This window comes from Microcoleus sp. FACHB-68, from assembly GCF_014695715.1.
Taxonomy (GTDB): Bacteria; Cyanobacteriota; Cyanobacteriia; order Cyanobacteriales; family Oscillatoriaceae; genus FACHB-68.
This window is the reverse complement of the sequence record NZ_JACJOT010000006.1, coordinates 230,686-288,356: the sequence shown is the minus strand read 5'-3', so window position 1 is coordinate 288,356 and position 57,671 is coordinate 230,686. Positions and strand designations below refer to the sequence as shown.

Annotated in this window: 42 protein-coding genes (2 of these 42 only partly in view); 29 read left to right on the top strand and 13 right to left on the bottom strand. The window is 46.1% G+C overall.

Annotation, left to right across the window (positions count from 1 at the left end; all coding sequences use genetic code 11):
• Positions 1–623 carry the final stretch of an S-layer family protein gene (locus H6F73_RS05835; protein ID WP_190757855.1) on the top strand. 676 nt of this gene lie to the left of the window's left edge, so 623 of the gene's 1,299 nt are visible here — the last part of the coding sequence; its start codon lies off the left edge, out of view; the stop codon is at positions 621–623.
• Between the two features lie 41 nt (positions 624–664).
• Here H6F73_RS05835 and H6F73_RS05830 read toward each other — a convergent pair whose 3' ends face one another.
• Positions 665–3,226 carry a CHAT domain-containing protein gene (locus tag H6F73_RS05830; protein WP_190757854.1) on the bottom strand — a complete coding sequence of 854 codons (2,562 nt, stop codon included), beginning with the start codon at positions 3,224–3,226 and terminating at the stop codon, positions 665–667.
• 495 nt (positions 3,227–3,721) lie between these two features.
• Between H6F73_RS05830 and H6F73_RS05825 the strand changes: the two genes are divergently transcribed.
• Positions 3,722–3,991, top strand: a complete 270-nt coding sequence (locus tag H6F73_RS05825; protein WP_190757853.1) for a Photosystem I reaction center subunit PsaK — start codon at positions 3,722–3,724, stop codon at positions 3,989–3,991.
• Positions 3,992–4,150: 159 nt separating this feature from the next.
• Here the strand turns inward: H6F73_RS05825 and H6F73_RS05820 are convergent, their stop codons facing one another.
• Entirely contained in the window at positions 4,151–4,354 is a 204-nt protein-coding gene (locus tag H6F73_RS05820; RefSeq protein ID WP_190757852.1) for a hypothetical protein, read from the bottom strand.
• 138 nt (positions 4,355–4,492) lie between these two features.
• The gene (locus tag H6F73_RS05815) at positions 4,493–4,906 is read right to left on the bottom strand and encodes a DUF6335 family protein (RefSeq protein ID WP_190757851.1); all 414 of its coding nucleotides are present in this window, start codon (positions 4,904–4,906) and stop codon (positions 4,493–4,495) included.
• A gap of 335 nt (positions 4,907–5,241) precedes the next feature.
• On the opposite strand from H6F73_RS05815, the gene H6F73_RS05810 reads away from it, so the two are divergent.
• Together H6F73_RS05810 and H6F73_RS05805 are read left to right on the top strand one after the other, a co-directional pair.
• Positions 5,242–6,336: a DJ-1/PfpI/YhbO family deglycase/protease gene (locus H6F73_RS05810; protein ID WP_190757850.1), complete on the top strand. Its 1,095-nt coding sequence runs from the start codon at positions 5,242–5,244 to the stop codon at positions 6,334–6,336.
• Positions 6,337–6,585: 249 nt separating this feature from the next.
• Entirely contained in the window at positions 6,586–7,740 is a 1,155-nt protein-coding gene (locus H6F73_RS05805; protein WP_190757849.1) for a hybrid sensor histidine kinase/response regulator, read from the top strand.
• Between the two features lie 37 nt (positions 7,741–7,777).
• On the opposite strand, the gene H6F73_RS05800 is transcribed toward H6F73_RS05805, so the two are convergent.
• Complete coding sequence (locus H6F73_RS05800) at positions 7,778–8,278, bottom strand: hypothetical protein (protein ID WP_190757848.1); 501 nt, start codon at positions 8,276–8,278, stop codon at positions 7,778–7,780.
• A gap of 353 nt (positions 8,279–8,631) precedes the next feature.
• Complete coding sequence (locus H6F73_RS05795; protein ID WP_190757847.1) at positions 8,632–10,014, bottom strand: P-loop NTPase fold protein; 1,383 nt, start codon at positions 10,012–10,014, stop codon at positions 8,632–8,634.
• A 720-nt stretch (positions 10,015–10,734) separates the two neighbouring features.
• Between H6F73_RS05795 and H6F73_RS05790 the strand changes: the two genes are divergently transcribed.
• Both H6F73_RS05790 and ftsZ read left to right on the top strand, forming a co-directional pair.
• Positions 10,735–11,652, top strand: coding sequence for an FtsQ-type POTRA domain-containing protein (locus tag H6F73_RS05790; RefSeq protein ID WP_190757846.1), 918 nt, complete (start codon positions 10,735–10,737; stop codon positions 11,650–11,652).
• A gap of 167 nt (positions 11,653–11,819) precedes the next feature.
• The gene (gene ftsZ / locus H6F73_RS05785) at positions 11,820–13,097 is read left to right on the top strand and encodes a cell division protein FtsZ (protein WP_190757845.1); all 1,278 of its coding nucleotides are present in this window, start codon (positions 11,820–11,822) and stop codon (positions 13,095–13,097) included.
• A gap of 201 nt (positions 13,098–13,298) precedes the next feature.
• On the opposite strand, the gene H6F73_RS05780 is transcribed toward ftsZ, so the two are convergent.
• On the bottom strand, positions 13,299–13,733 hold the full coding sequence (locus H6F73_RS05780) for a hypothetical protein (RefSeq protein WP_190757844.1): 435 nt from the start codon (positions 13,731–13,733) through the stop codon (positions 13,299–13,301).
• Between the two features lie 383 nt (positions 13,734–14,116).
• Here H6F73_RS05780 and H6F73_RS05775 point away from each other — a divergent pair, with 383 nt between their 5' ends.
• The 3 genes from H6F73_RS05775 to H6F73_RS05765 all read left to right on the top strand — a co-directional run bounded on the left by H6F73_RS05775 (position 14,117) and on the right by H6F73_RS05765 (position 19,905).
• The gene (locus H6F73_RS05775; protein WP_190757843.1) at positions 14,117–15,967 is read left to right on the top strand and encodes a S8 family peptidase; all 1,851 of its coding nucleotides are present in this window, start codon (positions 14,117–14,119) and stop codon (positions 15,965–15,967) included.
• Positions 15,964–16,191, top strand: coding sequence for a hypothetical protein (locus H6F73_RS05770; protein WP_190757842.1), 228 nt, complete (start codon positions 15,964–15,966; stop codon positions 16,189–16,191). The genes H6F73_RS05775 and H6F73_RS05770 overlap by 4 nt, the downstream gene beginning before the upstream one ends.
• 1,086 nt (positions 16,192–17,277) lie before the next feature.
• Positions 17,278–19,905 carry a CHAT domain-containing protein gene (locus H6F73_RS05765; RefSeq protein ID WP_190757841.1) on the top strand — a complete coding sequence of 876 codons (2,628 nt, stop codon included), beginning with the start codon at positions 17,278–17,280 and terminating at the stop codon, positions 19,903–19,905.
• A gap of 168 nt (positions 19,906–20,073) precedes the next feature.
• Here H6F73_RS05765 and H6F73_RS05760 read toward each other — a convergent pair whose 3' ends face one another.
• Complete coding sequence (locus tag H6F73_RS05760) at positions 20,074–21,183, bottom strand: D-alanine--D-alanine ligase family protein (RefSeq protein WP_190757840.1); 1,110 nt, start codon at positions 21,181–21,183, stop codon at positions 20,074–20,076.
• Positions 21,184–21,569: 386 nt separating this feature from the next.
• Entirely contained in the window at positions 21,570–22,919 is a 1,350-nt protein-coding gene (gene miaB, locus H6F73_RS05755; protein WP_190757839.1) for a tRNA (N6-isopentenyl adenosine(37)-C2)-methylthiotransferase MiaB, read from the bottom strand.
• Positions 22,920–23,229: 310 nt separating this feature from the next.
• Between miaB and H6F73_RS05750 the strand changes: the two genes are divergently transcribed.
• From H6F73_RS05750 to H6F73_RS05730, 5 genes are all read left to right on the top strand, one after another.
• The gene (locus H6F73_RS05750) at positions 23,230–24,006 is read left to right on the top strand and encodes a hypothetical protein (RefSeq protein WP_190757838.1); all 777 of its coding nucleotides are present in this window, start codon (positions 23,230–23,232) and stop codon (positions 24,004–24,006) included.
• Between the two features lie 337 nt (positions 24,007–24,343).
• A complete protein-coding gene (locus H6F73_RS05745) occupies positions 24,344–25,255 on the top strand; it encodes a phytanoyl-CoA dioxygenase family protein (RefSeq protein WP_190757837.1) in 912 nt (303 codons plus the stop codon).
• Between the two features lie 136 nt (positions 25,256–25,391).
• The gene (locus H6F73_RS05740) at positions 25,392–26,300 is read left to right on the top strand and encodes a mechanosensitive ion channel family protein (RefSeq protein ID WP_190757836.1); all 909 of its coding nucleotides are present in this window, start codon (positions 25,392–25,394) and stop codon (positions 26,298–26,300) included.
• Between the two features lie 518 nt (positions 26,301–26,818).
• On the top strand, positions 26,819–27,652 hold the full coding sequence (locus H6F73_RS05735) for a photosystem II manganese-stabilizing polypeptide (RefSeq protein ID WP_190757835.1): 834 nt from the start codon (positions 26,819–26,821) through the stop codon (positions 27,650–27,652).
• A gap of 382 nt (positions 27,653–28,034) precedes the next feature.
• The gene (locus tag H6F73_RS05730; RefSeq protein WP_190757834.1) at positions 28,035–28,820 is read left to right on the top strand and encodes an RNA polymerase sigma factor SigF; all 786 of its coding nucleotides are present in this window, start codon (positions 28,035–28,037) and stop codon (positions 28,818–28,820) included.
• A 111-nt stretch (positions 28,821–28,931) separates the two neighbouring features.
• On the opposite strand, the gene H6F73_RS05725 is transcribed toward H6F73_RS05730, so the two are convergent.
• Positions 28,932–29,423 carry an IS5 family transposase gene (locus H6F73_RS05725; protein WP_347239476.1) on the bottom strand — a complete coding sequence of 164 codons (492 nt, stop codon included), beginning with the start codon at positions 29,421–29,423 and terminating at the stop codon, positions 28,932–28,934.
• 548 nt (positions 29,424–29,971) lie between these two features.
• Positions 29,972–33,013, bottom strand: a complete 3,042-nt coding sequence (locus H6F73_RS26890) for a DUF4347 domain-containing protein (RefSeq protein ID WP_190757833.1) — start codon at positions 33,011–33,013, stop codon at positions 29,972–29,974.
• A gap of 298 nt (positions 33,014–33,311) precedes the next feature.
• Between H6F73_RS26890 and H6F73_RS25925 the strand changes: the two genes are divergently transcribed.
• From H6F73_RS25925 to H6F73_RS05685, 8 genes are all read left to right on the top strand, one after another.
• Entirely contained in the window at positions 33,312–33,548 is a 237-nt protein-coding gene (locus H6F73_RS25925) for a transposase family protein (protein WP_199330437.1), read from the top strand.
• 26 nt (positions 33,549–33,574) lie between these two features.
• Complete coding sequence (locus H6F73_RS25920) at positions 33,575–33,844, top strand: transposase family protein (protein WP_199330436.1); 270 nt, start codon at positions 33,575–33,577, stop codon at positions 33,842–33,844.
• 258 nt (positions 33,845–34,102) lie between these two features.
• Positions 34,103–35,023, top strand: coding sequence for a hypothetical protein (locus H6F73_RS05710; protein WP_190757832.1), 921 nt, complete (start codon positions 34,103–34,105; stop codon positions 35,021–35,023).
• 208 nt (positions 35,024–35,231) lie between these two features.
• Positions 35,232–36,155: a DUF1822 family protein gene (locus H6F73_RS05705; RefSeq protein WP_190757831.1), complete on the top strand. Its 924-nt coding sequence runs from the start codon at positions 35,232–35,234 to the stop codon at positions 36,153–36,155.
• 17 nt (positions 36,156–36,172) lie between these two features.
• Positions 36,173–39,100 (top strand): CHASE2 domain-containing protein, encoded by a 2,928-nt coding sequence (locus H6F73_RS05700; RefSeq protein ID WP_190757830.1) that lies wholly within the window; start codon positions 36,173–36,175, stop codon positions 39,098–39,100.
• Positions 39,101–39,109: 9 nt separating this feature from the next.
• Positions 39,110–39,832, top strand: coding sequence for a DUF928 domain-containing protein (locus H6F73_RS05695; RefSeq protein WP_190757829.1), 723 nt, complete (start codon positions 39,110–39,112; stop codon positions 39,830–39,832).
• 211 nt (positions 39,833–40,043) lie between these two features.
• On the top strand, positions 40,044–46,895 hold the full coding sequence (locus H6F73_RS26370) for a CHAT domain-containing protein (RefSeq protein WP_190757828.1): 6,852 nt from the start codon (positions 40,044–40,046) through the stop codon (positions 46,893–46,895).
• A gap of 436 nt (positions 46,896–47,331) precedes the next feature.
• Positions 47,332–49,056, top strand: coding sequence for a SpoIID/LytB domain-containing protein (locus tag H6F73_RS05685; protein ID WP_190757827.1), 1,725 nt, complete (start codon positions 47,332–47,334; stop codon positions 49,054–49,056).
• Between the two features lie 328 nt (positions 49,057–49,384).
• Here H6F73_RS05685 and H6F73_RS05680 read toward each other — a convergent pair whose 3' ends face one another.
• Positions 49,385–49,684, bottom strand: coding sequence for a ferredoxin (locus H6F73_RS05680; protein ID WP_190757826.1), 300 nt, complete (start codon positions 49,682–49,684; stop codon positions 49,385–49,387).
• Between the two features lie 337 nt (positions 49,685–50,021).
• Here H6F73_RS05680 and H6F73_RS05675 point away from each other — a divergent pair, with 337 nt between their 5' ends.
• Both H6F73_RS05675 and H6F73_RS05670 read left to right on the top strand, forming a co-directional pair.
• Entirely contained in the window at positions 50,022–51,035 is a 1,014-nt protein-coding gene (locus tag H6F73_RS05675; protein ID WP_190757825.1) for a Gfo/Idh/MocA family oxidoreductase, read from the top strand.
• 247 nt (positions 51,036–51,282) lie between these two features.
• Positions 51,283–51,843: a hypothetical protein gene (locus H6F73_RS05670; protein WP_190757824.1), complete on the top strand. Its 561-nt coding sequence runs from the start codon at positions 51,283–51,285 to the stop codon at positions 51,841–51,843.
• A 111-nt stretch (positions 51,844–51,954) separates the two neighbouring features.
• On the opposite strand, the gene H6F73_RS05665 is transcribed toward H6F73_RS05670, so the two are convergent.
• Complete coding sequence (locus tag H6F73_RS05665; RefSeq protein ID WP_190758324.1) at positions 51,955–53,262, bottom strand: pentapeptide repeat-containing protein; 1,308 nt, start codon at positions 53,260–53,262, stop codon at positions 51,955–51,957.
• A gap of 262 nt (positions 53,263–53,524) precedes the next feature.
• Here H6F73_RS05665 and H6F73_RS05660 point away from each other — a divergent pair, with 262 nt between their 5' ends.
• The 4 genes from H6F73_RS05660 to H6F73_RS05645 all read left to right on the top strand — a co-directional run bounded on the left by H6F73_RS05660 (position 53,525) and on the right by H6F73_RS05645 (position 56,402).
• A complete protein-coding gene (locus H6F73_RS05660; protein WP_190757823.1) occupies positions 53,525–53,677 on the top strand; it encodes a hypothetical protein in 153 nt (50 codons plus the stop codon).
• Positions 53,678–53,839: 162 nt separating this feature from the next.
• Positions 53,840–54,070 (top strand): hypothetical protein, encoded by a 231-nt coding sequence (locus H6F73_RS26230; RefSeq protein WP_206754739.1) that lies wholly within the window; start codon positions 53,840–53,842, stop codon positions 54,068–54,070.
• A gap of 290 nt (positions 54,071–54,360) precedes the next feature.
• Positions 54,361–55,551, top strand: a complete 1,191-nt coding sequence (locus H6F73_RS05650) for a patatin-like phospholipase family protein (RefSeq protein ID WP_190757821.1) — start codon at positions 54,361–54,363, stop codon at positions 55,549–55,551.
• A 32-nt stretch (positions 55,552–55,583) separates the two neighbouring features.
• Positions 55,584–56,402: an SAM-dependent chlorinase/fluorinase gene (locus tag H6F73_RS05645; RefSeq protein ID WP_190757820.1), complete on the top strand. Its 819-nt coding sequence runs from the start codon at positions 55,584–55,586 to the stop codon at positions 56,400–56,402.
• A 179-nt stretch (positions 56,403–56,581) separates the two neighbouring features.
• On the opposite strand, the gene H6F73_RS05640 is transcribed toward H6F73_RS05645, so the two are convergent.
• On the bottom strand, positions 56,582–57,253 hold the full coding sequence (locus H6F73_RS05640; protein WP_190757819.1) for a hypothetical protein: 672 nt from the start codon (positions 57,251–57,253) through the stop codon (positions 56,582–56,584).
• An 80-nt stretch (positions 57,254–57,333) separates the two neighbouring features.
• Here H6F73_RS05640 and H6F73_RS05635 point away from each other — a divergent pair, with 80 nt between their 5' ends.
• Positions 57,334–57,671, top strand: the 5' portion of a protein-coding gene (locus H6F73_RS05635) for a DUF2301 domain-containing membrane protein (RefSeq protein ID WP_190757818.1). Its footprint extends 322 nt past the window's final position; only the first 338 of its 660 coding nucleotides appear in the window; the start codon lies at positions 57,334–57,336; the stop codon falls past the right edge of the window.

The following is a 57,671-nucleotide window of genomic DNA, read 5'->3' as shown; positions in this document are numbered from 1 at the left end:
GCAATATTCAACTGCGCCGCAGAAGCGAAATCTCAGCCAGCGGCAGCCAAACCGGCAATCTCACCACAGAAGGCAATATTACTATTGAGCCGGTGACGCTGGTGCTGCTGGAAGGAAGCCGCATCACCACCAATGCCGGCGATCCTGGGGGCGGTAGCAATATTACGATTAATCCTTTCACCGGCTCAGATTTAGCGGTTTTTACATCGCCAAATAGCACTATTAACGCAGTTGGAGATTTAAATATTCAGGGCAATGTCAGTGTGCAGCCGGCAGACGTTCCTGAAGTCGAAGTTACCAATATTGAAGGGCTAATTTCTGCCGGTTGTGAAGACGTTGCCGGTAGCGAATTTATCGTAACCGGGCGCGGTGGTTTGCCGCCCAACCCCAGCGCCCCTCTTAGCAGCAATACTGCCCTTGTGGAGTGGGCAACGCGAGATGCCGGCGAGGATGAGTTGAGCAAACAACCCTCCCCAACCCCATCCGCCTCAACAACCCAAACTCCCCTAGTCGAAGCGCAAGGCTGGATCATCGCAGCCGACGGAACAATTACTTTAACTGCCGCAGCCCCAAACGCCACCCCTCACCCTCCCAGTTTTACTCACCCGTCCTGCAAGAATTAGTCGTAATTCTTGTTAGAGATTCGAGCTATCCCTATTCACAACTACAACCAATTTCCCACCATGACAAAAGCCGCCCAAAAATACGGGTGAGACAATTCCTCGTTTAACAAAACTGCTTCTTGAGCGCGGCGCAAAGCTTCAGCTTTCGTTACTTTGCTATTCGCTAACTCCTGGTAAAATTCAGTCATCAAAACAGCAGTTGCCTCATCACTGACATACCACAAAGACGCTACTGTACTCCGTGCGCCGGCTCTCACCGCCACACCCGCCAACCCTAAAGCCGCCCGATTATCTCCCGCCGCAGTTTTACAAGCACTTAAAACCAGCAATTCAATCGGCTTATTTTGCCCGGTTTCGCTACGAAGAAGACTATCTAATTCTTTCGCATTAATTTGCCCATCCCAGGTGAGAATAAATGTATCTTTCGCTTGCGAACTGAATTCGCCATGAGTGGCTAAGTGAATCACAGAAAACGGAATTGATTGAACATTTTTTTCAAAATTAAACTTACTAAAAGATTCATTTAAAAGAATTTGAGTAGATGCTTCTACTTTAATCTGATCTAATTCCGATTCAACATGAGGAAGTGAAGAAAAGCCTTGACGCGCTTCCGTCAAACCGGCAGCCAGAATATTCAAGTTTTCCCGCGCCAAAGGTTTTGCCTCTAGCAATTGCAAGCCGGGAGTTAACGCCACACTATACTTTTGAACCAAATATTGCTCACCATCATAAAGAGCGGCGATGGGAATATTTCTAAATCCTCCATCTAAAACAAATACCAGGGTATTTACTCCACTATTTGCTAAGTCAGCTTCAATGGGACGAATTAACCAGTCATACACTTTCTGCGAAGGCGTTAAAAAGTGTTTTATGGAAAGTTGCCGCCGAGGATTTGTGATAGCTTCACGCAATTCCTTAAGGGTTGATTCTACGGTTTCTTGGGTTAATTCTGTGGTATAATGTTTCAGTGGTTGACCGGGTAAAGCCAGAATAACTTCTAATCGATCCTTCAGAATAATCGTATAAAAAACTGCTGCATTAGAATCTACTTGGTCAATTTGAATCGGCTTTACATCTAAACAAGCATCTCGAAAGAAATTATCTAACTCAGCTAGCTGTAGCGATTCAATTACTTGTCTGGCTTGAATTAAAGCAGATTGCTCTACATTGGCTGCCGGTTGCAATAGCAGTCCCACTAACTCGCGGTAAACAGGTTCAACACCTTCTCTAAAAGAAAACTGAACATCTGAATTAACCGCGACTAAATCATTGCGTAAAGACTGAAGCGTACTGACAGACTGGCTATAAGCTGTGATTGCGTCTTCTCGATTTCCTTGCTCTTTTAAAATTCTTCCCAACTGCCAATGCCACTGATAAGTAATATCAGAAGCATTAATTGATTGCGCTAAAAGTAACGCTTTTTCTGTTAGCTTTTTCCCTTCTTCCCATTGCCGGTTTTCTTCGTACACCCTCCCCAAATTTCCCAAGGCGTATGCCTCTGCTCTTTTGTCTTCCAGGTTTTGAGCTTGCTGCACAGCATTGGCTAATATTTCAGCCGCGTTTCGTGTTTCTTCGGCTGTAGCGTTTCCCATTTTTATCAAACTTCTCGCCAGATTAATTTGAGCGTAAATTGTTGGGCGGCTGGGGGGCAATTTAACAATTTTTGATTGAATTTCTGTGATTAAACCTTGAGCGTCTGCGCTTCGATTTTCTTCTATTAATAAGCTCAGTTGATTCAGTTGCGCCTCAACTTGAATCTCCACTAAAGGAGATGCTGTAACAGCTTGTTGATAAAACTCTAAAGACTCTTCGGATTTTCCTTGGACTCTCGCTGTATTTCCTAAGCTAAGAAGTGTGCCGGCAGTCGCTTCCCTTACTTGCAATCTTTCAGCAATTGCTAAACTTTGCTGCAAAACTTCTTCAGATTGATTCAAATCTCCCACAACCCGTAGCGCATCACCCAAGCTTTGCAATCCTTTTGCTTTAACCGGCAAATCTGCTTGCACTAGAAGAATTTCTCTAACTTCAGTCAAAGTTTTAATCGCCTGCCGGTATAATCCCAGTGTTTGCAGCGTTTGAGCTTGGTTAATTCGAGTTTTAGTAACTCCGCTTATATCGCCAACTTCTTTATAAGTATTGGCAGCTTTTTTCCAAGTGTCTAGCGCTTCTTCCAATTTGCCGGCAGACAGTTGCAACTGCCCTTTAACCTCTAAAATTTGAGCTAAAAGTTTTGTCTTTCCTCGTGTTTCTTCCAATTCTTGGAGGTGTTGAAAACTTTGCGTGATCGCTTCATTTGCTTTTGAACGTTCGCCAGTTGCATGATAAACTAAAGCTAGATTTCTTAACGCCCTCGCCTCACCTAATTTATCCCCAACTGTTGCGTAATTAGCTTGCAATCGCTGTAACAATGCGCTTGCTTCTGCAAACCGGCTTGTTTCATAAAGTTGTTGGGTTTGCTGTTCTAATCTATCTAATTCATTTACCGGCTGCGCGACATCAACTTTAGCTTGAAGCAAGATTTCTTGAGCATTTACCGGCACTTTTACTATTTCAGAACAGGCGAATGACAGCACAAAAGTTGCCAAAAATGGTAAAAACTTCATAAAATTTATTGTGTACGGGGAAGTTTAAATAATTCTCGCGTCTCGGTTGGGGAAAAGTTTACATTAGCATTTCTTGAGCCATTGAGCTGCTTGAGGCGTGACGAAACTTGAAAGCAACTACACAAGGATGACCCTTGCAGCAATCCCCAGACAAGGTGATTTTATTTAAAAGCATAAACAAGCCGATGCAATCAAGGGCGAACTTTGTGTTAATTTATATAAAGTTGAGATAGGGTTGCAATAGATGGATGATATCAGCTCCTATTATTCATAGAATTTTTAACTTTAATATCCATGCATCCAAAATATAAAAGAAACCCGCACAATTTTTGACCGTGGGGATCTTCCTTTAGGCTTGTGAGCGGTTTGAGTCTGTGGGTAGATAGACAGATTGGTATAAGTCGCTATTATTTTACTTAGAAGGGCATTTTGACTGCCCTTTTTATGTATATGCTAAATGTTCAATAGTCATTCAATGGAGGACAAGAAATTTTGATGGACTTACTCGCAGTCGTACAATCAACCATTACCGACACAGCAGCACCGGGAACTTCTAAGCTCATAGTAATGGGGATTTGCAATATTTTGGCATTGGTGGTTCTTCCCCGCGTAATTAAGTATCCAAAAGTTGGCCCTAAAATGGTTTTGCCATTTCCCTCTGCTTTCAACAACCCCAGTGTCGGAGCGTTTTTAGCTTCAACGAGCGCGGGTCATTTGCTGGGAACGGCGGCGATTTTGGCGCTAACGACCTCCGGTGCTCTTTAGACACGCTGACGTCATTATTTTAGCAAAACAAATAGTTGATAAAGGGGTAAGTGCCGAGCGCTTACCCCTTGAATGTTTGAGCTGACTGTGATGAGCAACTCTTAAAAACTTGCCAGCAAATTTTAATAGCCGGCAGTTTATAGCAAGCCGGTTTAACCGTTACTCATCCTCGATTAAATCTCCCCTCAAATCCCCAGAATTATTAAGCATTTGAGGTGCAACAGCCGGATTGTTGATAGTTTCTCTGGGATCTGTCGTGTAGCCACCGGCATAGATCAGATCCTCTGCTGGATTTACCATATCTTCCGCAGAAACTTTTTTTTCTTCAGGCTCACTTTTCCGATCAGACGGTTCGTTTGACATTTCACCACTCCTGGCAACGATTTCAAAAAAATTAAACAAAACCCCTCACACAAACCCACCCATTAAATGGGAGTAGAAAAGGGGTTTTTAACAAAATTTAATCTGCACCGGCTGGTTGCTTTTTATCTGCTCAAACGCTTACTCGCGGCGTTCTGAATAATCTTCAGACGACGTTGGATCTAACTCCCACCGGCTGTCATCACGCTCCTCAAGAATTTCTGTGGTTCTCAGAAATGCGCGATCGTCCATTTCCAGCCCAACAGCCGCACCCAACTCATCGACAATATTTTGATCCGGCGTAGCAACTGTTCCCCCTACGCCTTCCTCACCCACCGCATCAGCCTGTTCCCACGCAGCATCAACATCTCCCCCAGAAAGTTTTGGGGAAGCGGATGTGTAATTGTTCAATTCCTCGCGCATCATGCGCCGGCCTTGTTCGAGTCCAGGCACTTTAGGAATGCCGGTTTCAGCCGACGTATTTTGATGGGGCACGGCCTCGAAATCAGAATCGCTGGCGGTATCTCTTGCTTCTTGATCAGCTTTGTTTGCCATACTTCTCACTCCTTATCCTCTTTCAGCTTAAGTTCAAATAACCAAAGCCGATCTATCCCTTTAGAATGAAACCGATCTATTTCTTTTGAATGAAGAGAATCAAGGGAAAACAGACCTACGCTAAAAGAAAGAAAGATTTGATAAAAAATCCGAAATTCAATCGGGTAGAAAAAACAGATTTTTAAGGAAGTTAGCTTGGAGATGATCAGGTCAAAGAGAAGGGGAGAGTTTCCCATCTGTCACCTAACAGCTACAGGAATTTCTCCAGTGCTAACTGCTGAGATGGCTAATATCAGCTCAGTGTAAAAGCGAAAACAACAGTAAGCGGAAAACTCATGACACCCAACAATAAAGCGAACACAAAACGCGTTGCTATCCTCATTGAAAACGCGGTTGAGGATGCAGAATTTCAAATTCCTTATAAAGCGATGCAGATGGCGGGATTCGAGACGGTTGTGCTCGGTTCTCGTATGAATGAAGCCTACAAAGGCAAGCAGGGAAAAGTTGCGATAAAACCCGATGGCACCACAACAGAAGCTCGCCCCGAAGATTTCGATGCGGTGATTATTCCCGGCGGGATGGCACCCGATTTTATGCGGAAAAATCCCAATACCGTGCGGTTTGTGCAGCAAGCAATGGCGCAGGGGAAAGTGGTGGCTGCGGTTTGTCATGGTCCCCAAGTTTTAATTGAAGGCGACTTGCTCAAGGGCAGAACCGCCACCGGCTTTATCTCCATTCGTAAGGATATAGAAAATGCCGGCGCGAAATACATCGATGAGCCGTTAGTCGTAGATGGTAACTTGATCACCTCCCGACTGCCTGGAGATTTAGCCATTTTCACCACCGCAATTCTCAGCCGGCTGGGTTATGGTGGCAAGGAAGCCGCGCTGCCGGCAGAAACTGACGCCGGTGCCGAATGGTGGAAACTGGCGGATGCTTGGGGCGGCTCAACCAAGGGCGAAATTGTCAGCGCTATCAACACCGCGCTAGCAGGTGAACGTTACTCCCACGAAGCATTTGAGCAATACCTTAGCAAAACTTCCGACACCGGCTTTTCTGCACTGCTGCAGGAGATGATTCACAATAAACGCCATCACATCCAACTGCTAGAAGCGCGACTCGATGCCTTTGGAGAAAAACCCTCCTTGCAGGCAAAAGCCGCTGAACCTTTGGCGAAGCTAAATGCCGCCTTAAAAGGCAGCGACGAACTGGATCTGCTGCGTCGCACCCTCGGCGATATCCAAACCGGCGTGGTTGATTTGTATAAGCTTTACATGATGCTGACTGATCCCATAACCGTCGCACTGTTCCGAACAATTGAAGTGGATCTCGCTCAGTATGAACAACGGGTTGCAGCATTTTACCACCAGCGCTATGGCTCAGAAACCCTCAAGCCGGCCAAACCAACAACCGGCGCAGTCCTTGGCTAAGAAATTGCAGCCGGCGGCAAGCGTGTAAAAAGCAGCACATTACCGTCCTCAAACTTGTGGCTCCAGATTGGGGGAAGGCTTCTTCTTCCAATCTTTTCTTGCAAAGCCATCTTCAGTCAAGCCGGCTGCTGCTTTTTTCAACCGTTGTCGGTACAAATCATTCTCAAGAATGAGGGCAACCGAACCACTAAATGGCAATATATTACAACGACGCCGATATGATAACTTCTATTGCCAACCCTGCATTTCATGAATTATTTGTCTAGTTCCTCTCAAAATAAAACCGACTGTATTCTCGTTGTAGATGACTCTCCCGATAATGTCTTGCTAGTTCAAACAATTCTGGAAGAAGAGGGATACGACATTGTTACCGCCGAGAATGGCAGTTCTGCCTTAGCCATTATTGAACAGTCTCCCCCAGATTTAGTGCTGCTAGATGTGATGATGCCGGGAATGGATGGCTACGAAGTCACTAGGCGCGTCCGTCAGAATCAGAAGTTACCATTTATACCGATCTTGCTGATCACCGCCTACGACCAATCCAGTCTCGTGCAAGGCTTAGACATGGGGGCGGATGATTTTATTCGCAAGCCGGTGGAACTCGATGAACTACTAGCGCGAGTGCGATCATTACTGCGGCTTAAGCATAGCGTTGATGAGCGCGATCAGATCGCCCGCCAGCGAGAAGATTTTGTTTCCCGACTCACCCACGACTTGCGAACCCCCTTGGTGGCAGCCAATCAAATGCTGAATTTACTCCAGCAAGGAGCTTTGGGAGAAATCACGCCCCAATGTGCGGAAGTGTTTTCTACGATGGCTCGCAGCAACCACAATTTGCTGAGTATGGTGAATATGTTGCTGGAAGTTTATCGCTATGAAGCCGGTCGTAAAAATCTGAACTTTTTTCCAGTTAATCTGAAGGAACTGATCGGGGAAGTCGCTCAAGAACTAACTCATTTAGCCGGTTCTAAAGGTCTGAGTTTGAATTTACACCTAGAGGGAAATGGAGAAAAGACCCCTGGCGGAGACGGTGCTGTCATGGGCGATCGCCTGGAACTACACCGGCTTTTTACGAACTTAATCGCAAATGCGATTCAATACACCGATACTGGGTCAATTGATGTCCGCCTGGTTGCTAAACCTATAGCCAAATCTGAACCTCGGTTGGTGACGGTTGAGGTACAAGACACCGGCGTTGGGATCGCGATGGACGACCAAGTGAAATTATTTGAACGCTTCCGCCAAGCCACCCACAAACGTGGAGGTAGCGGCTTGGGGCTGCACCTGTCTCGCCAGATTGTGGAAGCTCATCAAGGCACCATTGAGGTGATCTCTGAGGTGGGCAAAGGTAGCGTGTTTATTGTCCGCTTGCCCGCAGCGCCGGCCAATGGAGTGAAAGAGTGAAAGATCGTCTCGATTAATCAACCAATTTAGGCCAAGTTCATGAATCGGGAGGGCTACTAAACTTAATCGATGGGGCTGACCAATTCGTGAGATCGGGCACCAACCGCATTAACTTTGGCCAAATTTCATCGTTAACCCACAACACCAGGGGAAACGGAAAGCTTTTACGAAACTCTGGGCGCACCAGATTGGCAGAAGTCAGAACTTCATCCAAAGCGCTCACCGACTCCAACCCAAATATCATTAATGCTTGTGGCTGTTCATCCCCCAATTCTGTTTTGATACTTGTGAAAAGGGTTTTTACAGATGCCGGCAGCACTAACTCCCGAATGGGCAAGTGAGACAATTCTCGCAGCCGATGTCTCATTCGCTCTCGCAAACTCGCCTCATTGCAGCGCACCAAAATCAGCGAAAATTCTCCTTTTGGAGAAAGATGGAGCGCCCGCACCAGTGTTCTCAACGATTGCTCGTTGTAACCGGCTATATCTGTGACACTTTCGGGCCACGCTTCGCTATCGGGCGGGTGCGGGTCAGCCATATTGTTGTGCGTCTTGGGTTCAGTCGGAAAGACAGAACGATGAGTGTGTAAAGGTGAACACAAAATATCACTAAGTCCTGAGTCTTGATTTAGATAATACCCAGGACTAAGTAATTTTGCGTAATGGTAAAAGGATACACTCCGTGCGATCCTGCGAACATACCCATCACGAATGCTTGGCTTATATTCTTAAAGGATCGCACGAGCGCGTGTATTCGCCCACCTGCTAACTCTGGCCGGCACTGAATGAGCAAACCTCTGGCAATCGAACCTCAGCAGTTGACTGCTCTGTTTATCGCTGCCGGCAGGCTACCGCCCACATCTGTGGTTAAAACAAGACTTTTACCAGAACTCTACTGCATCTGTCTTTGCCAAGACTTAAACTTCTCTGCCTCTGCCAGAGCCGGATTAATCCAGTACCAGCGCCCGATATCATCACGGTACTCAAACAAAAACATACTGCGTAACATCATTTGGTAGTGTTCCTCTCCGATGACACTTTGCTGTTGCACCGCTTGAAAAAGCAACTCCCACTCCTCATCCGTAATCGCTGCAATTAAATCATCACGGTATTCTTTAATCACATTTTCGACACAGGTACGCGAGAAAGGGGGATCTTCTTGCTGCAGGCAACTAAACAGCAGAGCCAGCAAGTTACGCACATGACCTCCGCTAACCCGGCATACCCGATCTAACGTTTCGGGACTGTCAAACACCTGTGAGATTAACTCAATCCGTTGCTCTGCCGGCACATCGGGAAACGCTCGGCTCAGAACCATCTGTCGCAGCAGAGACATTCCTGTGTCAAAATCACTGCTATCGCGGCACCGCATCGGCACGAGAGGCAGTACCTTTGGTTTTACCCCAAATCGACTGGTTAGCCTTCCCAAGTCATTAGAGAAAATTAAAGCCAGAGGAATGGTGTAAACCAAATGGCAATTGAGTTTTCGCAGCGGTTCACCCCGATCAACAAAAAGATGTTCTGGCTGGGTGCGACCTGTGGGTTTGAGAAAACTGTCCACGCGGTCGAGGTTATCGACAATCACCACCAGTCCTTGTTTGCCTTGGCGTTTGAGTTGCTCGGTGGCCGGCCCAAGCAGCTCGTTATTAATGGCGTTGAGGATACTATTGGTGCGCGGTTCTAAATATTGCCTCAACTCCGAGCGCAGTTTGGGGCTATCTTTGGCTTTGGCGGTAATTTTGCCAATGCCTCCTGGGAGAGAAAATCCCAATTCCCCTTCGCCGGCACTGATGCTGCCAACTCCCGGAATTGCCGCCTCACCGCTCAGCTCGATGGGCGTTTGCAAAAAGTCTGCCGCTCCTTTGAGTAGAGCTTTGAAGCCTTGAGGCTGCACATCGACCTTAATCTTTTCCAAGCTTTCACTAACTTGACGGGCAATCGCCAGCAAGATATCGCTGATATCCACGTCCGCCATGTCTAAGTCTTGAGAAGACTCGAAATAAACGACATGGAAGTTTTTCTGCTCTAGCTCGTCTTTGAGCCGTAACAGTTCGGTAGACTTGCCACAACCGATGTGTCCGGTAAACAACTGGCAAGTTGGGTCATCACCGGCTAGCAGGGTGATGGTTCTGCTGAGTTCTCGAATGATGTTGCCCCCTCGCACCGAGGAAAAATCAATGTAGTATTTACGATCTTCCTGATTTTTCAGATCGAGGGTTTTAGAGGGGTTACAGGCTGCATAAAATCTTCGCAAATCCAGAAAATCCTGGCTCATCAAAACTTACTCTCATCCGTGCGCTGTTTTGGTAAATCAAAGTATAGGCTGCATCTTCACCCTCGCCCAGGATGTCTCTACCCCCTCTTGCCTCTAATTCAGAGCGCCACAATGATGAGTGTGATGGTACTGAAGCGGGTTTGCGGGTTTTGAGGTTGGTAAAAATTTTACACCCCAAAGCCGGATGAGCCGGCTGGGTTCTTCACCGCTGCATTGATTGATTGCGGTTGATCCCCGCTGTCAAAGGTGGATTAGAGGCTGCACTGCTTTGAACTTATTCACCTTTTAGGGCTGTCGTTGCCTCCGTACTTGCGGAAATTAGTGTAACCACTCTTGACATTGTCGTGCTACTATGCCAATTGTTATAGCAAATTGCTAGACATCATGATTTAACCGAGTTTCAACTTTCTTTAGAACCCGATCAGACAGCGGATATCTGGTGAGCTAGTGAACTCCAGGGGTGTGCCGGCATCGACAGCGCAAATATATTTACAGGTAGAGGCTTGACGGAGATTTTATCTGCCAGTAGTCTCTCTAGTTAGCAGATCAAACTCTTTAAAAAACAGGTGATGATTTTAGAAATTCTTGAAAAGATATGAAAAAAGACAAGAAAATTACAGGCGCAGCACATAAAAAGATAGTCAATAAAAAACTAAATCGCGATGAATAGTAAATTAGGCGCAAGCAAGCGCTGCGATCTAAGCAACTGAGAGGTAGAAGATGGCTAGCTTTGCATCAGTCTCTCAGTCACAATTAGGCCGGCGTCGTAGAGAGTTGCGGCGATCAAGACGTGTAAAATTTTTTCAAAGGTGCTGGCAAACTGTGGCGGTGAGCTGTTTAGCCGGCGGCTTAATTTGGGTATCAACCCGACCGGGTTGGGTCATTTATAAACCGGAACAGGTGGAGATCGAAGGCAATCAATTCCTCTCTGCTCAAACAGTCCGGTCGCTGCTGCCCCTCGATTATCCGCAATCGCTGATGCGTCTGCAACCCCAAGCCATCGCGGAAAAACTAGAGTCCGCCCCCCCTATCGCCCAAGCCACAGTGACCCGGCATCTACTGCCTGCCGGCTTGACGGTGCGAGTCAAGGAACGCTACCCGGTAGCGCTTTCTCAACTTGCAGCTGTCGGTGATGCCGTCGCCAATGCCAAAGCCGTGCAGGAAACAACAGACGCCCCCGCAGTTGCCCCAAAGCCAGCGCCGGCAGCCCCAACAAAGGCAGAAGAAGTCTCGAATTTAGGCGTACTGGATAAAAGTGGCTGGTGGACGCCTTTAAAAAGCTACACATCTCTTGATCGCACGCTGCCGCTGCCAACTTTGAAAGTGATTGGCAACCCTGACGTGTACCGAAATGAGTGGCCCTCATTGTATCAAGAACTCTCGCGCTCTCCCGTCAAGGTGTCTGAAATTGATTGGCAAGATCCCGCGAATTTAATCTTGAAAACCGAGCTGGGTACGGTTCATTTGGGTCCCTACAGTTCCAAGTTTGCCGCGCAACTAAGCGCCCTCGATAAAATGCGTCAATTACCCAAACACCCGCGTTACAGCCAAATCGCCTATATCAACCTAAAAAATCCCCAATCTCCTGCGATTAAAATGCAACAGGCTAACGTGCCGGAGCAAACGAAAGCCCCCTGAGTGAGGAGATCGGGCAAAAATCTGATTTAATGGCTTGGTTTGTTGCACCAAATTATTCCCAACACTGAGCAACCCATTGCTATTGTTGGTTGCAAGCGCAACATATTCTATAGTTGACTAGAATTGCCTAAAGTTGAAGAGTTGTTTATTTACCGTTCTAAATTCCAATGACACTTAATAGTAAAATAGGGCAAGAGCATGAAAGCCCGCATTCTCAAGGACAAGCAGGTGTTCCGCCGGCAGTGGACAACTCAAATCCTTTCGGCAACGCTGGATTATATGTGAGTCAAACTAGGGATGCAAAAAGCATGGCTGGGGAAGAATCTAGGGGTAGCGATATTGTGCCCAGCAGCATAGCTAGAATTAAAGTGATCGGCGTCGGCGGCGGCGGTGGCAACGCCATTAACCGGATGATTGCCAGTGATGTGTCTGGGGTGGAATTTTGGACGGTTAACACCGATGCCCAAGCTCTGACTCACTCGGACGCAGCCAGACGCTTACAAATCGGGCAAAAGCTGACGCGTGGACTCGGTGCCGGTGGGAACCCGGCGATTGGCCAAAAAGCCGCAGAAGAATCTCGTGACGAAATCGCCAATGCGCTAGCGCACTCAGATTTAGTATTTATTACAGCCGGCATGGGAGGCGGCACCGGCACCGGCGCAGCCCCCATCGTTGCGGAAGTGGCCAAAGAAGTGGGTGCCCTTACCGTTGGTGTTGTAACTCGCCCGTTTACCTTCGAGGGACGACGTCGCACCAGCCAAGCCGAAGAAGGAATTACCGCCCTGCAAAGTCGCGTTGATACCCTGATCGTCATTCCGAACAACAAGCTGCTAGAGGTGATTGCACCCGATACGCCCGTGCAACAAGCCTTTCGCTCTGCCGATGATATTCTACGTCAAGGGGTGCAGGGCATCTCTGATATCATCACCATTCCCGGCTTGGTGAACGTAGACTTTGCCGATGTTCGCGCTGTTATGGCAGATGCCGGCTCAGCCTTGATGGGCATTGGGATTGGATCTGGCAAATCGAGAGCCGGTGAAGCCGCAATGGCAGCCATTTCCTCCCCCTTACTCGAATCTTCAATAGAAGGGGCAAAAGGTGTTGTCTTTAACATCACCGGCGGCACCGATCTCACTCTGCACGAAGTCAGCGCCGCAGCCGATATTATTTATGAAGCCGTTGATCCCAATGCCAATATTATTTTTGGAGCGGTGATTGATGAGCGACTGCAAGGCGAGATTAGAATAACCGTCATCGCCACTGGATTTAGCGGCGAACCCCAAGCCAGCATTCCCCCAGCACGAGTCGCTGTACAGCCGACGAGAACCCCTGCAAGGCCGGCAACCCCACCCCCGCCCGCTACTGCTGCACCAGAACCGCAAAAACAAGTGGGTGGTGACTTGGATCTGCCGGAGTTTCTGCGAAAGCGGCGGCCCCCGAAATAAAAATTGAGAAGTCGCTATTCTCAATACATTATTATTTAACTTTTCATCGCTTCCAAACAGCCTGAGTAAGTCGCTATTGTGCGTTAAACCTGCATCCTCTGGCAGGTTTAAATTTTCATTGTTTAAGACAGCAAGCGATGATAGCAACAAAGACCTGCATATTTATATGCAACTTAAATGTTTGCCATCAGCCAACCGCACTCAGGCTGAACCTTCCAGTTGCCAATGCAGCAATTCCTGCCGTAAATGCTTTCCCCACTCAGCCGCCAGAGAAACTTCTGTAAAAGGGACACGCACCGGCAGCGCTGAATCTGCTAGCAAAAATTCTAGAGAGGCAGATTTTCCTTTAGCCGGTGGTGCGTCCAAATCGCTTGGTTGACCGTCCACCAGCAGCTGGAGCGAGCGGACATTTTTAAGAGAAAACGTTTGCAAATTCATCGGCCCTTGGCGCGTGGGTTTGCCCCAAGTCAGATCAGTATCGGTTTGGCCCAGAACTGCATAAATATCATATTTAGAGCGCTGAAACGGCTTCGCCCAAATGCGATAGGCTTCAACTTTTTGATATTCGTTCCAGCCGGCCCAACCCAACCAGAGAAAAACGCCCAACAGGGGCAACCACATTAAACCTCGTTCCATAAGCGGGGAAGAAATTAGGGATTAGGGATTAGGGACTGGGAAAGCGTGTTTTTCTAGTGACTAGCCACTAACAGCTAGAGGCTAGGGGCTAGGGTGTGTTTTCAAACCGAATCGGAAAGCGTGTTTTTCTAGCTATTAGCCACTCACTGCTATCCCCTAAACACACACTTTACACTTCAAACTTTACCCTTAGCCACTAATCCCATGCCCCTACCGTTCTTGTTGGCGAAGCCTTGCCCCTACCGTTCTTGTTGGCGAAGCCTTGACCCATGCCCCATTTCCCATCATTGACAAACTGTAACCATCCCGCAATATCCCCTGCCAAAGAGATAAGCTTGAGTTATCTTAGTCAGCAGACCGGCGCTTAAATTAGAGGGTTTTCTATGAGAAAATTTTTCCTTCTGTGCCTATTTGTAATCGGGATAGGCTGGGCCTTATTTAACTTCAAGGGTTTAGCTACCCAAGGTACATTTGATAGCATTGTGCTGGATTTCCGCGAAGATATCCCAGCCGCTCAGATAGATAGCCAACTGGAGACAATTTCGCAAAAGTATAACGCTGCACCCCGCCTGAATAGCGAATATTCAGCCGCAGACAATGTTTACATTATTAAGGGCGACCGGCAATTACTGAAAACCCTGAGAAAGTCTGAACTGGCTAAGTCTACAGAATTTATTGAGCCGAATTATGTCTACGGGCTGCCAGAACAGACGAATGTTGCCTCATGGGTAGCCGGCGCAAACAACCGTCCTGGTGAGGCATACCCCACCTTAAAAGGGCCAAACGACCCCTTCTATAGCAAGCAGTGGAATCTCCGCAGCATTAACATGGAACGGGCGTGGGAGGAAAGTAAAGGCAGTGGCGTCACCGTTGCCGTGATTGACACCGGCATCAGCGCCGTCCCGGATTTGGCAGATACCAAATTCGTTCCTGGCTACGACTTCGTCAACGATAAAGTCGCAGCAGACGATGATAACGGCCACGGAACCCACGTTGCCGGCACCATCGCCCAATCCACCAATAACAGCTTTGGCGTCGCCGGCATCGCTTACGAAGCCAGCCTCATGCCGCTGAAAGTCCTTAGTGGCGGCGGTGGCGGCACCATCAGCGATATTGCCGAAGCAATTAAATTTGCCGCCGACAACGGCGCAGACGTGATCAACATGAGCTTGGGTGGCCCTGGTGAGAGCCAATTGCTGCAAGAAGCCATCGACTACGCCCACCAAAAAGGCGTGGTTATCGTTGCAGCCGCCGGCAACTCAGGCGATAACTCAGCCGGCTATCCTGCCCGTTATCCCAACGTGATTGGCGTCGCCGCCCTTGATGCCACCGGCAATAAAGCCTTTTACTCGAATTTTGGAGCAGGCGTAGATATCTCCGCCCCCGGTGGAGATACCAAAGAAGGTGAACTTGGTGGGATTCTGCAAAACACCATCGATCCGCAAAGCGGCGCACCCATCTTTGCGGCATATCAAGGCACCAGCATGGCATCTCCGCACGTTGCCGGTGTTGCCGCATTAGTCAAAGCGATTGGGGTTGAAGATCCCAGTGAAATCACAAACGTCCTGCTGCAATCAGCGCGGGTTGTCCAAGAAGATCCCCTCAACCATTTTGGTGCCGGTCAATTAGATGCTGCCAGTGCGGTTCAGCTAGCGACTCAGGGGCAAATCACCTTCCGCGACTTCTTCCGCTGGCTGCGTGATAATGGTTATCTCAACCCTCGCTTCTGGTTGGATGGCGGTGCTGTGGCGCTGTTGCCCAAGGTGGCGATGGTATTGGGTTCCTACTTGTTAGCTTGGTTTTTACGCAGTTACTTCCCCTTCAGCTGGAGTTGGAGTCTGGGAAGCGGGCTAGTTGCCGGCAGTTCTGGGCTATTCTTCCTGCGCGGTTTGTACATCTTTGACCTGCCGCAGTGGCCATTCCGGGTGATGGGCAGTTCGCTTCCGGAACTAGGAAGTGCCGTTCAAGGCAGCAGTATGCTGAATCCCATTTTTGCCAGTGTGCTGATTCCAGCGGTTCTCGTGGTGCTGTTGCTGGGTCATCCCCAGTGGAAATGGCTGGCAATTGGTACGACACTTGGGGTGGCGAGTTGTTTAGCCGTGAGTGCGGTGGTTTCACCGGCAGTTTGGGGATTGGGTGCCGGTGTTGGTGCCCGCAGTTTCCTAATTGTTAATGCTTTACTTTGCTACGGACTCGCCCGTTTAGCCGTTAAAACAGAAGGAGCAACAACATGAGCCTAACCGTAGAAGGTACAGTTGAACGCAAGGGCATGGGTCCAGGTGCCTGGGCGCTGGTGACGGAAAAAGGCGATTCCTACGAAATCCACCAAGGCGCACCTAACGATCTGCTAAAAGCTGGGCAAAAAGTTAAAGTCAAGGGTAAGGTGAGAGAAGACGTGATGACTTTGGCGATGATTGGCCCGGTGCTAGAGGTAAGCAGCTTTGAAGTGATGAATTAGCGGCTGACTCGATAAGCAGTAGAGGCGCATTAACCCGCGTCTCTACAATCGCTAATTGTGTTTAAGCTGAAAGCCGGTAAAAAAAATCCCCGGACTCGATTAGCCGGGGACGTTCATCAGGGTGCATCTACCAATCTAATGTTCTTCAGTTTGTGCCAATCATCAGGATAAATTGAAGCAACCGGGTTGCTAAATCTACTAAATTCTTTACAGCCGCTGACTTTTTTAAACAGGGAATCTTCTAATTCGTTGGGGAATGCAAGTCGGGTGTAGCAATGGGAATCAACTTGCCAACGAAGTTTTAAATCTCGTTTTTGCTGCTAGATATAACGAGTTTGCTCAACCAAAAAACAGTTAATAAGGTCGTTGTTTTGAGTTTATAAATCTGGGAAAGTACATCTGCCGAGCAAATTGATTTGGCTGTGTTGATTAATAAAAAAAAATCCCAACCTTGATGAGGCTGGGAAAGTTTATCAGGGTGCATCTACCAATTCATTGTTCTTGGGTTTGATAGAGACATCCGGAAAATCTTTAGCGGCACGAACGCAATATCTGAAAACAACAGGGCTGCCGGTAACAACTTGAATCTGAGGATTGAAACAATTTTGATCGCTTGGAGGTAAAATTGTTAAGGCAGAGTTGGGAAATTTCTTTAAACAAAAAAGCCCCAGCTTTGTATGGCCGAGGCTATTAATCAGGGTGCATCTATTGTACTGTTCTGAGGTTAGCCATAGCGATCCGGATAAAACTGAGGCGTATTAGTAATAGCTGAAAAGTTGAGCCTAAGCGGTAACTTTTTTGCTTGGCAGATAGTCTCATCAGTTAGTTCCGGCATGGCCATTGCTAGAACAAGCGCCTTAACATTTTTGGGATTTGTTAAGCGTTTGGGGTGGCTGTGGCTGAAGCTACGAATGCTAAGTTACCTTCTATGAAGGAACGAGCATATTGAGCGTAAAGGCCAACAGAACAGTTGAAGGTTAAAGTTAAAACACGTTAAAACTCTCACTGGAGTGTCAAATACGTGCGATGTTTCAACTTTAATCTTCAGCCCATGATTGAGGACTGGAGCAGGAGTACACTGACGCTGTGACTCAGGAATTAGAATTTCATATTTCTGTTACCCCAGTAGGGGGAAATGAATATCTGGTGCGGACAGAACGGGTAATCCCTGGCGTGCCCTTAGCTGAAGAGCAGGTCACTTGGCCGGTGGACGAGTGGTTGGCCCAAGCTCGTCACTTGATGAATGACCCATTGCTAGGTTTGTTGCAGGAAAATGCAACCCTGGCAAATGGAGAGGCACTGGCAAACATTCAGGGAACCAAAACACCGAAAAAACGCGAACAAAGTTACTATCCTGGACAACAGGAAGATTTAGAAGCAGATCCGGGTGAGGCGGCACGAGCGGTTAACTTAGTGGCCCTAGGCCGGCACCTGTACAATTACTTATTTCAAGGCACCTTGCGCGACAGCTGGATGACGGCTCAAGGGATTGCTCAGCACCGGCGAGAAGTGCTGCGCTTGCGCTTGGGACTTAAAGGCAACACCCTTCCCCGTCTTCCTTGGGAAGTGCTTCATGCCGGCAACCGCCCAATTGCCACCGGCACGGATGTGGTCTTTTCCCGCTATCAACCCCCGATTAAAGGGGTAAGCCAGCCTCCCCTAGAGGGACACGACAAAGAGCGCAATGCCACGACTTTAAAAATTTTAATGGTGCTCGCCGCCCCCACAGACCAACAAAGTCTGGAACTCAAGCGGGAAGCGGATCATTTAAAAAAAGAACTGCAAAGTCGCTCGTTCTCAAGTGCTGCCGGCCCGGCGATGCAACTGACGATCCTGGATCAGCCGGATCGCGCTTCCCTGACACAAGCGCTCGAACAAAGCAAATATCAGGTGTTTCACTATGCCGGCCACAGTAATTTAGGCGCTTCAGGGGGCGAACTGTATCTCGTCAGCCGCACCACCGGCTTAACTGAAACCTTAAACGGTTATGATTTAGCCGGATTGCTGGCCAACAATGGCATCCAGTTGGCCGTGTTCAATTCCTGCCGAGGTGCCCACGCTGCCACCTCACACCCAACAGACGACACCGGAGAGCGCAACCTAGCAGAAGCCCTCGTCAAGCGCGGAATACCTGCTGTGCTGGCAATGGCGGAACGGATTCCCGATGATGTCGCCCTAACCCTAGCAAGGCTGTTTTACCGTAACCTTTCCTCTGGCTTTGCAGTGGATTTGAGCCTGAGTCGGGCACGGCAGGGACTGATTTCGGCTTACGGGTCTAACCAGCTTTACTGGGCTTTACCCATTTTGTATCTGCATCATGAATTTGATGGGTATTTATCTTCTCGCTATCATGTAAACAGCTCTTTGTCAATGCCTGATGAGGATCTGAGTTTACCGGCAGCTCGGCAGGCAAGATCGCCGATCCCCTTCAATCCACAGGATGCAGATGATTTCGACTTGTATGGCGACTATGACGATGCAGAGGTCGAAGATACCTTTGATGACCTGGGATACGAGGATTACGGCGATGAAGACGTTTCAGCCGACGAGTTAGGCTATGACGATTTGCCTGATGAAGAAGAAGCTTCAGCGTTCGTGGCTGAGTTATTTCGCAAGCTAGATATCTCAGATTCAGCCACAGCAGAACGGCAGATTCCGCCAAATGACGAGGAAGACTTCCGAGAAAGCTACCAATCGGCACCCGTGTCGAAAAAGCGGCAATTGCCGGCAACCCCTATCAACGACCGGCAGCGTCAGCCGGAACCGCAAAATCAGCGGCAGCCAGAGACAGAGAACTCTCCTCAGGCTCAAGTCAGCGTTCCCAAATCACCCTTTAGGCTGCATAACTCAATCTCAAAGCTAGCGATCGGCTTTGTGGGTATTAGCTTGCTGACGCTTGTGGGTTTATGGTCTTTTCGAGATCAAATTTTTCAGTCCAAACAGCCGGTGGCAGACTTCGCGCCGGCAACCATTTCACCGCCACCCACTGAGAATTTGAATCCTAGCGAACTGAAGAAAGCCAGCACCCCGCAAGTCGTTGCGAATGCAGTTGAACAGTTCAATAAGGGCAACTTGGTAGAGGGACAGCAAGCTGTCGAAGCACTGTTAGATCGGGGCGCACTACCACAGGCAAAGGCTGCTCTCGCCGCACTGCCGAATAAACAACAGGATGAACCGAGGATTAACTTTCTTTACGGCAGGTTGATCTGGCAGTTTGTCCAAGCCGGCAACAAAGATTACAGCATTGATGATGCGCGTCGGCGCTGGGAAGCCTCTGTGAGACAGCAACCCAACTCCTCACTTTCCCAAACTGCTTTGGGCTTTGCCTACTACGCGGAAGGCAATTTGAATCGAGCCGGCCAAAGTTGGGGACAGGTTTTGAAATTGCAACAAGCAAATTCAGGGACGGCGACTAAACTGGTAGCCGGTGGCAACCCACAAGGGGCAACCACCACCCCAACCCCGGATTCATCCGCGAGTCGCGATAGTCTCACTGCTTATGCCGGTTCAGCCTTGATCCTGATGAAATCGGCCAAAAACCTGCCCCCACAGCAACGCGGGACGGTATTGAGCAAAGCGATCAAAACCCGAAACTATGTCATGTCTCAAGATCCGGTGAACTTTCAACAAGACGCCCTTGCTAAGAACTGGATGTGGTCAGAAGCTGCAATTAAGGACTGGCAAGCGCTTTTGCAATTGAAGGAGGAAGATTGAGTGCTGAGTCCTGAGTCCTGAGTCCTGAGTGGGAGAAGAGGAGAAAGGGAGAGTGGGAGAAGGGGAGTGCTAAGTCCTGAGTCCTGAGTGGGAGAGTGGGAGAAAGAGAGAGGGGAAAGAAATACATCCCCTCTATACCCCATGCCCAATGCCCAATCCCCCATTCCCCTATCTAGTTTCTAGCGCCAGTTGGATCAGTCGTTCGACTAATTCTGGAAACGGGATGCCGGTAGCTGCCCAAAGTTGGGGGTACATACTGGTGGCGGTAAACCCTGGCATCGTATTGATTTCGTTAATTAATACTTCGCCAGTGGATTCAACATAGAAGAAATCCACCCGTGCCAAACCGGCACCATCGACGGCCAAAAATGCTTGAATGGCCATTTCTTGAATTTGTTGGGTGACTGCCTCTGGCAGGGATGTGGGAATTGCTAAACCGGCAACTCCCTCGGTATATTTGGTTTCGTAATCATAGAAATCACTTTGATAAGTAATCTCGCCCACAACAGATGCTTTCGGGTGATCATTTCCCAATACCGCGCATTCCACTTCTCTTGCGACAACACCGGCTTCGACAATGATCCGCCGATCATAGCTTGCGGCACTATCCAAAGCCGCTTCTAACTGTTCGCGGGAACGCACTTTAGAAATACCTACAGAGGAGCCTAAATTTGCCGGTTTGACAAAACAAGGATAACCGAGGTTTTGCTCAATTTCATCGCAAAGTTTGGGAAAAACGCAAGGATTAGAGAAGATTTGCGAACGGTTAATTGCCATATATTTTACCTGGGGCAAGCCGGCATGACCAAACGCCATTTTCATGGCAATTTTATCCATCCCCATTGCCGAACCTAAAACCCCAGATCCCACAAACGGGACTTGCATTAATTTCAGCAATCCTTGCACCGTACCATCTTCACCATTGGGGCCGTGCAAAATTGGAAACCAAACGTCCACATCCGCCACTTGCGGCGGAGATTGCCAACGGTTGAGCTGTTGGGAAGTGCTAGGAATCAAGTCCTGGGAGTCGGCTGCTGGAAGTGGCAGGGGAGAATTTTGGGTTTCTAATTCTAGGGGTTTTCCCGCCGTTAAAACTTGTTGCGCCACATCGCCGGCGTGCCAAATCCCATCTTTTTGGATATAAACCGGCAGCAATTCATACTTGCCGGTGTTTTGCTCATCGCTTAAGGCGCGGGCAATTGCTCGTGCTGAACTAATCGAAACTTCATGTTCTCCAGAGCGTCCACCAAATAACAGTCCGACTCGCAATTTTGTCATTTGTTAATTATCCTTTGTCCTTTGTCTTTTGCTTATGAGTAATCGGTAACAATGATGGGTGATTAGTTGCTCATCCTAATGACTTATTACCATTCCTCATTACCAATTACAGGGCTAAATTTCGCAGATAAACTTTGATATCTTCAAGCTTGCGGGTTCTGTTCGCCGGCACTCACTCCCACTGCCCCTCAGGGAGATAAGCTGGGACAAATCCATTCACCCCAGAAGGTGATTCAGGATTGTACAAGAGTTTGTGAATCAATTCAACTGGCTCACGGATCGTCACCATTTTGCCCAGAATGACTCCAGATTGATTAGCAAAATAGGGCTGTAAGCACGCTGGTAACGCGCCTACAGCCCTATTTGCACAAATGGGTTTCCCTGCTTCAATTGCCTAAATCAAGTTCACCCGTCAAACTAAACGCACGAAATTCGGTAATTTTGACTTTCACCAACTGACCTTTCAATTCAGCAATATTGCCAGGGAAGAATGTGAGCCGGTTGCCGCTTGTGCGTCCCATCAATTGGCTGGGATCTTTGGTGTTTTGCTCCTCCACCAACACTTCCTCAACGCGCCCTAAATAACGTTCAGATCGTTCACCGGCTTTGATAGAAACCAGGTGATTTAGACGTTGTAAGCGATCGGCTTTTACTTCTTCACTGAGCTGATTATCCCACAAGGCAGCCGGTGTACCTGGACGCGGCGAATAGGCAGCCGTATTCACCAAATCAAACCCAATATCTTCCACCAGTTTGAGTGTTTTTTCAAACTGTGCTTCTGTTTCTCCTGGGAAGCCAACAATCGCATCCGCAGTGATAGAAGCATCAGGCATATATTGACGGATTGTGTCGATGATTCGGCGGTATTTCTCGTGGGTGTAACCCCGCGACATTGCCTTGAGGATGTCATTATCTCCTGACTGGAAAGGAATGTGGAAATGTTCGCACACTTTTGGCAACTCAGAACAGGCGCGGATCAGGCGTTCTGTAAAATAGCGGGGATGGCTGGTGGCAAAGCGGATGCGTTCAATTCCTGGCACATCTTGAACGTAATGCAGTAAATCTGTGAGGGTGTGCTGATGCCGGCCTTCTGCGGTTGTGCCTGGTAAATCGCGTCCGTAAGCATCAATATTTTGACCGAGCAGTGTCACTTCTTTATAACCCTGCCGGCCTAATTCTTCCATCTCCGCACGAATTGCTTCCGGTGTGCGCGATTGCTCAACGCCCCGCACATTTGGAACGACACAGTAGGTGCAGCGTTCGTTACAGCCGTAAATCACATTCACCCACGCGGTAACATTACTGTCGCGGCGCGGTTTGGTGATGTCTTCCATGATGTGAACCGGCTCAACTGCCGCCACCTGATTGCCGGCGAACACTTGTTCGAGTAAGTCTCCCAGCCGGTTGGCGTGTTGGGGTCCCATCACCAAGTCAAGTTCTGGCACTCTTCGCAGCAGCGCTTCCCCTTCTTGCTGAGCAACGCAGCCGGCGACGACGAGGGTGAGGTTTGGCTGCTGGCGCTTGCGGTGAGCTTGTCTGCCTAAATAGGAATAAACTTTTTGCTCGGCGTTATCCCGAATTGTACAGGTATTGTATAGAATCAAATCTGCATCGTTGGGGTCTTCTGACCACGCAAAGCCCATATCTTCAAGGATGCCAGCCATGCGCTCGGAGTCGGCTTTGTTCATTTGGCAGCCGAAGGTTGTGATGTGATACCGGCGGGGAAGGGTAGTCATGGAAAGCGGGGATAATCTGTAAGGAGTTTGGCGCTAAAAGACTGTAAGCGCGGCTATAGAGGGGGAAATCTGTTTCCTAGCACACAAACTAAATTATAGATTTTATTACTGCTAGAATGCGCTTTGTGTTAGGGAAAGACTTTTATTGTGTCATTTCCATCTGTTTTTGTCCGCGAGGGTAATTGTCTTGGGTATTTTTAGAGTCCAATTTCCCAATTGCCCCGCCCTTGACATTTCTTAACAAAACTGCTACTCTAGCTTTCTTGAAAATACAAAGCTTTATTTAAGGCAAAGGAATTAAAAGCTAAAAATGCGTAAACAATTGACTTTGGCCTCAGCCTCTATTGTTTTAAGCAGTTTAATAATTTTATTAAATGGTTGTGCAGACAAATCACAACCGGCAGCCGAATCTTTACCGACAGTCGAACCTACATCAATTGCTAAGTCTGAATCGTTGCCGGCTGCCACATCCGCTGAACCTTTGCCGGCAGTCACATCTTCACCATCTGCCGAATCTTCTCCAAGTGCCGAATCTTCTCCATCTGCCGAAGTTTCTCCAGGTGCTGAAGATTCACTATCTGCCGAATCTTCTCCAAGTGCGGAATCTTCTCCAAGTGCGGAATCTTCTCCAAGCGCGGAATCTTCTTCATCCGCTGAATCTTCCCCATCTGCCGAATCCGCTGCCGGCGCAGAATTAGCAGTAGAAGCCGCAATTTTAGCCAAGCAAGATGAAAGCACCGGCAAGTTAGAACCGATTGAAAACGGAGTTTTCCAAAAAGGCGATCAAGTCAATCTGGTTTTAGTGAATGTTGGTAAATTTGAAAAAGGCGATGACGGGAAAAACCGTTTTGATCTAGATATTCAAGTCAAAGATTCTCAAGGAGAAGTGATCGGAGCACAAGAAAGTGTCTTGGGTGATCAAGGACATATCGCTTTACCCAATGATATCGCTAAGTCTCCGGTAGGTTTTGTTGACGCAACAACCACTGAAAAATTAGACCCAGGTGAGTATACGATAGAAATAACAGTTCGTGACAAAATTGGCGGAGATAGCGTCAGCAGAAGTAAAACTTTTACTCTCCAGTAAGAAGCAAAGCCTTGAAATTATAGAAATTGTAAAATCTTATCCATCATTGTCCCAAAACTTTGAGGATAAAATTTCAATGCTAATGAGCTTGCCGATAGTTATCCCAAATTCAACCTGAGTGTTTATCCCTCAAGTTGAGTTTCTGTCTACAATAACAACAGTAGAGGGAGAAAAAACTTCCGTGAGTTCAGTCTGTGGATATAAAATATCTGAAACTGGCTGGAGTAAAAATTGTGGTTGAAACACACTCATTAAAAGCCCCTCACTCTGAAATTACAGGAATAAATTGATAGGGGCAGCCAGTTATCCAAAATAACCAATCGTTTAGAGAATGTCAATGTTAACGCGGGAACAGCAACAATTTTGGGATGAAAACGGCTATCTAGTTTTACCGGCATTCTTTTCCCATGCCGAGGTAGATCGAGTCAATCAACTTCACAAACGCCTGTGGAAAGAATCTCCCAATAACGTTGTAGTAGATGATATAGATACTAATCGCCGGTGTTACATGAGCGCTCTTTCTAAAAAAGAAAAGAAGCACCGCTGCAAAGTCAATGACCTTTATTTAAATTATGAGGAAGTCCGCAGCCTCAGCTTAAATGAGCAATTAGTAGAAATTTTAGACGGACTTTTACCCGATGCGCCGGTGTTATGTAACAGCTTAAGCTTGGATTATGGCACCCAGCAATTTCTTCATGTTGATTCGCTTTACATGACACCGCTGAGTGATTGTCATCTCACGGCAACGTGGATTGCTTTAGAAGATTGCCATCCCGATGCGGGTCCCTTATGCTATGTTCCAGGCAGCCATAAAATCCCGATTTATCGATTTTCCACCGGCAGCGCCCATGTTGTCAATGAAGAATTTTCCTCTTGGCAAGAATACGTGCAGAATAAGATCAAGGAATGGGGTTTAAAAGAAGAAATCTTCCTGCCCAAAAAAGGAGATGTTTTTATTTGGCACTCTCAACTTTTGCATGGTGGAACGGCAATTAATAATCCCAAATTAACTCGAAAAAGCATAGTTAGCCATTACTTCACCAAATCAGATTGTGCAGTCTTGGGTTCTAAATTAGTGCCGGCAGGGATGGGCTATTGGATGGATAAGCCACCGCTACAAATCCCAGACGACAATGGCAGTAACATCCAGCAGCCGGTTAAAAAAATGTCACGGGTAGAACACGTTTTGAGAACAACGCTGCATTATTACAGGCTTTGGAAGAGAGATGTTTTAAATTTCCCGCAATAGCGAAATCCTCAGCTATGGGATATGGGAAACGTGAAAAAATTTCCCCCCCACTCTCCCATAGCGGGAGTGTCACACCTGCCAAATTGCAGCCGGCAGCTAGAATGGTACAGATGCTGCCAATAAATACGCTCTCACCATGACGGATCTGCTTAGACAAATTAATAAGAGCTTATTAGAGCTGTTTGGTCAATCAATAAAGATATTGCCGGGATTATTAGTGGCGCTGATTATCCTCTTAATCACCCGCTACGCCGCCAATTTCACTAAGCGCATTGTCTCAGCAACGGTTCATCGTGCGATTAAAAGCCCTTCGTTGCGGTTGCTGCTGATTCAAGTCAGTTATGTTACTACCTGGGTTGTCGGTATCCTTGTTGCCTGTGTCGTTGCATTTCCATCCTTGCGCCTCGGCGACATCATCGGCTTATTGGGTTTGAGTTCCGTTGCCTTTGGTTTCGCCTTCCAAGATATCTTCAAAAACTTTTTAGCCGGCATCCTCCTGCTGTTACAAGAACCTTTTAAGATAGGCGATCAAATCATTGTCGAAGGCTTTGAAGGCACAGTCGAAGAAATTTCCATTCGTTCCACCCAGATTCGCACCTATCAAGGAGAACGAGTAGTTGTACCTAACGCATCTGTATTTACAAATTCGGTACAGGTACTCACCGCATTCCCCCACCGCAGAACTGACTTAGCCATCGGATTAGACTACAATACCCCACTCCCCCAAGCCGTTGAAACCCTCTTGTCAACCGTCAAAGAAGTTGAAGGTGTCTTATCAAAACCCCCTGTAGAAATCGATATCGTTGCTTTTGGTGAGAGTTCGATTGACTTTATGGTGCGCTACTGGACATTTCCCGAAAAAGCTCAAGTGCGGCGCACCCAAACCCATGTGATCATCGCCCTCAAAGACGCCTGTGATCGGGCTGAATTTAACATCCCTTACCCGATCCGCACGGTTTATCACTTCGATCAACAAAAATACAACGATCACTATCGGGTTGCCGGTGATGGAAATGGCAATGAGCGAACTACTGCCCGCCCGTAGAGGCGGTTGCGAGTGGTTTTTCCTCTGCCGGCACCCGTTTAGCAGGCTGGCTGAGGAACCGTTTTCAGGACTCTCAAACTCTACCTTTTAACGCTCGCTACAGTCCCTCAATTAAAGATCCGGGGATCATCGCGCACTCTATCGGTTCAGAGCGATCCTAATTTTGGTAAGATTGTCCAGATTGGCGCTCTGAGAAAGCTTACAGGCTATCGGCTTTACGGCCATTGCTTTTGAAGCCGGAAAAATTGCCGTCAAGCAATCCATCCTTTTAGATGCTGTACGTGGCCTCCTTAAAAGCAGCAATTCTCTACGCCCTCAGCGTCAGATGTAAGGCTCAAAATCACTAGGGAGGCCGACGATCCCACAGCATAGCACGGGTGTTTTTGACGGCTGATGCTCCCTTCCTCAGGGCGTCAAAGGCAGTCTGTGCTTTCGCTTAAATGACTAGAGCCTGACATGACATTGCTGCAGGAGTGATTTTTTTCATTGGAGATTGAGCTTAGAGATTGAGGTTGACCATGAGGTATTATCGTGCATTCGTCGTGGCACTCTTGGCTATTTGCCTGAGTGTATTAACTGCTTGTAGTGATGGGCCGGCAACGGCAAGTAGCGTTCCGCTCACCTACGACCAAATCAGAGGAACGGGACTGGCTAATAACTGTCCCAAACTCGAAGAAACTTCTCGCGGTTCCATTCCCATTGATTCGAGCAAGTCCTATGTTTTGACCGATCTTTGCTTACAGCCAACAACCTTTTTTGTGAAGGAAGAATCTGGCAATAAGCGGCAAGAGGCAAAATTTATTCCGGGCAAAATGCTGACTCGGTACACATCCACTCTTACCCAGATCCAAGGCAAACTGAAGCCGGCACAAGATGGTTCCCTGACCTTTGTAGAAGAGGATGGAATAGACTTTCAAGCCGTCACAGTTCAGATGCCTGGTGGCGAAAGAGTCCCTTTCTTCTTTACGGTTAAAAATCTGGTCGCGAAAAGCCAACCCGGTTTGGAAGGCATTAACACTTCCACAGACTTCCAAGGAAAATTCAGAGTCCCCTCCTATCGGAGTGCCGGCTTCCTCGATCCCAAAGGTCGCGGCGAAGCTACCGGCTACGACAATGCTGTGGCCCTTCCTGCCGGTGGGGATAACGAAGACTTACGTCAAGTCAACGTCAAACGTGCTGAAGTCGGCAAAGGCAGAATTTCCCTTCAAGTCTCTAAAGTTGACAATTACACGGGTGAAATTGCTGGAATCTTTGAAAGCGAACAGCCCTCAGATACAGATTTAGGAGCTAAAGAAGCTCTAGATGTAAGGATTCGTGGCCTGTTTTACGGTCGGGTTCAACCTGCTTCGTAAACACGCTTAGTTCCTTGGCCGCAGAGGTGAGAAGGGAACCTCTGTGGCATCTCGTTTCGGCCCAGTGCTAATGAACCAGCAGGCGTCAGCAAAATTCAATCTAGTATATATACGGTTGTAATCGACGCAATCTGGGTAATATATTAGGTTGTGGTGAATAACCCACGCAATCGAATAAGCACAGATTGCAGCCCAAACATCTTATATAAAGCTGGCAACTACAGCCAGATTATATTTATTTAAGTTTAGCTTCACAGAGAAGAGCCGGCCACAAAGCTTCTGTTTTTATTAGATGTGTCTTGTATCACAGCAGTTTCAGCCGTTTTCTATCAAACTAAATTAGATTCATCTCTTAAAGTGCTCTACCAACCCAAAATTCGGCATGGCTAACATAGTAACCAATGAACTCAAAAGCGAGAGCTTGGAACTATTACGTGAGTACCAAACTTCTCCCTCACCGCAACTCCGGAATCAGCTCGTTAAACTTAATTTTGGACTGGTCAGGAAAGAAGTGCACCACTGGCTTAACCAGTGCACAGAAAGTTATGAAGACTTGTTGCAAGTCGGCAGCATCGGATTAATTCGGGCAATAGAGCGCTTTGAGATGTCCAAAGGACACGCATTTAGTTCCTTTGCGATCCCATACATCCGAGGTGAAATTCAACATTATCTGCGCGATAAAAGCCCTTCAGTGCGAATTCCCCGGCAGTGGCTGACGCTGCAAAGTCAAGCATCTGGGGTAATGCAGAATCTACAAGTCAAGCTAAACCGGCACCCCACCGATGCGGAAGTTGCCGCAGCCCTAGAAATTTCAGTCACAGAATGGCAGGAAGTCAAGCTGGCTAATCGCAATCGTGCGCCACTCAGCTTGGATGCACCCATGCAGGATGAGGATGAAGGCTCTACTTCTCTCGCAGACCTTGTTCCAGATAACAACTATCGCAGTTTCCAACTGGCACAAGAAGACGTAATTCGCTTGCAGCAAGCCCTTTCTACCCTAGAGGAACGGACTCGCAAGATTTTAGAATTTGTCTTTCTGTATGACTTAACACAAAAAGAAACCGCAGATCGCATGGGGATCAGTGCAGTTACAGTTTCCCGTCGTGTTAAGAAAGGGCTGGACTCGCTAAAGGTGTTGATGGGTGCACCGGAAGAGGACGAGAATTAAGTTTTTAATTTGAGATGAACGATTGAGGGGCGCGATTTGCTAAAGATCGCGCCCTTTTTTAATACTCTGCTTGCTTTAAATTTTGTTAAGAGCTGATTTATAAAGAAAACCTTAAGTGACTAATCGCTTGACCATCAGACGAATCAAGGAACTATAAATCATTGCTTCGCTAATCTCTGAATACAACTCATAATCTTTACTCAAGCGTCGAAATCGATTCAGCCAACCAAAAGTACGTTCCACAATCCATCGTTTCGGTAAGCGCTCGAAAGCCTTTTGAGTTCGCTCAATCACTTCCACCCTCACATTGTCCCCACAGACCTGCTTCACGGCCTTAGCAAAATTCTGGCCCGAATACCCTTGATCTACCCAAAGCACCTCCAATCTGGACAACTTCTCTTGGGCTTCATCAAGAACCACAATCGCCCCTAATCGTTCTGAAGCATTAGCTTCGCTGATCAGCAGTCCCAGCAAAAGTCCTTGGGAATCTACGACGATATGGCGCTTACGTCCTTTAACCTTCTTGCCACCGTCATAGCCATAGACCTCCCCTTTTTTTCCGTTGTCTTCACGGATTGAGAATCTGCTATGGCAACGGTGCACTGTTCTTCTTTACCTAATTCGGAAATTTACTTCCACTGGATGTCCAAAGCCTTTGGGCTTCGGCAATAGTGGCTTCAATATCTCCCACTCCCCGTCACTCAAGTCACTGGGATACGGTTTTCTTAAAGGATTGGCAATTTTAGGTAATTGACTCATTCTCAGAGCTAAACATTCAACTGTTTCTAGCCTAAAATTTACTTTAGTCCACTCTCGGAGTTTTTTATATTTTCTTTATAAATCAGCTCTAAAGCCCACATTCCCCACCCATAACTGTCATACTCAGTCACCCAAATCCTTAAAACCCAAACTCTGCTAGTGTTACGGGCTTTTTTTATTCCCCGGAACCCTCTCTCAACAAGTCTTAATAGCTTACGCTTATTGAGAATCCGTGAAGGAGCTAAGTGCTGCAAACTGTATGGTTCCGTAGTCATACCCACTGTGCCACTTCAGGGTGCAGAATATGGGTTACAGTGGAGCAACCTATAAAAAAATTGCTCCACTGTAATTAGCCTGGAAAGGCTAAACTTGATGAATTTTCATCGCTATCTTTAAGCGATTAGCATCAAATCTTCTGGGGCTAAGGTAAAAGTGCCGGCTAACGTGGCAAATTGATCACCTGTGCCAAAGTTAGCTGCACTGCCGTTCTCGTTATAGAACAATTTACCATTGCTGCTGTTATAAACAATCAACCCTTCGCTGGTTGCAGCGTCGGCATCTGTGGTAACAGCGGCAAACTCAGAGATAACGCTAAACCCAGATCCCACCTCACTTGTGAGTTTAGCAAATGTTTGCTTGCTCAAAACGATACGATCACCGGCAGCGCCTGTGGCAAAATCGTCAATTTGATCAACGCCTACCGATGCCGCAGTAAAGGCACTGCCGGTGCTGTAGAGGAACCAATCTTGGCCGGCACTTCCCGTGAGGGTATCATTACCTGCACCGCCATCAAGGGTATCATTGCCGGCACCTCCGATCAGCGTGTCATCTCCATCTGTGCCGACAAGTGAAACATCATCAATGCTCACAGCAAAACTTGAATTCGAGGAATCACTAACAATTTTGACATCATCAAGATTCCAAGAACTGACGCTGTAAACACCATTGCTGCCGACTTGGAAACCAAAACGAACCTGAGTGTTGGCATTTTTATAAGCAGTAATATCAAACAATTGCTGATTCCAACTGCTGTCCTGAACCCCAGGATCAGCCCCACTTTGCCAAATGGGCACCCAATTGCTGCCATCAAACACCTCAACGGAGTTCTGCATATAAGGCGCATAATCGCTGTTCAACCACCGGGCAAATTCTAGAGAAATATTTCCCGCCACATTGGTGTTAACCACCGGGCTGGTTAAGTAATAGAAATCGTGGAGAGATTGAGAAGCATTGCCACCGATAACAACACCGGCTATCCCATTGTCTGCCGTCGCTGTATTGTCAACACCTGGATCTGGGTTTCCATACTGCTGTCCACTTGAGGTGGTAGCGGAACCAATTTGCCATTCACTCCCCAGCGTCCAACCGCCCGTGTTATCAGAAAAATCTTCTGTTAATAGGTTGGTGATTGAACTGGTGTCATCATTTTGGATGGTTCCGATGCCTTGACTGTTACCGATTGGAGCATTTGTAGCATTGGTGAGGTTCACAAAGAAACTTTCATCGGATTCTGTTGTTGTATCACCCTGCACAGAGACTGTAATCGTTTTGCTCGTTTCACCGGCAGCGAAAGTCAGAGTGCCATTGGTGGCGGTGTAGTCTGTGCCGGCAATTGCCGTATCATCTGCCGTTGCGTAGTCTACCGTCACAGTTTGACTACTTGCCTCAGAAAGCGTCACAGTAAACGTCGCCTCAGTGGTGCCACTGTCCCCTTCTAAAACCGAAACATCATCAATCAAAAGCGTGGGTGTAGAACCCGCAACCGTGGTGCCGGTAACAGTGTACTGACCAATGCGTCCATACAAGTCGTTGCTCTTGACGTGCAGGTAATAAGTCCCCGCAGCAACTGAGGTGTTGATGCTAGCAGAAAGGGCATCCACTGGGTTGCTGGAAGTAATAAGATTGCCATTGCTATCTCGCAATTCGGCTAGCACATCCAGATTAGGCCCAAATTCAGCCGGATTGACATTCCAACTAATACTTCCATGACCCGTGGTAAACGATAAAACATCCGTGTCAGTGGGGGCGCTAATGATGCCGGAGGCGCTGAGGGTCGTGCTACCACCTAAGATCGTCGCCAAGGCATTCGTATTGCCGTGGTCGTCGGTTCGGTAACCGATGCCGTTAATGGCTGAAGCGATGATAGCCGCATCATCCTGGTAAATGTTCGATCCTTGGCTGCTTTGTCCGTTGTGCCAGCTCGTAAGATTTTGGTAATAACTGGCACCCATAATCGGTGCCCAGCCGGTTGCCCCGGTGCCTGATCCTGAATTGTATTCATCGGTTTTGTTGCCACCGGCATCGTAGCTACTCTGATGATCCAAACCGAAGGCGTGTCCTGCTTCGTGAGAAATCGCTTCAGCCGTGTATTTCGCGAAGCCATTTCCTAAATTCTCCTCGAATACGAAAACCGGCGTGTCCCCGTTCCACTGCCAGGAATTCACATAGGCAACACCGCCGGCACCTTCTGATTCTTCAAACCAATCATCCCAAGCCCCGCCAATCGCTACGCGAATATTATTTGGCCCGTTTAAATTGCCGGGATCAACAGTGGTTACATCCACATCAAAGGGTGCGTAGTCTTCTGCAACTCGCTTCCAAATTTCTTCAATACTGGCGGTTTCTGTGGTCGAAAAAGTATTTAGATCACTATCGATACTGTAGGCAGGGGTGATAATATCCGCGTTGCCATTGAAGCTGGTATTCCATGATGTTCCAGAAGTGGTGTGTCCGTCGAAGTCCAGAAATATCTTTGCGGTGGCAGCCGGATTGCTGCTGAGTAACGGGAGGGAGGCTAGGGGGACGGTTGGCCCAATGACAGGTGCCGGTGCGAGTCGTTCTTTATTAATGAACAAGCTGCAACCGGCACAGTTACAGGTTGCCAAGTGAGTTTCCCCATTCTGTGAGGCTAATGGAGCTGCTCCTAACCAGCCAGAACGCTTATTTAAATCAAAGTCTCCCCTGTTGTGATCTGTCGCATTAGCTGTCATGCCGGCGGAAACCGCAACATCAGCACCCGTCAATAAACTCAACCTTTGCACAACAAGCTCATTGACTGCGACATTCCGCCCATACAAAAGAATATTTGCATCTGCACTTAGGGATGCGCCCCATTGTTGCAAATAAGTCATGACTTGCGGGCTTTCTAAGGCACCGACATCTAAAGTGGTGTTACCTAGCTCTAAACTGCCATCCAAGATAATGTGAAGGTTGGCAACATTCGTGCGATTTGCTAAAACTTCTGTAATTTGAGCAATTGCATCTTGTGTGGGGTCGAGGGTAAAAACTTCTGCTCCCGCTTCAGTGATTGGAATAAAATCTTGATAGTTTTCAACCGTTGAGTCAACAAAAATAAGACTGGTTGTGCTGTTCATTGCTGTCATTGTTTCTAGGTGTTCAATCGATATCGCGTAGCCGGTGGAAGCACGCCTCATCGGGAGCATTTCACCTTTGTAAAAACGGCAACTCAAATTCGCATCGACACAGATTTACACGGCGGCGCAGGTGATTAAAGTTCGTGCCGGCAGACTAAATTTGTGTCCCCGCGTTAGCAGATAGCCCTACGAGCCGAGCCTTCAGCATCCCATTGCATAGCAATTGAAAATTGCCGACTACATTGACTATTAGAGTTTTCGGGAAATAAGCGAGAATAGAGGACAGTGAAGAGATGAGACGATGCTAGACATTCAACGGGTGCTGAAACAATACTGATTACTGCGGGCACTGACTGAATTGAATCGCAAAGCGTTTGATGCACTGCTGACGACCTTTAGTCCTGTGTATGAACAAACGCGCCAGACTCAACCTCGTCAACGAGCGGTGGGTGGAGGACGGAAAGCTCGCCTGCTGAACACCCAAGAGAAGTTGTTCTTCATTTTCTTCTACTTCAAGTGTTACCCAACCTTTGACTGGGCAGACATTATTTTCGAGATGCACCGCTCTCAAGCGCATGAATTGAAGCATTTTTAGAGCGCTTTCCGAACGCCAAGCGGGTGATGATCGATGGGACAGAACGCCCCATTACACGACCTCAAGACCCTGAAGCTCAACAAGCCAACGACTCTGGCAAGAAGAAACACCATACCCGCAAACATCTTGCAGCCGTCGATGATCCCAAACGAGTGCTGATTTTGAGCAAAGCAAGAGAAGGAAAACTGCACGACAAACGCTTTCATGATCACGAAGATATAGCTGGCAGTGTTCCAGATGAAATTCCAATTGAAAATGTCCCAATGATTGTAGCCATATCAATTACTCCTAATTAGCGTTGTTGAGTTCACCGAGAAGTAGCCAGCGACGCTTGTATTTTTTGCAATCTCTTCACTACAGGCGGTGTTTCACCTGAGTCAACTGCCTCTTTCTGTCCCTTACTCAGGTGAGGGAAGGGGGTTTTATGCAAAATTCTTAAAATTAATTTTTGTAACAAAATCCGTAATGGCATATAAGTACGAATGAGTCATAATCAGCAGCAAACGCTCCTATAGCGATTAACGAGTTGCCTACCACTCACACTTTTATGGATCATGAATGAGCAACTGGAACCGCGATTTATCAATGCCGGCAGTTACAATCCTCGAACTCAGCGAACTCAGCAAGGACAAGACGCTTTAACCCAGCTGGTTGAAGAAATCTTGCGAGGGCGTACTATCTGCCGTCCACTGAGCGGTTATTCTCTCTCTGAGGTGCAGAAAGAAATTTATGAACAGCTTAGAACTCAACTTTTCTCTGATGTCTCTCAAGAAATTACTAAATATAATCTTCAACGCACGCCTCTCAAAGTTTGGGGAAATCATTTACTTCATCAAGCTTTAAAAGCGGGTTTGCAAGACGAGCAACTCAAACAATTAGCAATAGAAATTCAAAAACAGCCTTCAAATTCGGCTTTGCGCCGGCATCTGCTTGGCGAGTTAGTCGAAGCGATTCGCTTATCTGGAAAGCTTTGTCGCCCCCATCGGGAAAAGTTTTCTCCAGACTTTTACGAGCTACTTTATGAAGAAGCGGTGATTAGAACCCTAGCTTATGTCTGTAAAAATATTGACAATTACGATCCAGAACGGGGCCAAACTCAAAAATTTATGACCTGGGTTAATTTTCGCCTAGACAAATTGGTGATAGAGTGCCGACGAGAATTTAGCAATCCTATCGTTGAGGAACTTCCCTCAATTGCAGATTTAGAAAATATAGCCCAGCCGGCTTCGACTTCGTTAGTAGAAGAAACTCGTCAGTATATCGAAAGTGATCCGGGGAAAATTTTTGAAAAAAAATACATTAGAAGCAGACCCGATGCCAGTTTCAAAACTATCGCATTAGCCCGCCTTTCAGGACAAAGCTGGGAAGAAATATCGAGCAGCTTAGGTATAAAAGTATCTGTTTTGAGCGGCTTTTTTCAGCGATGTTGTAGTAAATTTCGCCCTCAATTTCAGAAAGACCTACCACCAGACTGAGTTCTATAAAATTTATGAAAACATTAGAAACCTCATCGGTGTTTATCTGTCTGTAAGTTCTGACCTTTACAGTAACTTCACAGATTACCCAACAATGTAAAGCTTTTGTAAATAACCTTAAATTTGCATAAAATTTATCCCTACTGCCAGAGTAACTCATGAAAGTCAAACCAAAACCAATGTCAACTCACAGGTAATCAGAGTGCTTATGTACCCCACCACTGAATTTTTCACTTATACCGTACCGCTAGGACTAGCGGCGCATTCTCGCGCAGAACAATTACGCCGTCGCCAATCTAATGCAGGTAAAGCCAAACAAGTTTATCTCAACAGTCTTGCTGTATGCGCTGTGCAACTGTACCTTCAATGGCATGGGTTTGAAACTGATTGGGAACACAGTGACAGCTACAATCCCGCGATGAGTACGCTAATGGATGTCGGAGATTTAATTATCCCAAATTATGGTAAGCTCGAATGCAGACCTGTGTTACCGAATGCAGGAGTTGTTAGCATTCCAGAAGAAGTTTGGTCAGATAGGATAGGCTTTGTCTGTGTGCAATTGCATGAATCTTTGCGGGAAGCAACAGTTTTAGGATTTGTTGAAGAAATAACGACTAAGGATTTACCCCTCAACGAGCTACAATCCTTGGATGAATTTATTCTGTATCTCAATCAATTGCAGCAACCGGCTTCCATTAAACAACCCACTCAGTTAAACCAATGGTTTCAAAATATTATAGAAGCCGACTGGGAAACTTTAGAAACTTTGCTGGCTTCGCCTGAACCTCAACTAGAATTTAATTTTAGGCGACGGCAAAAAGAAAGTGTTGAAAGAGGAAAGTTGTTAAAACTAGAACAAGCCGGCGAACGAATTGTTTTATTTGTCAGATTAACACATACTGACGATTCAGAAATTGATGTTTCCGTTGAAGTGCTTCCAGCCGAAAGTCAAATCGAGTTACCGCAAAACTTGCAGCTTATTATTTTAGATGAAACCGAAAAGCCGGTGATGCAAGCAGAGGCCGGAAGCAGCGAAAGTTTAGAGTTTCAGTTTAGCTGCGAACCCGGAGAGCGTTTTAGCGTCAAGCTTGTTTTAGGAAAAGCGATTGTCACTGAACTGTTTGCGATCTGAGGAAGCGAGAATCATCCATGAGTAAGTTAGTGGTTTTAGAACTAGATGGCAACTTAGAAAGTCAAGGATTCCGAGTCACTTTGGAAATAGGATCTGATGGCGAAACCTCACAATTTCCAATCAAAATTAAAGGAGGATTACCGCCTAACCCTAACCTGGCTCGTGACTTGCACTTTCACTGGCAAGAAAATTACCGAAATTTAGGGAATTATACGAGAATTAAAACCAAGAAAATTATTCATAAAGGCTCGATTAATAAACGGCTCGCTGACTGTATTGACTCAGCAAAACTCTTGAGAAATCACCTAAAAAGTTGGCTAAAAGAAGAAGGATTTCGTGAAATTGATAACAGGCTGCGAGAAGAACTCAGCCGAGATGAAACAATCCGGTTTTTAATTTGCAGCGAAGATTCAAATATCCAGAAATTACCTTGGCATAAATGGGATTTTTTTGAACGTTATCCTAAAGCAGAAGTTGCACTGAGTCCTCTAGAATCAAAATCAACCCAAAAATTCACAGGTGAGATTAAAACTAAAGCCTGTGTTAGTGTTTTAGCTATTTTAGGTCATAAAGAGGGAATTGATATTGAGAAAGATCTGCAATTATTAAAGAATTTACGCAATGTTAATTTAACGTTTTTGGTTGAACCCGAACATCAGGAAATTAACGAGCAACTTTGGGGAGAGTGTTGGGATATTATTTTTTTCGCCGGCCATAGCGAAACGCAAGGAGAAACCGGACGAATTTATATTAATCCAACGGATAGTTTAACGATTCCAGAACTTTGGTATGGGTTGCAAAAAGCAATTGAAGGCGGCTTAAAACTGGCAATTTTTAACTCTTGTGATGGGTTGGGACTGGCAAGACAACTCGGCGACTTGCATATTCCGCAAATGATTGTGATGCGGGAGTTAATTCCTGACCAAATTGCTCAAGAATTTTTAAAACATTTCTTAAAGGCATTTGCCGGCGGACAGTCGTTGTATTTAGCAGTGCGAGAAGCGCGGCAGCGTTTGCATGATGATTTTGAGCGTGAATTTCCTTGTGCAAGTTGGCTGCCGGTGATTTGTCAGCAGCCGGCTGAAATCCCGCCTACTTGGAATCAGTTATTAGGAAACTCAGAAAGTGATTTACCAAGCTTACCATCAGCTAATTTTCCTAAAATTAATCTATCTTCACCTTACTCTGTAAAAAAACAGCGCACCTTAGCAGCTATTATCTTTACAGATGCGGTTCGTTTTAGTACGCGAATGGCAACCAATGAAGAAGAAACCCTCACTTTATTGAACTGCGATCTCGCATTGATGACTGAATTGTGTAATCGCTTTGAGGGAAAAGTTCTCAAATCAACAGGTGATGGTTTGTTAATGTATTTTTCCAGCGCCACTCAAGCAACCACCTGTGCGATTGAAATTCAAACAACTCTTTTAAATACTGCCAGTTTACCGCCGGCAGAAAAGCTATTGCATCGCATTGGCATTCATTTGGGAGATGTTCTTTTCAATGATAGCAATGTTATGGGTAATGGTGTTAACATTGCGGCGCGACTGCAAGCGGAAGCAGAACCCGGTGGAATTTTAATATCTCAGACGGTTTATGAAGTCGTTAAAAATAGCTTGTCTCTGGAAGTGTCTGACTTAGGAGAACGGCAGTTAAAAAATATTCCTAATCCAATTCGGGTTTACCAGATTTTACAGAAGCAGTTAAGCCAAGACAATAATCGAAAGCGAAAATTAACCAAAATTCTATCGATAAATCAGTATAAACCTGTCTTTTTGGCTGGCATTTTTGTGACAATTTTAGTCATGGGAATGAGAGGCTTGGGGTTATTCCAAACCTTGGAACTTAAAGCGTTTGACCAATTAATGCGATTACGTCCTGACGAAGGAATAGATTCGCGTTTGCTAGTGGTTGAAGCAACTGAGAATGATATAAACCAATATGGGTTTCCGCTGCCTGATGCTACCATTGCACAGGTTATTGAGAAATTAGACGCATATCAACCCCGAATAATTGCTTTAGATATCTTTCGGAATAGTCTTCTAGAACCGGGTCACGCGCAGTTAAGCCGGCAGTTTCAATATAATAATCGGTTGATTGCGGTATGTAGTGCCGGCGAAGCAAACAATCCCAAGAAACCAGGTATTAAACCGCCACCTAAACTTCCGGAATCTCGTTTGGGTTTTACCGATGTTGTGGAGGATTTAGACGGAATTTTACGCCGACATTTAATGTTTATGCAGCCTTATCAAGATGATCCTTGTGTTACCAATTATGCGTTAAGCACAAGAGTTGCTCTGGATTATCTCGCAGCGGAAGGCATAAAACCGCAAGCTCTTTCAAGAGAAAAAGTTAAGCTTGGCAAAGTAATTTTTCAAGATTTGGAAGTAAATACAGGCGCTTATAAAAAATTAGACAATGGCGGATTTCAAATTTTACTTAATTATCGAAAAAATATATCAACAATAGTGGGAATTTCAGAAATATTGAAAAATCAAGTTGATCCTCATTTATTCAAGAATAAAATTATTTTAATTGGAGTCACAGCGCCGACTGCCGTTGATAATTTTTCCAGTCCGTATAGTGCCGGCAAAAACCACTATGAAAGAACACCAGGAGTTCTGATTCAAGCCCAAATGGTGAGCCAAATTCTTAGTGCTGTTTTGGATCAGCGACCGCTTTTAACTGTTTGGAATCAGTGGGCCGAAGCTTTCTGGATTGGGGGATGGGCGATAAGCGCAGGCGTTGCTATTTGTCAAATAAACCACCTTCGTTATCGGGTTATTGCTGTAGTAGTAACAATGGGGGTATTATGCGGAGTTTGTTTAGGTTTGTTAATCCAAGGTTTTTGGGTGCCGGTTGTTCCATCACTTGTTGCGATTCTGGCTACGTCAGGAATTATTATATGGCAAGCACGACTTTTAACCAACGATTTTAAACACTAAAATAACAAAATGAATCTCAAAAATCTGCAATATCAGTTATTAACTCTAACCTGTGCGTTTCTATGGCTACTAAGCACCCTCAGCGTTCGTTCATTAGCACAAACCTCTACTTTCAGACCTCCCAGTGATGGCGCACCAGGCAGGCGCGAAGATGCCGGCAGTCGCCCTGGTTGTCCCGCACCTACCGGCTCTTTTTCCGCTTTAATCCCGGCGACTAATTTCGGAAAAACAACCGCAGAGAATCCGACATTTTGGCTATATACTCCCTATCCATCAGGGTCAATCGAATTTATATTAGAGGATGAAATTAGTAAAGAGCAGGTTTATAAAACCACATTTCAAGCGAATAATGGGCCAGGAATCATCAATTATCGTCTTCCAGAAACAGCACCGCCGCTAGAAATCGGTAAAAAATATCGTTGGCGGTTCTTTTTCTTCTGTAATTCAGAAAATCAGGCGGATTTTCTATCTGTGAATGGGGTAATTGTGCGTGATACTTTACCACCAGAGGTTCAAAGTCAATTAGAGAAGGCTTCACCCCTAGAACGGGCTAATTTATATGGGACTAAGGGTTTTTGGTATGAGATGGTGACTGAGCTAGCCACACTGCATCGCGCTCAATCCAATAATCCTGAAATCGCCACAGCTTGGACAGATTTATTACAGCATCCAACAGTACGTTTAGAGAAAATGCTTTCAGTGCCGGTGGTTTCTTGTTGTACAGGGGATTAAAGCTCAATTCATTTTTATTCGAGCTTTTGATTTTTTTTTGCAAAAATACTGAACACCCAAAGTTGAAAGTCTATGTTACACTCATTAGCCAAAATTTAGACTTTTGGCAGTTCTTCTTAACTGAATTGTGCGGGTGATATTTACTTAAAGATTAGCCCCAGCAAGCTTGTTACCCTTAGCAAATGATTGAAGCTATTTGAGGAAAAGTCTGATGAATTCAGCCATAAAATCTCTTAACCCGTTAGCTCTCGGTTTATTTATAGCATTTTACTCCTTTGTGCCGGCATCCTCACAACCGATCCAATCGGCAAACGATGGCACCGGCACAGTCGTCACCCCCAATGGCAACCGCCTTGAAATCAATGGGGGACAACGTTCTGGTGATGGAGCAAATTTATTTCACAGTTTTGAGAAATTTGGATTAGATGCCGGTCAAATCGCCAACTTTAACTCGAATCCTGAAATTCTCAATATTTTAGGCAGAGTTGTCGGAGGTGATGCCTCTTTTATTAACGGATTAATTCAAGTAACGGGGGGAAATTCTAACTTATTTTTGATGAACCCAGCCGGCATCATATTTGGCCCGAGTGCCAGCTTAAATGTCCCCGCATCCTTCAGTGCTACAACCGCGACAAATATCGAATTTGGTTCTAATAGATTCAATGCCATCGGGACAAATAACTACCCACTTCTCATCGGTTCTCCTACTGCGTTTAACTTTTCAACGCTGCAACCAGGCGCAGTCATTAATTCAGGAAATCTTAGCGTTAATCAAGGACAAAATTTAACATTAATGGGGGGAACCGTCGTCAATACCGGCCAACTTTCTGCGCCGGGAGGTGAGATTGTTCTAACCGCCGTGCCGGGGGAACATCGGGTGCGCCTTAGTCAAACCGGCATGGTGTTAAATTTAGAAATTCAACCCGCCACAACCTCGGAAGGAAGCTGGACATTCCCCATTGCTAATTTGCCAACGTTGTTAACAGGTTATGGCGGCAGTCATGCCACAGGATTAACAGTTAATTCTGATGGCACTGTTCAACTGACGGGTTCAGGTTTGCAGGTAGAAAATGGCGATGTTGTAGTGGCGCGTTGGCCGAATTCACAAGTATCTGCTCAAAATGCTACTTTATCGGCTCACAACAACCTAACTTTAATTGAAAGTCAATTGCAGACAGCCGAAAACTTGACACTGCAAGCAGAAAATACAGTACGCATTCGAGATAGTCCTGCAAATCCTTTTGTTGCCAAAGCTGGAAACAATCTGTTGATTGAAGGAAGAGAAAGTATTGATATTTTGGCACTTAACCACCCTAACCATCCTTTAACAAGCGGGGGGAATTTAAGTTTTGTTAGTAATGGCGTAGTTTCGATAGATACTCATTCTAAAGTCGGCGGCAGTTTTTCGATTCGTGACTTTTTAGGCAATCCTAATCATTTTAGAAGTCTTTTAGGTCCAGTTATTTTTTCTGAGGGGGATGTCACGTTTGGAGATTATATCGGCCCTTCTTTATGGATTGAAGCGAAACGCAGTATCTCAACAGGCAATATTACAATTAATGGCATTGCTCCACAGATTTCTAGTGAACCGCTGCTAGTGTTAAAAGCTGGTCAGACTACTTTATCAAATTCGGCGACCCTAACGCCTGGTAACTCCCAAACAGAAGCAGGAACTATTTTTAACTCCTCCACAAGCGATGTCTTAGACGGAAAAATTGAAGTTGGCAAGATTGTTATTGATGCCGATAGTATTGGTGGACTGGTATTTTTAGAGGCATTAGATAATATTCAAACAGCCGGCATAACTTCTAATGGAGGAGGAATTTTTCTTTATAGTAAAGAAGGCCAAATTACAACCACCGGCACACTAGACTCAACGGTTGCCGGTGGTGATAGCGGAGAGATAACGCTTTGGGGACAAACCGGCATCACAACCGGCTCACTGAATGCTTCTAGTAGCGACGGCAATGGCGGAAAAATAACGGTATTCAGCCAAAGTGGAACCATTGACACCCGTGCCGGCACAGTCGATACTTCGTCTGTGAGCGGAGATGGCGGGGATATTGTCATGTATGTGTCTGATTTGACGTCGGCATCCGCAGCAACGCCAACGCCGGCACCTACACCCACACCTGCGCCGACATCAACACTGGCACCCGCACCTGCACCGTCACCCACACCTACCGCAACACTAGGATTCACTCCTGGATTGATTTCTGGAATTACTCCTGGATTGACGCCACTTTTACCTGAACCCAACCTGACACCAATACCGGCACCAACGCTGCCACCAATGCCGGCACCCATGACAGCACCGAGCATTATTACTGCCAGCCTGAATACCTCTAGTATCAATGGGAGTGGTGGCGAGGTGACGCTTTATGCTGGGGGTGGTATTGATGCCGGCAGTATTACGACAGCCGGTGTAACGGGCGGTAATCTTAGTTTGAGGAGCACAGAAAACGCGGTAGACACCCGTCGCGGCACCTTTAATACTTCAGGAATTATTAATAGCGGCACGATTAATATACAAGTTAAAACTGATCTGATAACCGGAAACTTAAATACCTCTAGTTTAACAGGTAACGGAGCTAAAATACAGCTTTACAGCTCAATCGGTAATATTGATTCTCGCACTGGTACAGTGAACACTTCCTCCGTGAGTGGTAATGCAGGAGAGATATTCTTTAATGCGGTTAGCGGTGGCATAACAATTGCTGATTTAAATGCGACCAGTGTCAATGGAAACAACGGCAAAATCGGCCTTTTTGCAACTCATAACATTAACCTAGGAAATAATGGAGTTGCTCCTCGTGTTGCCGGTGGAGAAATTGTTGGAGTCAGTAAACAGGGTGAAATAAATACTAGCGCCGGCACTCTTGACTCAACATCCAGCACTAGCAGCAGTCATCCAATTAGCTTGGTTGCGAATTCTGACCTCACCCCCGGGAATATTATCTCCAACGGTGGAAATATTAACTTAGTTATAATGCAGAATGACGGGACATCATCAACCACTGGAAATATTGATACACGAGCAGGAACTTTAAATTCAAGTTCTGAGACTGCACCCGGAGGAAATGTAACCCTTCTTATTAGAGGTAAATTTAATTCACCTTCTTACATTAAAGGGGGAGACATTTTCACGGGTGATATTATTTCTGGAGGCGGCGATATTTTTCTTATGAGCCTTTGGCCTCCAAACTCTGGCAGCGGTATATCTATTACAGGCGGCGACATAAATACCACAGGTGGAACGATTAACTCAGCTTCTAACTTTGGGTTAAGCGAAAATATTACTCTCGTCGGAGATAGCACTACTGTTGGAAACATTATATCAAATACCAATAATATCGATATCATTAACTTTCTAGGGGGAGAAGTAGATAATCCTAGTCTTATGGAAAAAGGTATTGTTTTTAGAGGAATGCTAAACTCAATTTATAAGCATGCGATGATAGTTTTTTCTAAATTTTTTGAACCATCTACTAAAGGCAATTTTGCCATAACAGCCCCTGAAGCGGGCAGTCTTATAGCAATTTCTGCACCACAAATTACTCAACCAGACTCGCCTATTTATATTTCTATTCAAGAATCCCGAACAACTAACTCAGGAACGAATGGTGCCGACTCAACTAATTCTGGTAGCACTAATTCTGGAACAACCAACTTAGGAACGAATAGTGCTGGCTCACCCAATTCTGGAAATAATACCGGAACTAATAATTCTGGAACGAATAGTGCCGACTCGACCAATTCTGGAAATAATACCGGAACTAATAATTCTGGAACGAATAGTGCCGACTTGACTAATTCTGGAACAACCAACTCAGAAACAAATAGTGCCGACTCGACTAATTCTGGTAGCACTAATTCCGGAACAACTAGCTCAGGAACTAACGGTGCCGGCTCACCCCATTCTGGAAATAATACCGGAACAACTAGCTCAGGAACTAACAGTGCCGGCTCACCCAATTCTGGAAATAATACCGGAACCAATAATGCCGGTGCTTCTAAAAACGGAACAGTTAAGCCAGAAGTGATTAACCCTGTAACAGTTAACTCAGGAATTATTAAACCCGAAAATCCTCAGCAATCGCTTAATTCAGGAAACATAAAGCCGGCTGTTTCGGTTTCTGAGCCTCCTAAACCTGTAGTAAATAACTTAGGAGAGAGCAATTCACAGAATGTGCAGCCGATTGTGTCCACTTCATCTAATAGGCCCTTCATTACTCCCCAAAAATCAGAAGTTAATTCGGTTAACATTAAGCCTGACCATACACAAAGCATAGTCTCAAAACCAGTTATTAATACCCCTAGAAACCAACAAGGAGTTTCTAACACCGTTACTACGAACTCTGTCAATGTTAGACCTGTACATTCCAACTCAGGAGCTTCTACCGAAGTTACTACGAATCCTGTCAGTGTTGAACCTGTAAATTCTAATTTAGGAGCTTCTAGCCCCCAATTAAATAATTCTGTAACTTCTAACTTGGGCAATTCCATAAATCCAAAAAATAATCCTAACACTGCTAATCTTGGAACAACCAATCTTGAAAGTTTGAATACACCAAGTGGGACTCAACTCAAGATTTCCTCATCTCAGCTAATCAATCCGGCAAATCAGCAAGGCATTGTTAGAACCGAAACAAATCATTCTCCAGTCAATGAAAATGCACCACGTTTGACAATCTTGGCGCAAGAAGCAGGAACTTGTCTTAAGCAAGAGCAGTTACTGGGAGAAGTCCAAGGAGTGGCTCTAAAGCGCACGCCAGACAACTATAACCAAGCTATCGCCTGCTACGAAAAAAACTTAGAACTCGCCCGTCAATTGCGAGATCGTTCTACCGAAAAGTATGTGCTGTACAATCTTGGGGTTGCTTCCTACGCCTTGGGAAATTACACTCAAGCAATTGATTATCATCGGCAGCAACTAGCCTTAACACAATCTCTCCAAGATTCTCTAGGGGAAGGGCAAGCCTTAAATGGTTTGGGAGCCGTTTTCGGGGCAATTGGAGATTATGAAAAAGCAATTACTTACTATCAACAAACTTTAAAACTCGCTGCGTCGAATAACGCGTTTGAATTACAAGGAAAAATTTTAAGAAATCTAGGACTTGCTTACTACGCCCAGAAAAATTATCCGCAAGCGATTGAGTATCAAAAACAAAGTCTAGCACTCACTCAACAGATCAAAGACCAGCCAGGAGAATTACGCGCCCTGAGCAATTTAGGGCGAATGTACTACACTCTTACAGATTATACCAAAGCCATAAAATACCAAAAGCAAAGTTTAGGGCTTGCTCAGGCAATACAAGATAGAAGTGGCGAAGCGTTGGCATTAGAAAATCTAGGAATCGCTTATTATGCAATTGAAAATTTTGATCAAGCAATTTCCCATCATCAGCAGAGTTTAGCGATTGTTAGAAGCTTAGGGGAGCGCCATGCAGAAGCCCGTGTTTTAACGAATTTAGGGGATGCTCTCAATCAAGCAAAGCGACCTCAAGAAGCGATTAAAAATCTCATTGCTGCTGTCGAAATTTGGGAATATTTACGCCAAGATTTAGGCAGCGATGACCTCAGCAAAGTCCTGATTTTTGAAACTCAAGAAACTACCTACAGCACCTTGCAAGAAATTTTGGTGGACAACAATCAAATTAATAGCGCTCTCGAAATGACAGAAAGGGGACGGGCGCGGGCTTTTGTAGAATTACTGGCGAAGAGTTTGTCTTCTCAATCTATAGAACCTGAATTCGCTCAGGCGAATATAAAGGAAATTCAGCAGATTGCCCGATCTCAAAATACTACGTTGGTTTCCTACTCAATTATGAAGCAGGTTGTGGGTACGCAAGGAACTCGGCAAGTACAAGAGTCAGAACTTTATATTTGGGTGGTTAAACCTAGCGGTGAAGTTGCTTTTCGCCGGCAGGATCTTCAATCTTTAAATCTTACCCTCAATGAACTGGTTCCTGAAAGTAGAATTTCTCTAGGAGTTCGGAGTCGGGGTGAAGGTGAAACCCTCACATTTTTACCGGGTGATTTTGTTAAGCTCAAAGATGATGCACCCGACTGGGAACCGTGGCAAGTTGTCGGAATTAGTGAAGCCACTCAAAGCCTGGAATTAACTCAATCTTCTTTTGCAGAAGGTGTGACAATTTCTCGTCCTATTGCTGATGTCATCTCAAAAGTCGAATCGGTTCGGGGGTCTCATCCTCGATTACAAAAACTGCATCAAATTCTCATTGAACCCATTGCAGATTTATTGCCGGCAAACCCAGAAGATCACGTCGTGTTTATTCCTCACGGCGAATTGTTTTTAGTGCCATTTGCTGCATTGCAAGATAGTGAAGGCAACTATTTAATTGAGAAACACACGATTCTAACAGCGCCGGCAATTCAAGTTCTTGACTTAACCAACAAACAAAAACAGCAACTGCCAACCCAAACTCAACCTCAAGCATTAGTGGTTGGAAATCCTAAAATGCCGGTTGTGTCAACCACACCAGGACAGCCGGCGCAACCATTAGCGCCACTTCCCAATGCTGAAATAGAAGCTTTAGAAATTGCTCGATTATTACAAACAACTGCTTTAACCGGCTCTATTCCCACCAAAGCACTGGTTGTAGAAAAAATGCAGCAAAGTCAAATTATCCATTTCGCCACGCATGGATTACTTGATGAGGCACAAGGCTTAGAAAGTGCGATCGCTTTAGCACCTGATAGCAAAGATAATGGGTTGCTAACAGCTAGTGAAATTCTTAACTTAAAATTAAAAGCCGAATTAATTGTTCTCAGTGCCTGTAATACGGGACGAGGCAGAATTACGGGGGATGGAGTTATTGGCTTATCTCGTGCCTTAATTAGTGCCGGCATTCCCAGCGCTGTCGTCTCCTTGTGGACAGTGCCGGATGCGCCTACAGCATTTTTAATGCAGGAATTTTATCAGCAATTGCAGCAAAATGGAGACAAAGCAAAGGCGTTGCGAAGTGCAATGTTAAAGACAATCCAACAACACCCTAATCCTAGAGATTGGGCAGCTTTCATATTAATTGGTCAGCCTTAATTTCCTTAACGACAGCTTAGGGTGCATTAGTGTGATAGATTGATTAAACTCGCATACTTTATTTGGCGCTGCCCTTATTGGCCGGCAGCGGGTCTTGAGATAAGCGAGATCCCAAGCGATGCTTTTTCAAAACTGATAAAATTACTACACTTTTAAAATTATTTCTATTTTTTATAGAAAAGTAGCACAGCATACCACCGGCATCTAGAGCGAAGTCGGCCTGAATTTTAGCAAACTCATAACCATAACATTTAAATCAATCGCTCGGTGCCACTTCAACTAAAAATCTTCCGGCAAAGCAGAGAAATGTAACAGTATATTTTAATTACAGCTTAATCTAACCAATGAATGGTTAAAAAATAGTAATTATTAAACTAAATAAAAACTTTAATAAAAAAAATTATAATATGTTCAGCCCACGATTGGGAGACAGCTCATGCAGCAACACAGTGACACCTTGAAGCAGATGGGTTTGCCCAACCAACCCCAGCATCAACCCAGGAAAAAGGCGCTCGTGCAAAAGCAAAAGAGAAAATGCTTTTTCTTGCCTTTTTACCTATTATCTTTTACCTTATCCTCACTCACCGGCAGCGCAGTATGGGCGCAGAGTTCCCAAGACATAGAGCTTCAAGTCGGGGTAGTACAGCGATTTGGGGAAAAACCAAGCGACCGGCTGACCCTGAAAGCAAAGCCTGGGGATCGCCTAACCTTGCGTTTTAACCAAGATGGCTTGCCCCAAATTCTCGAAGCGACAGAACTCAAGCTAGAAATTCAGATGCAACCCCTGCCGCAGCCGGTGGTAGAGGAGCGAGTTGTACTCGGCAGCTACCGTAGCTTTGAAAGCGCGGAAGACACTGCTAATACGTGGCGAGCCAAAGGACTGGAGGTAGAAATTGGCCAACCGGACGAATGGCAGGTGTGGGCCAAACGCGGTGCCTACAGCAGCCCCTTAATCCGCCGGTTTCTCCTAGAAAGCCTGCAAGCGAAAGGCCACAACAGCGCCTATCTTGAGACAAAAATATTACAGCAGACACCCCAAGCCAGTTGGGTGGTTAATGGCACCCGCTATAGCCAGTCTCAGCTAGACATCAGCGCCGGCACCGGCTTAATTCAAGTCGAGAAAGGGAAAGCGGAAAAAACAGAACGTCTGTACGGAGGCAGTCTGCGGCTGCAGCCTAATGCCTATGGCACTTACACACTCGTCAACCAAGTGCCCCTCGAAATCTATCTGCGAGGCGTCGTGCCTCATGAAATTGGCGAAGAAGCCCCCTATCCGGCAATTGAAGCCCAAACGATTCTGGCGCGAACGTATGTACTGCGGAACTTGCGCCGGTTTGCCATTGATAACTATCAGATGTGCGCCAATACCCAATGCCAGGTTTACCAAGGACTGGGCGACACTTGGCCCGATGCTGATCGCGCGATCGCAGCCACCACTGGGCAAGTGCTGGTTTACCAAAACGAGTTAATTGATGCCCTTTATTCCTCAACCAGCGGCGGTGTCACGGCTCCTTTCAACGATATGTGGGATGGCCCAGAACGACCTTATTTGCTGCCGGTGCTAGATTCGGTGGGCAACGTTTGGGACTTGTCGAGTCAAAGTTTAGCTTCCGAAGACAACTTCCGGCGCTTTGTCAATATTGAGAAAGGATTTAACGAGGAAGGCGACTTGTTTCGGTGGCGAGAGGAAAGCAGTCTCGACAAGATGAACAAAGACTTGAGGCGCTATCTGCAAGACGGCAACTCTCCCTTGGTTAACTTCCAAACAATTCAGGAGTTGCGGGTGCTGCAGCGATCCAGTGCCGGTCGTGTTCTCAAAATGGCCGTGAGCACTGACGCGGGTGTGATTGAGCTGGAAAAAGACGAGATTCTCAATGCGTTTTACGCGCCTTTAAGCACTCTCTTCTATGTGGAACCAATCTATCAAGAGAATACGAAAATACTTAAGGGCTATGCCTTTATTGGAGGGGGTTTTGGGCATGGGGTTGGCATGAGTCAAACCGGCTCCCATAAGCTGGCCAAGTTGGGATGGTCGAGCGATCGCATTCTTAGCTTTTACTATCCTGGCACCCAGATTCAGCTGATCAACGAGTCTATTATTTTGTGGCAAGACCCGTTGAAAGAAAAGAGTGAAGAGAAATTGACATTGCGCGTGAACTAGGGCCACTTTACTCCAGAAGCCGATTTCTGGGTTCTCAGGGAGGGGGGTGAGCCGGCAACTTGCCCTTTTTTTATTTTCCCCAGACTAAACTTGTGACAAACGTCGTGATTATCTGGGCCGAAAACAAATCAGGGACGCCCTAACGACGCCCCCTGATGGTTAAGTTTCTACGAAGTTCAATCAGCCGCTAAACTAACGATTCCATCAGTTTAGAGAAAGAGAGTGTTAAGAACCGGGCTTAACTTCCTGCCTGATAAGGCTTGAATTAACAACTGAGGGATGAGTTGAACTTCGCATCCAACTCTGGGCCGAGGCATCGAAGACTGAGTTAGTACAGTTCTTCTTCTTGGTGAGTTAGGATCGTGCAGTCAGAAGAGGGGTATGCCACGCAAGTTAAGACATAACCGGCTTCAATTTGATCGTCATCCAAGAAGGATTGGTCAGACTGGTCTACGGTGCCTGAGGTGATCTTACCGGCACAGGTGGAGCAAGCTCCGGCGCGGCAAGAATAAGGCAGGTCAATCCCTTGTTCCTCAGCAGCATCCAAAATGTACTCGTCGTCGGGCACTTCAATTGTTGTGTTTAGCCCTTCCGCTTCGTTGATCAATGTGACTTTGAAAGTTGCCATGCAGCGTTCCTCTCTAGAAATCGACTTAGGGTGATAAGTTTCCTTTATGCAAAAGCTACTTCTGTATTAACCCGTAGCTTTGCGTATAGGTTCAGCCTGTTTCTGATATTACGGGAAAAAATCAAGCTTGGAACACTTATTGACCAAGTAGTCTCAATAAAATTTATTATAAATTTTTCTAATTTCATCTTGATTGCTTATACCTAGGAATATATGTACGGCATTGTGTCTCTGTTAGCGGCCATTAAAACTAAGGTAGTATCAACAACGTCAATGATTTCCCAATCGTAGAGTCTCGCTGGTGACACAACCGTTTAACACAAGCACACAAACGCCTATGACACCTTTATATACCGACGTGCGGCTGCCGGTGAGGGTCGGTTTGGTGGGAACCGGCTATGCAGCAAAGCTAAGAGCGCAAACCCTGCAAGGCGAGGCGCGGGCGCATCTTGTGGCAGTTGCCGGCCACACCCCAGAGACGACAGAGGCGTTCAGTCAAACCTACGGCGCTCAAGCGGTGATTTCTTGGCGTCAGCTGGTGGAACGCGAGGATCTGGATTTGGTGATCATTTCCAACATTAGTCGAGATCATGACTTGATTGCCCGTGCAGCGCTGAGTGCCGGTAAGCACGTTGTCGTAGAATATCCGATTTCCCTCGATCCGGTTGAGGCAGAAAAATTAATTGCTTTAGCGGCTCAACAAAACAAACTTTTGCACGTCGAGCATATTGAACTGCTTGGGGGCGTACATCAGGCGCTGGTAGAATCCTTACCGGCAGTGGGTCAAGCTTTCTATGCCCGCTATGTCACCATCAGTCCCCAGCAGCCGGCCCCCCGCAAGTGGACGTATCAACGGGATCTATTTGGTTTTCCCTTAAGCAGTGCCCTGTCGCGGCTGCACCGGCTCACGGATTTATTTGGCCAAGTGGCGACGGTTAGCTGTCAGAGCCGGTTTTGGGACGCCCCACCCCCGGCATCGGAAGCCGGTTTTTTCACAGCCTGTTTGTGCGCTGCTTCGTTGCGCTTTACCAATGGCGTTGTCGCGGAAGTCGTTTATGGCAAAGGGGAAACCTTCTGGCAGGCAGAACGGACGTTAGAAGTTCACGGAGATCAGGGCACACTGATCTTTAATGGTCAAGAGGGACGCCTGGTGCGTGGAGAGGAAACCACCCCCATAGAAGTGGGCAGCCGGCGGGGACTGTTTGCCAAAGACACCGCAATGGTATTAGATCACCTGAGCGAGGGAACACCTCTTTATGTGACGCCGGCAGCCAGCGCCTACACCCTTAAAGTTGCTGATGCCGCTCGTCGATCTGCGGAAACAGGCCAAACGATTACCCTTAGCAATTAGCGAGTGAATCGTCAATTCTGAGTTGCCTTCTTCAATGTGCCGGTGACTTCGATAAAATAGGCATTTACCACAGTAAAAACCTAGTTCCTTAACTAAACTTAAATCGAAAATTTTTGAGATTCTGTTATGATTGAAACATTTATAATTTTTGTCATCAAATGAAATAAAAATTGCTTTCGATTATTTACCAATTGTTACCAAATTTTGAATTTACTAAAGACTTTTTTTCTTAACACAGGAGGCTCTGATGGCTACAACGCTGGAACAGATTGCTGTTTATCTTGATGAAAGAGGTTGGCAATATGAGCTAGATGAAAAAAATACTCGGATTATTACTGGAGTTTATGCTGACCACATAGAGAATTTTTTAATCGTGATCCAGCTCGATGAGGATGGAGAATTTTTTAAACTCTTCGCCCCCCAAGTGCTGTCTGGTATTCAAGACCATCCTCACAAAGATGCAATTTTGCAAACCATGCTGTGCATCTCGTGGGAAACAAAAATGTTGCAATGGGAGTACGATCCATCGGATGGAGAAATTCGGGCAATCATTGAATTTCCCCTAGAGGATTCCCAGTTAACAGAAAGGCAATTTAATCGCTGTTTAAGTGGCTTAATTCAAATTGTTGATGATGTGGCAATGCCGCGTTTGAAACAGGTGATGGAAACCGGCCACGATCCGGGTGATGAAGATATGGGCGAAAGATTGTTGCTCACCCTACAAGAAGAAGCGCCTGGGCTGCTAGATGTCTTAGAAAAAGCAATGGAAGCCCGGAAGAAACGGGGAACCTTTCCGAGTGAGAACTGAGAGGGCATGGGGCATGGGGCATGGGGCATGGGGCATGGGGGATTGGGCATGGGGGAAGAAATTTTTAAGCCTTCGCCGATGTTAGGTTGATTTATATTGCCTGATTCTTAATCACCGGCCTAACTTATTGGGGATGCCCTCACAACCGCCTGGAATCGTGGCTCTAGTTTTCTCTCCGCCCCAGGCGCAGCAGTAGTAGCGTTGTGCGTCGTCTAGTCGCTCAACGCCGGTGAAGTCTGCATTTTCAATAACAGCGCCAGTGTGGAGACCTGTTTTGTAGTCGGGATATTCGGTACGACTGCGGGGGGAGGCGTTTTCTGCTTTGCCATAAAATAGCCGCGCACCTTTGATATCAGCATAGGAAAGATTCGCTTCGTACAAAATGCTGCGGGCGAGGTTGGCTTTGACTAGGTCACACCGGCTTAGGTTGGCCCTGATAATATTCGCTTCGCTCAATTCTGTCCAGCGCAGATCAGTGCCGGATAAGTCTGCCCCAGCGAGCATCACGCCGAGATCGATCACACGGACACCATAGGAACGATCTTCCTCATAGCCGCCCTCACCGTTCAAAATAGGCCGGCCTAAATGACGATCGCGTTTTAAAGGCGTCAGCAACCTCGACTGAGACAAAAACCGCAGAACTTTAGCTTTACCGGCAGCATCCACACTCGCAAGAATAGCGGCAGTGCGTCCTTCAGAAAATGCTCGCTCTTGGGGCCAATCTTCCAGCAATCCCTCGTCATCCAAAGCTAAATCGGAAATGCCCTGGAAGTAGGCATCAATTGTCTGCTGCTGGGTAAGGATATTTTGCTGACTGGTGAGGCGGTTTTGTTCGAGGGTGAGATCACGAGAAATTACATACTGTTGCCAAGCGATATAGACGGCTAAAATCGCAATGAAAATTTGTCCCAATGCGCCGAACCATTCTGCCAGCGATCCAACGGCATCCCACTGAATTTGCTTGGCCCATTTTGTGAGGCGCAGATAGAAGCCCAAATATTTTAGTAAGCCCAGCGTAGCAGCCAGGAATCCCAACGCTGCAAAAAATTGCCCGCGTAAGGGTGCCGGCAATAAGTCATCGAATACCTCGCCCGCAAACGGCCAAATAATCAGCAGTGATAGCAACAGAGATATAATCCCGCCCGATACCCCCAACCAGGGGTTATTGATAACCAAGCCCAAAACCATGAGGGCGAGTGAAGCCAGGAGGATCACACTCGGATTGGCCTTCCAAATCCGATTCGTTGGCTGTGCGGTTTGATGAATTGGAGATTTTGCCGGCACGATCATTTCAGGGATGCCGGTGGTGACAACTGCACCGTCTTTACCGGCAACTTTGCCGTCGGCACCATTGAGACTTTCCAGCGTTACATTTGATTGAGGTTGGGTGGGTTTGGAAGAATCGGGTTCGGGTGTCATCGGTTTTGATATGGGCGTTCGCGCATTTGGGCTGAACTGCTGCCCTATGATAGCGGGTTTGGCGGCGGGAAGTGGTGCCACACGCCAGAAGCAAAGCGCTCACCTTTGCACTTCAAACATCTTAACGAACCAAGCTGGTGAGCGATCAAGATGCCACTCCACTCAGTTTGTCTGCCCGGATTCAAGAAATTTTAGGGATGCCAGCGCGTGTGCGCTTAAATCTAAAATCAAATTTGGGTGTTTAAGTCGGAGAAAACTGCTAATGTCAAACCCCATATTTCTACCGCCGAAAAAGATTACAAGAGGAACGCTGCTGGCACCCGATGGCACTTTAATGCCGGCAAGCTTAAAAGAGAATGCCGGCTGGCTGGTGAAACTCAAACCTGCGATTGCCGGCAGCAGGGCAAAGCTTTGAACATATCAGTGAAGGTATTGACTATTTCTCGGTTTGGGGGAAATTATTAACCAAGCTCGCAACACAGGTATAATTTCCGTCCGCCTCTATGGCAATCTGATCCCGCCTGGGAAAGAACTAAGAAAGAAATATCAGCCGTTTAGGTTGGCAGTTGAGGGATTTTTGTCGGGAAATTTTACTGGCCAGTTTTGGGAGTTTGATTTGTGCCGTGAAGGAGATAAGCTGGTGCTGAAGGATGCGGCTTTTGTGGCTCAGATTGTGTTAGATATTCAGGTAAAAGAAGGGAAGAAAAAACAATCGAGCAAAAGTCAGGGGAAAAAACAACCGGATAAAATGCAGCCGGTTGCCAAACCGCCGCTCAATTTGGTCTTAAAACAGAATAAAAGCGGCTAAGCTTGTTTTCGGTGGATCATTGCCGCGCTTCCCCGGTAAACCGGCTTTTTTGGCAGAATCAGAGCGGTCTTTTGGCTAGAAAAGTTTGGGGGGTTTTCATGCGCCAAAGCACGCGCTATAACTGTACATAACGCTGGTTCGGGGTGTCGGGAAATTATTTAAAGCCAAGACTGCGTTTTGATTAGCGTAGCTTGTGCGTAAGGGTTTAAAGACTTTTACTGCGACTTTCCCAACCCGATAGCATACAGAGGCATCTGGCAAGACTTAATTTTGTTAGCAAAAAGAGGAATATGCCTTTCAAATTCAAAGTTTTGTCGATTGACGGCGGGGGCATTCGAGGCATCATGCCGGCACTCATTTTAGCAGAGATTGAGAAACGCACAGGAAAGCGAATTTCACAGCTCTTTGATTTAGTTGCCGGCACATCAACGGGAGGAATTTTAGCGTTGGGTGTTACTAAACCCAATCCAGCCAATCCTGCGGAAGCTCAATATCAAGCAGAGGACTTAATTCGCCTCTATAAACATGAAGGAAAGCGAATTTTTCCCAAGCCTCGCTCTAGACTGGCCGAAATGGCAAAATTCCAGTCACTTGTGTTAAAAAATTTTTGGTCTTCGCCAATTGTTAATTTCAAAAACCTATTCCGGCCAAAATTTTCGTCTGGTGGCAGAGAATCGGTTTTAACAGAATTTTTAGGAGATATCCCCATCGAAGAAGCGGTAACAGAAGTTTTTGTTACCAGTTACGATACTGAACTGCGAATGCCTATTTTCTTTACAAGTAACCGGCATAACGAAAAAAGAGCCGATTACTTCCGGAAGATATGCGAAGGATTTACAATGAAACAAGCCGCGATGGCAACATCTGCTGCCCCAACATACTTCGAGCCTTACAAAGTTGATACCCTTCATCCCACTCGCTGCGGCTTTTATTCCTTAGTTGATGGGGGAGTTTTTGCCAATAATCCGACCGCAATGGCAATCATAGAAGCGATTGTTTTTTACAGAGAAAAGTACAAAACTAGATTGTTTGTTGATGACATTTTAGTAGTTTCTCTGGGAACAGGAGCACTGACACGACAATTTTATTTTGAGCAAGCAAAAGATTGGGGACTAATTAAATGGGTGCGTCCAGTCATTAATATGGCACTTGATGGTCAAAGTGAATGTGTGGACTGTCAGTTAGAACAATTACTGCCAAATCCGGAAGCTCGGGCGAAACAGTATTATCGTTTTCAAGCTCCATTAAATAACGTTCAAGACGATTTTGATGATGCGAGTGATGGTAATATTAAAAGACTAGAAGAACTGGCACAGCTAATTATTGAACAGAGAAATGGAGATTTAGATGAGCTATGCCGGCAGCTACTTCTGGATCGTCCTAAAGTCAGTGAAGCACCGAAAGCACTTGATTTCAATACCAACGAAGATCGCACCTACTCTTTATCCAAGAATATTGAGATGATTTGGGAGCGAAAATAAACCCGGATAAATAATAGGGTTAACCATTCAAAATGCCTGAAAGTAAAATTATTACCCTTCTCACCGATTTTGGTTTGAGCGATGTTTATGTGGGAGTGATGAAAGGGGTGATCGCTCAAATTAACCCGACGCTGCCGGTGGTGGATCTAACCCATCAAATACCCCCGCAAAATATCGCCGCCGGCAGGTTTTGTCTAATGAATGCTGTGCCTTATTTTCCCGCCGGCAGCATTCATGTTGCAGTCGTTGATCCAGGCGTTGGAAGTCAGCGGCGAGCGATTGCGGTAGAATTTCCTGGGGGTTTCTTAGTAGGACCCGATAATGGGTTATTCAGTGGGGTGCTGAGTCAAAATTCTGCAATTGCAGCGGTAGAACTGACTAACCCTAAATATTGGCGTACACCGGCACCTAGCAGCACGTTTCATGGACGGGATATTTTTGCGCCGGCAGGTGCTCATCTCGCCACCGGCATCCCTTTAACAAATCTCGGCAAAACCATAGATCCAAAAACTCTCGTTGAGCTTTCTCTTCCTGCCTGTGTTCCCACTGAAACTGAGGTTGCCGGCACTGTTCAATACATTGATCATTTTGGCAATTTAGCAACTAATATTCCCGGCAGTTATGTTGAGAAACAAGATTGGGTTGCGGTTGCCGGCAGCCTTACAATACCGAGTGGTCAAACTTATAGTGACACGCCACCTGGAACCCTTTTAGCTTTAATTGGCAGTCATGGTTGGGTAGAAATTGCTGTCAGCGGTGGTAGTGCTGATTCTGTCTTACAAAAACAACTCAATCAGTCAGATTTGTTGGGAGTGCCGGTGCGTGTTGTCAAGACAAATTCTGAAGTTTGATATTAATAAATATTTTAAGTATTGAAATGGGAATTTTATTTAACCGCAAATGATAGCGCAGCGTGCCGGCAGATGGAGATAAATGCAGATAAGCGGGAAAATAGCACGTTTTTGTAAAGATCCCAGTTAAGATCAAGTTTCTTTACAGAAAATTTTCTGTTTTTATGGGCTGCCGGTTTTTAGCGATAATTAACAAACCAAATGATATAATCATCCAGAAGTTGATAATTTACAGAGCCTTCTTCCGTTACTTCCAGGTATGACAGGGGGAGTGTGAATTTTTTACGATCTGTTGTGCGCTGAACGTCTACCAAAAGACCATCTGCTTCATTAATATAGCCGTTGAATTTAAGAAACTTAAAGGTATCTGTGTAGGACGGATTGGTTTTCTTTAACCTTTCATATTCTTTTTTATTACCGTCCCCAATCACATACTGTTCTTCCCACTCAAAGTCTTCGCTTCCTGTAAGATGGCACGGAAGCTCAATATTTTTCTTGAGATACTCCATATAAAGAAGCAAGTTTTTTTCATTAACTTCTAAGTTTTTATTTTTAAAAATTAGCTCTATTCTTTTTTCAAATTCTTCTATTTTATTAAACTCTCCATTCTCTTCATCGATTAACTCTTTGTCAAAAATAACTTCAAATTCCCCATTACTCAGCACTTTAATCAGCTTAACCTTTTCGGCTATTTCAGGAAAGTTACCTAAAAAATCAGGGAAAATATTTTCGGCTCTCTTCGTTCTTTCTGAAACTTTGCAAACAACAGTTTCATCAATTTCAATAACGTTCTGCTCGTCTGATGGAGGGGTAAGCCGGCTGCGATTTTTGCTCTTATCAGATTTAGACATTTCTTTTTACCCGACGCAGGTTTATAAATAAAGTGTAGCCTGAGAGCAGTCCCTTTGCAGTTGATAGATAAGAACAAACCATGACACAACTGACGGAATCTGAACCAGAAGTCTATCAAGGCCAGTTTGGCCAGTTTACCATTACTCAAAGCGACCGCACCGGCGTTCTCATCTACCGCACCGGCTTGATGGTGGCAGCACTCTGTTTTGCCGCCGGCAGCCTGCTGGTATTACTTTTGGGCAACTCGCCAGCAACCCTAAACGCCCTGACACCCCTCTACGCCTGCTTCTCTCTCGCCCTCGGCGTCAGCTTAGTCACCATTCATATCTACCTCGCCAGTTTACACCGGCTTCTGCAAATATTTTGGCTGATTGGTAGTGTTACAGCCGGCTTTTTCGCCGTGCAAAACAGCGAAGC

Bases quoted from the DNA above. Each gene is read 5' to 3' on its own strand.
- H6F73_RS05830 (WP_190757854.1), bottom strand. From the start codon at position 3,226: ATGAAGTTTTTACCATTTTTGGCAACTTTTGTGCTGTCATTCGCCTGT.
- H6F73_RS05825 (WP_190757853.1), top strand. From the start codon at position 3,722: ATGGACTTACTCGCAGTCGTACAATCAACCATTACCGACACAGCAGCA.
- H6F73_RS05820 (WP_190757852.1), bottom strand. From the start codon at position 4,354: ATGTCAAACGAACCGTCTGATCGGAAAAGTGAGCCTGAAGAAAAAAAA.
- H6F73_RS05815 (WP_190757851.1), bottom strand. From the start codon at position 4,906: ATGGCAAACAAAGCTGATCAAGAAGCAAGAGATACCGCCAGCGATTCT.
- H6F73_RS05810 (WP_190757850.1), top strand. From the start codon at position 5,242: ATGACACCCAACAATAAAGCGAACACAAAACGCGTTGCTATCCTCATT.
- H6F73_RS05805 (WP_190757849.1), top strand. From the start codon at position 6,586: ATGAATTATTTGTCTAGTTCCTCTCAAAATAAAACCGACTGTATTCTC.
- H6F73_RS05800 (WP_190757848.1), bottom strand. From the start codon at position 8,278: ATGGCTGACCCGCACCCGCCCGATAGCGAAGCGTGGCCCGAAAGTGTC.
- H6F73_RS05795 (WP_190757847.1), bottom strand. From the start codon at position 10,014: ATGAGCCAGGATTTTCTGGATTTGCGAAGATTTTATGCAGCCTGTAAC.
- H6F73_RS05790 (WP_190757846.1), top strand. From the start codon at position 10,735: ATGGCTAGCTTTGCATCAGTCTCTCAGTCACAATTAGGCCGGCGTCGT.
- ftsZ (WP_190757845.1), top strand. From the start codon at position 11,820: ATGACACTTAATAGTAAAATAGGGCAAGAGCATGAAAGCCCGCATTCT.
- H6F73_RS05780 (WP_190757844.1), bottom strand. From the start codon at position 13,733: ATGGAACGAGGTTTAATGTGGTTGCCCCTGTTGGGCGTTTTTCTCTGG.
- H6F73_RS05775 (WP_190757843.1), top strand. From the start codon at position 14,117: ATGAGAAAATTTTTCCTTCTGTGCCTATTTGTAATCGGGATAGGCTGG.
- H6F73_RS05770 (WP_190757842.1), top strand. From the start codon at position 15,964: ATGAGCCTAACCGTAGAAGGTACAGTTGAACGCAAGGGCATGGGTCCA.
- H6F73_RS05760 (WP_190757840.1), bottom strand. From the start codon at position 21,183: ATGACAAAATTGCGAGTCGGACTGTTATTTGGTGGACGCTCTGGAGAA.
- miaB (WP_190757839.1), bottom strand. From the start codon at position 22,919: ATGACTACCCTTCCCCGCCGGTATCACATCACAACCTTCGGCTGCCAA.
- H6F73_RS05750 (WP_190757838.1), top strand. From the start codon at position 23,230: ATGCGTAAACAATTGACTTTGGCCTCAGCCTCTATTGTTTTAAGCAGT.
- H6F73_RS05745 (WP_190757837.1), top strand. From the start codon at position 24,344: ATGTTAACGCGGGAACAGCAACAATTTTGGGATGAAAACGGCTATCTA.
- H6F73_RS05740 (WP_190757836.1), top strand. From the start codon at position 25,392: ATGACGGATCTGCTTAGACAAATTAATAAGAGCTTATTAGAGCTGTTT.
- H6F73_RS05735 (WP_190757835.1), top strand. From the start codon at position 26,819: ATGAGGTATTATCGTGCATTCGTCGTGGCACTCTTGGCTATTTGCCTG.
- H6F73_RS05730 (WP_190757834.1), top strand. From the start codon at position 28,035: ATGGCTAACATAGTAACCAATGAACTCAAAAGCGAGAGCTTGGAACTA.
- H6F73_RS26890 (WP_190757833.1), bottom strand. From the start codon at position 33,013: ATGAGGCGTGCTTCCACCGGCTACGCGATATCGATTGAACACCTAGAA.
- H6F73_RS25920 (WP_199330436.1), top strand. From the start codon at position 33,575: ATGATCGATGGGACAGAACGCCCCATTACACGACCTCAAGACCCTGAA.
- H6F73_RS05710 (WP_190757832.1), top strand. From the start codon at position 34,103: ATGAATGAGCAACTGGAACCGCGATTTATCAATGCCGGCAGTTACAAT.
- H6F73_RS05705 (WP_190757831.1), top strand. From the start codon at position 35,232: ATGTACCCCACCACTGAATTTTTCACTTATACCGTACCGCTAGGACTA.
- H6F73_RS05700 (WP_190757830.1), top strand. From the start codon at position 36,173: ATGAGTAAGTTAGTGGTTTTAGAACTAGATGGCAACTTAGAAAGTCAA.
- H6F73_RS05695 (WP_190757829.1), top strand. From the start codon at position 39,110: ATGAATCTCAAAAATCTGCAATATCAGTTATTAACTCTAACCTGTGCG.
- H6F73_RS26370 (WP_190757828.1), top strand. From the start codon at position 40,044: ATGAATTCAGCCATAAAATCTCTTAACCCGTTAGCTCTCGGTTTATTT.
- H6F73_RS05685 (WP_190757827.1), top strand. From the start codon at position 47,332: ATGCAGCAACACAGTGACACCTTGAAGCAGATGGGTTTGCCCAACCAA.
- H6F73_RS05680 (WP_190757826.1), bottom strand. From the start codon at position 49,684: ATGGCAACTTTCAAAGTCACATTGATCAACGAAGCGGAAGGGCTAAAC.
- H6F73_RS05675 (WP_190757825.1), top strand. From the start codon at position 50,022: ATGACACCTTTATATACCGACGTGCGGCTGCCGGTGAGGGTCGGTTTG.
- H6F73_RS05670 (WP_190757824.1), top strand. From the start codon at position 51,283: ATGGCTACAACGCTGGAACAGATTGCTGTTTATCTTGATGAAAGAGGT.
- H6F73_RS05665 (WP_190758324.1), bottom strand. From the start codon at position 53,262: ATGACACCCGAACCCGATTCTTCCAAACCCACCCAACCTCAATCAAAT.
- H6F73_RS05660 (WP_190757823.1), top strand. From the start codon at position 53,525: ATGTCAAACCCCATATTTCTACCGCCGAAAAAGATTACAAGAGGAACG.
- H6F73_RS05650 (WP_190757821.1), top strand. From the start codon at position 54,361: ATGCCTTTCAAATTCAAAGTTTTGTCGATTGACGGCGGGGGCATTCGA.
- H6F73_RS05645 (WP_190757820.1), top strand. From the start codon at position 55,584: ATGCCTGAAAGTAAAATTATTACCCTTCTCACCGATTTTGGTTTGAGC.
- H6F73_RS05640 (WP_190757819.1), bottom strand. From the start codon at position 57,253: ATGTCTAAATCTGATAAGAGCAAAAATCGCAGCCGGCTTACCCCTCCA.